General features: G+C 66.3%; 55 protein-coding genes (2 of these 55 cut by a window edge). 22 read left to right on the top strand and 33 right to left on the bottom strand.

Annotation, left to right across the window (positions count from 1 at the left end):
• The 5 genes from repC to MUU56_RS04710 all read right to left on the bottom strand — a co-directional run.
• On the bottom strand, window positions 1-352 hold the 5' portion of the coding sequence (gene repC, locus MUU56_RS04730) for a plasmid replication protein RepC (RefSeq protein WP_244766162.1). The gene continues 971 nt to the left of window position 1, outside the view; 352 of the gene's 1323 nt are visible here — the first part of the coding sequence; it begins with the start codon at window positions 350-352; the stop codon falls past the left edge of the window.
• 156 nt (window positions 353-508) lie between these two features.
• Window positions 509-1537 carry a plasmid partitioning protein RepB gene (gene repB / locus MUU56_RS04725; protein WP_244766161.1) on the bottom strand — a complete coding sequence of 343 codons (1029 nt, stop codon included), beginning with the start codon at window positions 1535-1537 and terminating at the stop codon, window positions 509-511.
• A 2-nt stretch (window positions 1538-1539) separates the two neighbouring features.
• Window positions 1540-2745, bottom strand: coding sequence for a plasmid partitioning protein RepA (gene repA / locus MUU56_RS04720; RefSeq protein ID WP_398430787.1), 1206 nt, complete (start codon window positions 2743-2745; stop codon window positions 1540-1542).
• 246 nt (window positions 2746-2991) lie between these two features.
• Window positions 2992-3246 (bottom strand): WGR domain-containing protein, encoded by a 255-nt coding sequence (locus tag MUU56_RS04715; RefSeq protein WP_244766159.1) that lies wholly within the window; start codon window positions 3244-3246, stop codon window positions 2992-2994.
• A gap of 87 nt (window positions 3247-3333) precedes the next feature.
• Window positions 3334-3792 (bottom strand): MarR family winged helix-turn-helix transcriptional regulator, encoded by a 459-nt coding sequence (locus MUU56_RS04710; protein ID WP_244766158.1) that lies wholly within the window; start codon window positions 3790-3792, stop codon window positions 3334-3336.
• An 81-nt stretch (window positions 3793-3873) separates the two neighbouring features.
• On the opposite strand from MUU56_RS04710, the gene hmgA reads away from it, so the two are divergent.
• A complete protein-coding gene (hmgA, locus tag MUU56_RS04705) occupies window positions 3874-5205 on the top strand; it encodes a homogentisate 1,2-dioxygenase (protein WP_244766157.1) in 1332 nt (443 codons plus the stop codon).
• Window positions 5206-5207: 2 nt separating this feature from the next.
• On the opposite strand, the gene MUU56_RS04700 is transcribed toward hmgA, so the two are convergent.
• Window positions 5208-5768: a DUF2585 domain-containing protein gene (locus tag MUU56_RS04700; RefSeq protein WP_398430784.1), complete on the bottom strand. Its 561-nt coding sequence runs from the start codon at window positions 5766-5768 to the stop codon at window positions 5208-5210.
• Window positions 5769-5883: 115 nt separating this feature from the next.
• On the opposite strand from MUU56_RS04700, the gene MUU56_RS04695 reads away from it, so the two are divergent.
• From MUU56_RS04695 to MUU56_RS04680, 4 genes are read left to right on the top strand one after another with little or no spacing between them, the layout of a single operon-like run.
• Complete coding sequence (locus MUU56_RS04695) at window positions 5884-6900, top strand: fumarylacetoacetate hydrolase family protein (RefSeq protein ID WP_244766156.1); 1017 nt, start codon at window positions 5884-5886, stop codon at window positions 6898-6900.
• Window positions 6901-6904: 4 nt separating this feature from the next.
• Window positions 6905-7549, top strand: a complete 645-nt coding sequence (gene maiA / locus MUU56_RS04690; protein ID WP_244766155.1) for a maleylacetoacetate isomerase — start codon at window positions 6905-6907, stop codon at window positions 7547-7549.
• 57 nt (window positions 7550-7606) lie between these two features.
• Complete coding sequence (locus MUU56_RS04685; protein WP_244766154.1) at window positions 7607-7849, top strand: type II toxin-antitoxin system VapB family antitoxin; 243 nt, start codon at window positions 7607-7609, stop codon at window positions 7847-7849.
• Window positions 7849-8244 carry a type II toxin-antitoxin system VapC family toxin gene (locus MUU56_RS04680; protein WP_244766153.1) on the top strand — a complete coding sequence of 132 codons (396 nt, stop codon included), beginning with the start codon at window positions 7849-7851 and terminating at the stop codon, window positions 8242-8244. The genes MUU56_RS04685 and MUU56_RS04680 overlap by 1 nt, the downstream gene beginning before the upstream one ends.
• Window positions 8245-8279: 35 nt before the next feature.
• Here the strand turns inward: MUU56_RS04680 and MUU56_RS04675 are convergent, their stop codons facing one another.
• Entirely contained in the window at window positions 8280-9761 is a 1482-nt protein-coding gene (locus tag MUU56_RS04675; protein ID WP_244766152.1) for an NAD-dependent succinate-semialdehyde dehydrogenase, read from the bottom strand.
• A gap of 95 nt (window positions 9762-9856) precedes the next feature.
• Window positions 9857-11134 carry a 4-aminobutyrate--2-oxoglutarate transaminase gene (locus tag MUU56_RS04670; RefSeq protein ID WP_244766151.1) on the bottom strand — a complete coding sequence of 426 codons (1278 nt, stop codon included), beginning with the start codon at window positions 11132-11134 and terminating at the stop codon, window positions 9857-9859.
• Window positions 11135-11372: 238 nt separating this feature from the next.
• Here MUU56_RS04670 and MUU56_RS04665 point away from each other — a divergent pair, with 238 nt between their 5' ends.
• Window positions 11373-12188, top strand: coding sequence for a MerR family transcriptional regulator (locus MUU56_RS04665; protein ID WP_244766150.1), 816 nt, complete (start codon window positions 11373-11375; stop codon window positions 12186-12188).
• A 32-nt stretch (window positions 12189-12220) separates the two neighbouring features.
• On the opposite strand, the gene MUU56_RS04660 is transcribed toward MUU56_RS04665, so the two are convergent.
• Entirely contained in the window at window positions 12221-12406 is a 186-nt protein-coding gene (locus MUU56_RS04660) for a hypothetical protein (RefSeq protein WP_244766149.1), read from the bottom strand.
• Between MUU56_RS04660 and MUU56_RS04655 the strand changes: the two genes are divergently transcribed.
• The 3 genes from MUU56_RS04655 to MUU56_RS04645 all read left to right on the top strand — a co-directional run bounded on the left by MUU56_RS04655 (window position 12390) and on the right by MUU56_RS04645 (window position 15030).
• On the top strand, window positions 12390-13238 hold the full coding sequence (locus MUU56_RS04655) for a MetQ/NlpA family lipoprotein (RefSeq protein WP_244766148.1): 849 nt from the start codon (window positions 12390-12392) through the stop codon (window positions 13236-13238). The two genes, MUU56_RS04660 and MUU56_RS04655, sit on opposite strands and share 17 nt — an antisense overlap.
• 84 nt (window positions 13239-13322) lie before the next feature.
• Window positions 13323-14393 (top strand): methionine ABC transporter ATP-binding protein, encoded by a 1071-nt coding sequence (locus tag MUU56_RS04650; protein WP_244766147.1) that lies wholly within the window; start codon window positions 13323-13325, stop codon window positions 14391-14393.
• Window positions 14374-15030, top strand: a complete 657-nt coding sequence (locus MUU56_RS04645) for a methionine ABC transporter permease (RefSeq protein WP_064332778.1) — start codon at window positions 14374-14376, stop codon at window positions 15028-15030. The genes MUU56_RS04650 and MUU56_RS04645 overlap by 20 nt, the downstream gene beginning before the upstream one ends.
• Window positions 15031-15099: 69 nt before the next feature.
• Here the strand turns inward: MUU56_RS04645 and MUU56_RS04640 are convergent, their stop codons facing one another.
• From MUU56_RS04640 to tauA, 3 genes are all read right to left on the bottom strand, one after another.
• Window positions 15100-15942, bottom strand: coding sequence for an ABC transporter permease subunit (locus MUU56_RS04640; protein ID WP_244766146.1), 843 nt, complete (start codon window positions 15940-15942; stop codon window positions 15100-15102).
• Window positions 15939-16745: a taurine ABC transporter ATP-binding protein gene (locus MUU56_RS04635; RefSeq protein ID WP_244766145.1), complete on the bottom strand. Its 807-nt coding sequence runs from the start codon at window positions 16743-16745 to the stop codon at window positions 15939-15941. Before MUU56_RS04635 ends, MUU56_RS04640 begins: the two co-directional genes overlap by 4 nt.
• Window positions 16746-16937: 192 nt before the next feature.
• The gene (gene tauA, locus MUU56_RS04630) at window positions 16938-17942 is read right to left on the bottom strand and encodes a taurine ABC transporter substrate-binding protein (protein ID WP_244766144.1); all 1005 of its coding nucleotides are present in this window, start codon (window positions 17940-17942) and stop codon (window positions 16938-16940) included.
• Between the two features lie 498 nt (window positions 17943-18440).
• Between tauA and MUU56_RS04625 the strand changes: the two genes are divergently transcribed.
• On the top strand, window positions 18441-18905 hold the full coding sequence (locus MUU56_RS04625) for an RrF2 family transcriptional regulator (RefSeq protein WP_244766143.1): 465 nt from the start codon (window positions 18441-18443) through the stop codon (window positions 18903-18905).
• A gap of 455 nt (window positions 18906-19360) precedes the next feature.
• Here the strand turns inward: MUU56_RS04625 and MUU56_RS04620 are convergent, their stop codons facing one another.
• From MUU56_RS04620 to MUU56_RS04605, 4 genes are all read right to left on the bottom strand, one after another.
• Window positions 19361-20443 (bottom strand): acyl-CoA dehydrogenase family protein, encoded by a 1083-nt coding sequence (locus tag MUU56_RS04620; RefSeq protein ID WP_244766142.1) that lies wholly within the window; start codon window positions 20441-20443, stop codon window positions 19361-19363.
• Between the two features lie 200 nt (window positions 20444-20643).
• Window positions 20644-22047: a dihydrolipoyl dehydrogenase gene (gene lpdA / locus MUU56_RS04615; protein ID WP_244766141.1), complete on the bottom strand. Its 1404-nt coding sequence runs from the start codon at window positions 22045-22047 to the stop codon at window positions 20644-20646.
• Window positions 22044-23231: a dihydrolipoamide acetyltransferase family protein gene (locus tag MUU56_RS04610; protein WP_244766140.1), complete on the bottom strand. Its 1188-nt coding sequence runs from the start codon at window positions 23229-23231 to the stop codon at window positions 22044-22046. The genes lpdA and MUU56_RS04610 overlap by 4 nt, the downstream gene beginning before the upstream one ends.
• A 15-nt stretch (window positions 23232-23246) precedes the next feature.
• Entirely contained in the window at window positions 23247-25337 is a 2091-nt protein-coding gene (locus MUU56_RS04605) for a transketolase C-terminal domain-containing protein (RefSeq protein WP_244766139.1), read from the bottom strand.
• A gap of 122 nt (window positions 25338-25459) precedes the next feature.
• On the opposite strand from MUU56_RS04605, the gene MUU56_RS04600 reads away from it, so the two are divergent.
• Window positions 25460-25927: an Lrp/AsnC family transcriptional regulator gene (locus MUU56_RS04600; RefSeq protein WP_244766138.1), complete on the top strand. Its 468-nt coding sequence runs from the start codon at window positions 25460-25462 to the stop codon at window positions 25925-25927.
• A gap of 12 nt (window positions 25928-25939) precedes the next feature.
• On the opposite strand, the gene MUU56_RS04595 is transcribed toward MUU56_RS04600, so the two are convergent.
• Window positions 25940-26845, bottom strand: coding sequence for a DMT family transporter (locus MUU56_RS04595; RefSeq protein WP_244766137.1), 906 nt, complete (start codon window positions 26843-26845; stop codon window positions 25940-25942).
• A gap of 168 nt (window positions 26846-27013) precedes the next feature.
• Between MUU56_RS04595 and MUU56_RS04590 the strand changes: the two genes are divergently transcribed.
• Window positions 27014-28798, top strand: coding sequence for an IlvD/Edd family dehydratase (locus MUU56_RS04590; protein ID WP_244766136.1), 1785 nt, complete (start codon window positions 27014-27016; stop codon window positions 28796-28798).
• A gap of 36 nt (window positions 28799-28834) precedes the next feature.
• Here the strand turns inward: MUU56_RS04590 and MUU56_RS04585 are convergent, their stop codons facing one another.
• The 7 genes from MUU56_RS04585 to MUU56_RS04550 all read right to left on the bottom strand — a co-directional run bounded on the left by MUU56_RS04585 (window position 28835) and on the right by MUU56_RS04550 (window position 36189).
• Window positions 28835-29728, bottom strand: a complete 894-nt coding sequence (locus tag MUU56_RS04585) for a DMT family transporter (RefSeq protein ID WP_398431012.1) — start codon at window positions 29726-29728, stop codon at window positions 28835-28837.
• A gap of 272 nt (window positions 29729-30000) precedes the next feature.
• Entirely contained in the window at window positions 30001-31434 is a 1434-nt protein-coding gene (locus tag MUU56_RS04580) for an aldehyde dehydrogenase family protein (RefSeq protein WP_244766134.1), read from the bottom strand.
• A gap of 12 nt (window positions 31435-31446) precedes the next feature.
• On the bottom strand, window positions 31447-32175 hold the full coding sequence (locus MUU56_RS04575; protein ID WP_244766133.1) for an MBL fold metallo-hydrolase: 729 nt from the start codon (window positions 32173-32175) through the stop codon (window positions 31447-31449).
• Window positions 32176-32182: 7 nt separating this feature from the next.
• The gene (locus tag MUU56_RS32890; RefSeq protein WP_348538636.1) at window positions 32183-33268 is read right to left on the bottom strand and encodes an ABC transporter ATP-binding protein; all 1086 of its coding nucleotides are present in this window, start codon (window positions 33266-33268) and stop codon (window positions 32183-32185) included.
• A complete protein-coding gene (locus tag MUU56_RS04560) occupies window positions 33265-34053 on the bottom strand; it encodes an ABC transporter permease (protein ID WP_244766132.1) in 789 nt (262 codons plus the stop codon). Before MUU56_RS04560 ends, MUU56_RS32890 begins: the two co-directional genes overlap by 4 nt.
• 2 nt (window positions 34054-34055) lie before the next feature.
• Window positions 34056-34919 carry an ABC transporter permease gene (locus MUU56_RS04555; RefSeq protein ID WP_244766131.1) on the bottom strand — a complete coding sequence of 288 codons (864 nt, stop codon included), beginning with the start codon at window positions 34917-34919 and terminating at the stop codon, window positions 34056-34058.
• Window positions 34920-35112: 193 nt separating this feature from the next.
• Window positions 35113-36189, bottom strand: a complete 1077-nt coding sequence (locus tag MUU56_RS04550; RefSeq protein WP_398430765.1) for an ABC transporter substrate-binding protein — start codon at window positions 36187-36189, stop codon at window positions 35113-35115.
• Window positions 36190-36318: 129 nt separating this feature from the next.
• On the opposite strand from MUU56_RS04550, the gene MUU56_RS04545 reads away from it, so the two are divergent.
• From MUU56_RS04545 to MUU56_RS04530, 4 genes are all read left to right on the top strand, one after another.
• The gene (locus tag MUU56_RS04545) at window positions 36319-36945 is read left to right on the top strand and encodes a TetR/AcrR family transcriptional regulator (protein ID WP_244766130.1); all 627 of its coding nucleotides are present in this window, start codon (window positions 36319-36321) and stop codon (window positions 36943-36945) included.
• Window positions 36946-36964: 19 nt separating this feature from the next.
• The gene (locus tag MUU56_RS04540) at window positions 36965-37357 is read left to right on the top strand and encodes a YybH family protein (RefSeq protein WP_244766129.1); all 393 of its coding nucleotides are present in this window, start codon (window positions 36965-36967) and stop codon (window positions 37355-37357) included.
• A 70-nt stretch (window positions 37358-37427) separates the two neighbouring features.
• The gene (vapB, locus tag MUU56_RS04535; protein WP_244766128.1) at window positions 37428-37664 is read left to right on the top strand and encodes a type II toxin-antitoxin system VapB family antitoxin; all 237 of its coding nucleotides are present in this window, start codon (window positions 37428-37430) and stop codon (window positions 37662-37664) included.
• An 11-nt stretch (window positions 37665-37675) separates the two neighbouring features.
• Window positions 37676-38065: a type II toxin-antitoxin system VapC family toxin gene (locus tag MUU56_RS04530; RefSeq protein WP_244766127.1), complete on the top strand. Its 390-nt coding sequence runs from the start codon at window positions 37676-37678 to the stop codon at window positions 38063-38065.
• 3 nt (window positions 38066-38068) lie between these two features.
• On the opposite strand, the gene cueR is transcribed toward MUU56_RS04530, so the two are convergent.
• The 5 genes from cueR to MUU56_RS04505 form a co-directional block, all read right to left on the bottom strand.
• Complete coding sequence (cueR, locus tag MUU56_RS04525) at window positions 38069-38479, bottom strand: Cu(I)-responsive transcriptional regulator (RefSeq protein WP_244766126.1); 411 nt, start codon at window positions 38477-38479, stop codon at window positions 38069-38071.
• Window positions 38476-40956, bottom strand: coding sequence for a heavy metal translocating P-type ATPase (locus MUU56_RS04520; RefSeq protein WP_244766125.1), 2481 nt, complete (start codon window positions 40954-40956; stop codon window positions 38476-38478). Before MUU56_RS04520 ends, cueR begins: the two co-directional genes overlap by 4 nt.
• A 74-nt stretch (window positions 40957-41030) precedes the next feature.
• Entirely contained in the window at window positions 41031-41246 is a 216-nt protein-coding gene (locus MUU56_RS04515) for a heavy-metal-associated domain-containing protein (protein ID WP_244766124.1), read from the bottom strand.
• A gap of 114 nt (window positions 41247-41360) precedes the next feature.
• Window positions 41361-42533, bottom strand: coding sequence for an aminotransferase (locus tag MUU56_RS04510; RefSeq protein ID WP_244766123.1), 1173 nt, complete (start codon window positions 42531-42533; stop codon window positions 41361-41363).
• A gap of 16 nt (window positions 42534-42549) precedes the next feature.
• Window positions 42550-43566, bottom strand: coding sequence for a LysR substrate-binding domain-containing protein (locus MUU56_RS04505; protein ID WP_244766122.1), 1017 nt, complete (start codon window positions 43564-43566; stop codon window positions 42550-42552).
• A 184-nt stretch (window positions 43567-43750) separates the two neighbouring features.
• Here MUU56_RS04505 and speB point away from each other — a divergent pair, with 184 nt between their 5' ends.
• The 6 genes from speB (at window position 43751) to MUU56_RS04475 (ending at window position 49565) form a co-directional block, all read left to right on the top strand.
• Window positions 43751-44803, top strand: a complete 1053-nt coding sequence (gene speB, locus MUU56_RS04500) for an agmatinase (RefSeq protein WP_244766121.1) — start codon at window positions 43751-43753, stop codon at window positions 44801-44803.
• A gap of 68 nt (window positions 44804-44871) precedes the next feature.
• Complete coding sequence (locus MUU56_RS04495) at window positions 44872-45960, top strand: ABC transporter substrate-binding protein (protein ID WP_280530940.1); 1089 nt, start codon at window positions 44872-44874, stop codon at window positions 45958-45960.
• A 78-nt stretch (window positions 45961-46038) separates the two neighbouring features.
• Window positions 46039-47073 carry an ABC transporter ATP-binding protein gene (locus MUU56_RS04490; RefSeq protein ID WP_244766120.1) on the top strand — a complete coding sequence of 345 codons (1035 nt, stop codon included), beginning with the start codon at window positions 46039-46041 and terminating at the stop codon, window positions 47071-47073.
• Window positions 47070-47924, top strand: coding sequence for an ABC transporter permease (locus MUU56_RS04485; protein WP_244766119.1), 855 nt, complete (start codon window positions 47070-47072; stop codon window positions 47922-47924). The genes MUU56_RS04490 and MUU56_RS04485 overlap by 4 nt, the downstream gene beginning before the upstream one ends.
• Entirely contained in the window at window positions 47921-48718 is a 798-nt protein-coding gene (locus tag MUU56_RS04480; protein ID WP_244766118.1) for an ABC transporter permease, read from the top strand. The genes MUU56_RS04485 and MUU56_RS04480 overlap by 4 nt, the downstream gene beginning before the upstream one ends.
• A 64-nt stretch (window positions 48719-48782) precedes the next feature.
• Window positions 48783-49565 (top strand): carbon-nitrogen hydrolase family protein, encoded by a 783-nt coding sequence (locus MUU56_RS04475; RefSeq protein WP_244766117.1) that lies wholly within the window; start codon window positions 48783-48785, stop codon window positions 49563-49565.
• Window positions 49566-49729: 164 nt separating this feature from the next.
• Here MUU56_RS04475 and MUU56_RS04470 read toward each other — a convergent pair whose 3' ends face one another.
• From MUU56_RS04470 to MUU56_RS04455, 4 genes are all read right to left on the bottom strand, one after another.
• Entirely contained in the window at window positions 49730-50014 is a 285-nt protein-coding gene (locus tag MUU56_RS04470) for a GIY-YIG nuclease family protein (protein WP_244766116.1), read from the bottom strand.
• Between the two features lie 778 nt (window positions 50015-50792).
• Entirely contained in the window at window positions 50793-52463 is a 1671-nt protein-coding gene (locus MUU56_RS04465) for an amidohydrolase (protein WP_244766115.1), read from the bottom strand.
• Between the two features lie 20 nt (window positions 52464-52483).
• Window positions 52484-53665 (bottom strand): serine hydrolase domain-containing protein, encoded by a 1182-nt coding sequence (locus MUU56_RS04460; protein ID WP_244766114.1) that lies wholly within the window; start codon window positions 53663-53665, stop codon window positions 52484-52486.
• A gap of 78 nt (window positions 53666-53743) precedes the next feature.
• Window positions 53744-54458, bottom strand: partial view of an ABC transporter substrate-binding protein gene (locus MUU56_RS04455; RefSeq protein ID WP_244766113.1) — the 3' portion only. Its footprint extends 326 nt past the window's final position; the window shows 715 of its 1041 coding nt (coding positions 327-1041); its start codon lies beyond the right edge, outside the window — the gene reads right to left on this strand; it ends in the stop codon at window positions 53744-53746.

The following is a 54458-nucleotide window of genomic DNA, read 5'->3' as shown; positions in this document are numbered from 1 at the left end:
TGTCGCGCCGCGTGAGAAGACCGCTTTCCACGAGCGCGGCGAGATGCCGGCGCAGCGTCGTCTCCGCCATGCCATGCGTGCGCAGCGAGAGCTGGGCGTTGGAGGGGAACACCACCAGCCCGTCGCTGCCGAGGAGATCGGCCTTCGGGTAGAAGCTCATCAGCGCATTCAGCACCGAAAGCGCCCGGTCGCTGATGCCCAGCTTCGGCCGCGCTTCGCAAAGCCAGCGGTACAGTTTCCACTTGTCCACGCTCGCATCCGGCGGGACTGTCTTTGCGATCGCCTGGCTTGCGAGCATGCCAAGCGTCATCGCCCGCCGCCCGAAGGGCGTCGTTATGCCGTCCGTCTCCATGTCTCTTCACCTTTCAACAGGCAAAAGAGACCCCATCACCGGAACCGGCGCCAAAAAGGCTTGACTGTGATTCGGGGAAGTGCGATTCTCAGGCTGCTAAACGATGAGAAGGGCTTCCGCGACGGTAACGTTGAGGGGGCCTTTTTCTTTTGCGGATCAATCTCCTGATTTCTGTGCATTTTCCGTCCGGAACGCCTCGTAGAGACGGTCCAGGTTCTGGGTTATGTAGGCGCCGAATGCCGCGGCATCCGCGGATTTCAGCGCAATCGTGTACTGGCGGCCAGTGGTCTTGATGCTGGCGCGCACGGGGCCATCCTTGCGCACCCACTCGGCCGGCGCGGGCCTGGCAACGGCCTCAGGAGCCTCCTTGCGGGCAAGATGGCTGCTGACGAGGTTGAAGCGGTCCTCCGGCGCCCGGGTCTTCACCCGCTCGCGTGCCAGGAATTCCACCGCCTTGTCCTCGTTTTCGGGCGCGTCGAAGCGGGTAGCCAGCTCATGCCAGCGGTCGCGGCCGATGGCGAGCGCCGGGCCGATGCCGGCCCGAACCGCCTTGGGAATGCGGTTCACCACCGAGAGCATCTTGGACACGGTCGTCTTGTCGGCGCTCAGCGCCGCCATGATCGTCTCGCGGTCGAAGCCGCGCGCCTCCAGCTCGCCGGCAAAGGTCGCCCGTTCGAGGAAGGAGAGATCGGCGCGCGCACTGTTTTCCTGGCCCTGCGCGATGACATGGTCGCGGTCGGTGAGTGCCTTGACGACAGCGCGGACGGGCCGCCCGAGCAGGCGGGCGGCCTTGGCGCGGCGGTGGCCGAAGGCGATCTGGTAGATCCCGCTCTTCGTCGGGTGCGGACGCACGAGGATCGGCGAATCCTGCCCGCGCACGCGCATCGCCTCGACCAGTTCGCGGAACTGCTCGTCCGAATGAACGAGACGATCGGAGATGAAGGATTCCTCGATCTGGTCCGGCTCGAGCTCGATGACGACCTCGCCGGCCGTCAGCTTCGCCTCGATTTCCTTCGCCGCATCCGCCTTGGCGGCCAGCGCATCGATGCTGCGCGTGACGGCGCCGAGCGCGCCGATGCCTTTGTAGGTCACGTGCTGGCGCGGCTCGTCATTGACGGGGTTTACCGGCGTCAACTTTTCCGAGGCCGGCGACATCAGGTTGGAAAGAACGTTCTTGCGCGCCATGGTCAACGCCCCCATGCCTTGTGGATCAGTTCGACGATCTCCGCATTGACCGCCTCCAGCGATTCGAGCGCTCGGTCATAGGTGGCACGCGTGAACTGGCTCCGGTCGACCTCGTAGAGCGTCTGGTTGGTCAGCGCCGCATCGGCGATGGCGACGCTTCGCACCATCGGATTGGTCAGGACATGCTGCTTGAACAGCGAGCGCATGAAGGCGACCATCTGGGTCTGCGGTCCGTCGGCCGGGTCATAGCGGGTGACGAGGTAGCGCAGCCAGTCGAGGTTCATGTTGCCGCCCGCGCTCTTCAGCGTGTTCAGCACCTCGCCCAGCATCTGCAGGAACTGGCACATGGACATGACGTCCAGCATCTGCGGGTGCACCGTGATCAGGACCGCCGTCGCGCCGCAGATCGCGCTCATCGTCAGGAAGCCGAGCTGCGGCGGGCAGTCGATCACCACCACGTCATAGTCGTCGGCAACGGACGACAACGCCTCGTCGAGCCGTGCGAAGAAGATGCGGCCGTAGTCGCTCCGGTCACCCTGCGCCAGGACGCGCGGCGTATCGTGCTCGAACTCCATGAGCTCGAGATTGCCCGGCACGATGTCGAGCCCCGGAAAGTTCGTCTTGCGGATGATCTCTTTCAGCGGCCGCCGCTGGTCGTCGTAGCGGATGGCGCCGTAGAGCGTCTCGTTCTCGTTGACGTCGAATTCCGGCTGGAAGCCGTGCACCGCAGAAAGGCTCGCCTGCGGGTCGAGATCGACCGCGAGGACCCGGTGCCCGGTGAGCGCGAGATGCTGGGCAAGGTGCGCCGTCGTCGTCGTCTTGCCGGAGCCGCCCTTGAAGTTGACGACCGCAATGACCTGAAGGTGCTCGCCGCCGCGCCGGCGCGGCACGTAACGCTGGCCGCCGCGCCCGTTCTGCTCCAGATATTCGCGCATCTCCTGCAACTGCTCGGCCGAATAGGACCGGCGGCCGGAGGGCGTGACCTGCGGCAGAGGCCCCTTGGATTCCAGCGAGAGATTGCGCAGGTAGCCGCTGGTGACGCCCAGGAACCGGGCGGCCTCGCTCAGCTGGAACTGGCGCAGGCTCTTCTGTGCGACGGGAGGAAACATCTCCAGCCGGTGCTGCTTCAGCTTGTCTGACAGTTCGTGCGCCTGTCCGATGATCAGTTGATCGACCTCGGAAATTGCCCGTCCGAACGTTGCGGCCATATTCATATCGAGAATCTCAAAATGCGATTTTAAACCCATTTGCAGGTTTAAAACGCATTTAGACGCGATTCTGATTCGAGGGCAAGGCAAAAAGGGTTAACGCGCCGGCCGCGGGACGGGGCTGGCACCACATAAACCGGACTTTACCCTATTGACCATTTGCCGGCTATCGGCGTCACTCGATTCGGCTGGGGAAAACCCAAGAAAGTTCATTCTTTTGCGTGCTGCCTCGCCGAACCGTGCCGGTTACGCCTCGACATAGCCCCGCTTGCGCCGAAGCGCGACCTGTCGGGCAAGCATCGTCTCCGCCTCCACTAGGGTGGGATAGAGGCTCAGCGCCTGCCGGCCGCGGCTGCCGATGCGCCCCCAATGACGCAGCACCGCAACCTCCCCGAAAAGCGTCGGCTCCAGCGACAGCATGTAGAAGCGTGCCATGTTGCGCGCTGCATCGATGCGGCGAAAACGGTAGGTGGGCAGCAGGGCAGGGGGTGGCTTCGGCATGGAAGGAGTCTGCCGAAGCCGCGAATCCTCGTCCAACGAAAGATATGAATCGATCCCGCCCGATCGTTTCACGGGATTGATGGATCGTCAGTCCTTTGGCGCGCGGCGGCGTGCCGGTACCGCCAGCTTCGCCTCGATGGCCGCAAGGCCCGCCTCCAGTTGCCGCAGGCCGCCGGCTCCCAGAAGCCCGGCAAGGTCCCGCTCGTAGTCGTGCGCCAGCACGACCATCTCGCCATAGATGCGCCGTCCCGCCGGCGTCAGCTCCAGATGCTCGATCCGGCGGTCGTCCAGGTCCTCGCTGCGCTTCAGCCAGCGTTTTTCCTCCAGCGCCCGTACCGCCCGCGACACCTTCGTCTTGTGCATGCTGGAATTGGCGCCGATCTCCGTCGCCGTCATGCGCCCGTAGGAGCCGAGCGCGGCGAGCGCCCGCCATTCCGGCCGCGTCATGCGATAGCGCGCGCGGTATTGCGCGGCAAAGCGCTGGCTGACCAGCTCGGCCGCGAGGTTGAGCCGATAGGGCAGGAATGTTTCGAGCTTGAAGTCCATGGCATGCCTTGATGGTTACAAAATGGACAGTTACATCTGCAACCACTTGAGGACAAGCGCCTTGCAGGAGGAGGATTAGCCATGCCGGATCACGCCGCCAACAGCCTGAAATACATGCCGGGCTTCGGCAACGACTTCGAGACGGAAGCGCTCCCCGGTGCCCTGCCGCAGGGCCAGAACAGCCCCCAGAAATGCGAATACGGCCTTTATGCCGAGCAGCTTTCCGGTTCGCCCTTCACTGCCCCGCGCGGTACCAACGAACGCTCCTGGCTCTACCGCATCCGCCCGAGCGTGCGCCACACCCGTCGCTTCTCCAATGCCAGCTACCCGCACTGGAAGACGGCGCCCTGCCTAGACGACCATTCCCTGCCGCTCGGCCAGCTGCGCTGGAACCCGCTGCCGGCACCGGCCGAGACGCAGAACTTCCTACAGGGCATCCGCACCATGACGACGGCCGGCGACGTGCTGACCCAGGTCGGCATGGCCGCACACGCCTATACGTTCAATGCCGACATGGTGGACGACTACTTCTTCAATGCCGACGGCGAGCTCCTGGTCGTGCCGCAGCTCGGCGCCGTCCGCGTCTTCACCGAGATGGGCATCATGGATGTCGAGCCGCTGGAGACCTGCCTCATCCCGCGCGGCATGATGTTCAAGGTCTCGCGCATCGGCGCGGGCGATATGTGGCGCGGCTATGTCTGCGAGAACTACGGTGCGAAATTCACCCTGCCGGACCGCGGGCCGATCGGCGCCAACTGCCTTGCCAATCCGCGCGACTTCAAGACGCCCGTCGCCGCCTACGAGGACAAGGAGACGCCCTGCCGGGTCCACGTCAAATGGTGCGGCAAGTTCTATGTCACCGAGATCGGCCATTCCCCGCTCGACGTCGTCGCCTGGCACGGCAACTACACGCCGTTCAAATACGACCTCAGGACCTATTCGCCGGTCGGCGCGATCCTCTTCGACCATCCCGACCCGTCGATCTTCACCGTGCTGACGGCCCCGACCGAGGAGGCCGGCACGGCGAACATCGATTTCGTCATCTTCCCGCCGCGCTGGATGGTGGCCGAGCACACCTTCCGCCCGCCGTGGTATCACCGCAATATCATGAGCGAGTTCATGGGGTTGATCCATGGCCAGTACGACGCCAAGGAAGAGGGATTCGTGCCGGGCGGCATGAGCCTGCACAACATGATGCTGCCGCACGGGCCGGATGCGACGGGCTTCGAAAAGGCCTCGAACAGCGAGCTGAAGCCCGTGAAGCTCGACCACACCATGGCCTTCATGTTCGAGACGCGCTTTCCCCAGCAGCTCACGAAATTCGCGGCCGAGCTGGAGACCCTGCAGGACAACTATCTCGAATGCTGGGATGGGCTGGAGCGCAGGTTCGACGGCACGCCTGGCATCAAATGACGTCACCCGCCCTGCCAGGCCTTCACCGCCTCCAGCGGCCAGACGAGCATCAGGATGTTGAGCGCCAGGCCATCGCGGATGAGCCAGGTGGTTGTCGCCTCGAAGACGATGATGATCGCGACGCTGGCCCAGACGGGCAGGCGCGCGGCGAGGAAGAAGCCGACCACCATGGCGAGGATGTCCGCGCTCGAATTGATCACGCTGTCGCCGAAATAGTCGAGCGAGATCGTCGATTCGCGATAGCGATTGATGATCATGTCGGTGTTTTCGAGAATCTCCCAGGCGCATTCCAGCACCAGCGAAAGGGCAAGCCGGAGGTTGAGGCTCGCCTTCCTCAGGATCAGCGTGAAGAAGCCGAAGAACAGGATGCCGTGGATGATGTGGCTCGGCGTGTACCAGTCGGACAGATGCTGCGAGTTTTCCGAAGAAATCACCACGCCATGCCAGAGTTTGACATATCCGCACTTGCAGATGAGCGGCTGACCCATCGTATAAAGGATGATGGCCGTCGCGCCGATGAAGCCGGCGGCCAGCAGCAGGGAATTCAGCACCGTACGGTTCAAGACGGGATTTCCTCGGAAATGCGATGCGCCGGCACGACCGGCGCACGAGGGTGGAGACAGGCGGCCGGTAGATGACACGATCGCACGGCCGGAAACAAGATCGGGAGTAGGACGCATGAAGCTTGCGACACTGAAAAATTCCACCCGCGACGGCCGCCTGGTCGTCGTCTCGCGCGACCTGACGCGCTGCTCGGAAGTGGGGCACATCGCCTGCACCCTGCAGGATGCGCTCGATGACTGGGAACACGTCGCGCCGCGGCTGGAAAGGGTCGCCGAGGGGCTTGAGACCGGCTCGCAGCCGACCGCCCGCTTCCACGAGCACGACGCCGCCGCGCCGCTGCCGCGCGCCTACCAGTGGGCGGACGGCTCGGCCTATGTCAACCATGTCGAACTGGTGCGCAAGGCGCGCAATGCCGAGATGCCGGAAAGCTTCTGGACCGATCCGCTGATGTACCAGGGCGGCTCCGACAGCTTCCTCGGACCGCGAGACCCGATCCTTGCGGCGGACGAAGCCTTCGGCATCGACATGGAGGGCGAGATCGCCGTCATCGTCGACGACGTGCCGATGGGAGCGAGCGTCGAGGAGGCGCGGCAGGCGATCAAGCTCGTCATGCTCGTCAACGACGTCTCGCTGCGCGGCCTCATCCCGGGCGAGCTCGCCAAGGGCTTCGGCTTCTTCCAGTCCAAACCCTCCTCGGCCTTCTCACCGGTCGCGGTCACGCCCGACGAGCTGGGCGAGGCCTGGGACGGCGGCCGGCTGCACCTGCCGCTCCTCGTCTCGCTGAACGGCAAGCCTTTCGGCAGGGCCGATGCCGGCGTCGACATGACCTTCGATTTCGCCGAGCTCGTTGCCCATGCCGCCAGGACCCGGCCGCTCGTCGCCGGCTCGATCATCGGTTCCGGCACCGTTTCCAACAAGCTCGACGGCGGCCCCGGCAAGCCGGTCGCCGAAGGCGGGGCGGGCTATTCCTGCATTGCCGAAATCCGCACCATCGAGACGATCACGTCCGGCGCGCCCAAGACCCCCTTCATGAAGTTCGGCGACACCGTGCGCATCGAGATGAAGGACAAGGCGGGCCATTCGATCTTCGGCGCGATCGAGCAGACCGTCGAGCGGTACGAGAAGGACTGAGCCGGTGCAGGACGAGATCATCCTCTACGACTACTGGCGGTCCTCCGCCAGCTATCGCGTGCGCATCGCGCTGGAAAGCCTCGGTCTTGCCTATCGGCGCGAGTCCATCGACCTTCTGTCCGGACAGCAACGGTCGCCGGAGCACCGCGCCCGCAACCCGCAGGGCCTCGTGCCGGCGCTGTCGATCGACGGGCACACGCTGACGCAGTCGCTGGCGATCATCGAATACCTTGCCGAAACGCGCCCCGAGGCGCGTTTCCTGCCCGCCGATCCGCTCGGCCGGCAGCGGGTGCGCACGCTCTCCTATGCCATCGCCATGGAAATCCACGCCGTCTGCAACACGGGTGTCATCGGCCATGTCATGACGCTCACGGGGGGAGGGGAGGAGACCCGCATCGACTGGATGAAGAAATTCATCGGCGAGGGTCTTCTCGCCGTCGAAAAACTCCTCGACGCCCCGGCGACCGGCACCTTCTGCCATGGCGACACGCTCACCATGGCGGATTTCTGCCTCGTCCCGCAGGTCTACAATGCCGAGCGCTGGGGCGTCGACCTGTCGGGTCTCGAACGGGTGCGGCGCATCACCGAAACCTGCCGCGCCCTCCCGGCCTTCCAGGCCGCGCATCCTGACGCGGTGAAGCTAGCCTGATCTTTCAGGCAAGGTGCCGGCGTGGTATATATACCTTCGAACGAGGAAGGATATACCATGCCGCTCTACGTGAAGGACCAGGAGGTCGACCGGCTTGCCGAACGGCTGTCCACGCTGCGCAAGGTCAGCAAGACCGAGGCGGTGCGGCAGGCGCTGGTGCATGAATTGCAGCGCGCGGAAAGCGAGCCGACGCTGGTCGAGAAGGCCAAGGCCTTCGTTCGCGACCTGGATGCGAAATACCCCAAGAAAGGACCGCCTGCGGACAAGGCCTTCATCGACAGTCTCTATGAGGACAATTGATGTTCGTCGATGCGTCGGCGCTCGTTGCGATCCTGGCTTCAGAAGAGGGTGCCGATGCACTTCTAGCGCGGCTTCAACAGGCAGACATCCGGTACACATCACCCATGGCGGTTTGGGAGACGTCCCTCGCGCTGGCCCGTGAACGTCAGATAGCGCCGACCGACGCGCTTCAGCTCGTCACAGATTTCCTCACGCTGCTTTCCATCGCGGTCGAACCGATCGATCGACGCGTGGGGGATCTGGCGGTCATCGTCCATCAACGTTTCGGCAAGGGCCGCCATCCCGCAAGCCTCAACTTCGGCGACTGCTTTGCCTATGCCTGCGCAAGACAGTTCGACGTCCCGCTGCTCTACAAGGGCGACGACTTTTCGCAGACGGATATCGAGACCGCATGAGGACCGCCCCGCCAGAGCGCGGCGATCCCGTGTCATCAGGCGACGTCGCCCATGCAGACATATTTCAGTTCGAGATAATCGTCGGCGCCATGGGCGGAGCCCTCGCGGCCGAGACCGGACTGCTTGATGCCGCCGAAGGGCGCGGCCTCGGAGGAGATGAGGCCGGTATTGACGCCGACCATGCCGTATTCCAGCGCTTCCGCCACCTTCCAGACCTTCTTGAGGTCACCGGCGAAGAAGTAGGCGGCAAGGCCGAATTCGGTGTCGTTCGCCTGCTCGATCACGTCCTCGACGGTATCGAAGCGGAAGAGCGGGGCGACTGGACCGAAGGTCTCCTCGCGGGCGACCGTCATGCCGCGGGCGACGTTCTTCAACACGGTCGGCTGGAAGAATGTGCCCTTGCCCTCGACGCGCTTGCCGCCGGCCACCACCGAGGCGCCCTTGGAGACGGCGTCGGTGATGTGCGCCTCGACCTTGTCGATCGCGGCTTCCTCGATCAGCGGGCCGATGGTCGTGCCCTTGTCGAAGCCGTCGCCGACCGAAAGCTCGGCGACCTTCTTCGCCAGCTTCTCGGCAAAGACGTCATAAACGTTCGACTGCACGTAGAGACGGTTGGCGCACACGCAGGTCTGGCCGGCATTGCGATATTTCGAGGCCATGGCCCCTTCCACGGCCGCGTCGATATTCGCGTCGTCGAAGACGATGAAGGGCGCATTGCCGCCGAGTTCCAGGCTCACCTTCTTGATCTGGTCGGAGCACTGGCGCATCAGGATGCGGCCGACCTCCGTCGAGCCCGTGAAGGAGATTTTCCGGACCTTCGGATTGTAGCAGAGCTCCTTGCCGATCGCCGGGCCGTCCGTGCCGAGGATGACGTTGAAGACGCCCGCCGGAAGGCCGGCCTTTTCGGCGAGCACGGCAAGGGCGATGGCCGAAAGCGGCGTCTGCTCGGCCGGCTTGGAGACCACCGTGCAGCCGACGGCGAGCGCCGGCGCCACCTTGCGGGCGATCATCGCGGCCGGGAAGTTCCACGGCGTGATCGTGCCGACGACGCCGACCGGCTGCTTGATGACCAGCATGCGCTTGTCGACCGACGGGGCGGGGATCGTCTCGCCGTTGATGCGCTTGGCCTCTTCCGCATACCATTCGACATAGGAGGCGGCGTAGAGGATTTCGCCCTTGGCTTCCCGCAGCGGCTTACCCATTTCGGCGGTGAGGATCGCGGCCAGCTCGTCCGCGTTCGCGACGATCAGGTCGTTCCACTTGCGCAGGAGGGTGCTGCGGTCCTTGGCCGGGCGGGCGGCCCAGGCCTGCTGCGCCGCATGGGCGGCGTCGATGGCCGCGGCCGTTTCGCCGGCGCCCATTTCCGGCAGCGTCGCCAGTTTCTCGCCGGTGGCCGGGTTGAAGACGTCGAAGGTCGCGGCGCCGTTGCCGCCGATCCAGTTGCCGTTGACATAGCCGGCATCACGCAGGAATTCGGTCGACTTCAGGTGCCGGGTGAGAGCATCGTAAAAAGCCATGGTGTCCTTCCTTTCGGACATGAAAGGCCGTTCACCCGGAGCTGAGCTCCGGGTGTCGCCTTGGGAGGATGTGTATCGGTGTTGCGCGACGCCGGTCAGGCGGCGCGGGCTTCGATCATCGCGCTTTCGAGAATGTCGAGCGCTTCGGCGAACACCTCGTCCTGGATGGTGATCGGCGCGAGGAAGCGGATGACATTGCCGTGCACGCCGCAGGTCAAGAGGATCAGCCCCTTTTCGAGGGCCTTCAGGCGTACCTTGTTGGCAAACTCGGCGCTCGGCTGCTTCGTCGAAACGTCGTTGAACTCGACGGCGTTCATGAAGCCCGGGCCGCGGATGTCGACGATCTCGGGAACCTTGTCCTGCAGCGAGGCGAGGCGCTGCTTGAGGCGGGCGCCGAGGTTTTCGGCACGGTTGCAGAGGTCCTCGTCCTTGATGACGTCGAGAACGGCATGGGCCGCCGCAACGCCGATCGGGCTGCCGGCATAGGTGCCGCCGAGGCCGCCCGGGCCGGGCGCGTCCATGATCTCCGCGCGGCCGGTGACGGCCGCGATCGGGAAGCCGCCGCCTAGACCCTTGGCCATGGTCATGATGTCGGCCGCGATGCCGTAGTGCTCCATGGCGAACAGCTTGCCGGTGCGGGCAAAGCCGGTCTGCACCTCATCGGCGATGAGCAGGATGCCGTGCTGGTCGCAGATCTCGCGCAGCGCCTTCATGAAATTGACGGGAACCGGATAGAAGCCGCCTTCGCCCTGCACCGGCTCGACGATGATCGCCGCGACGCGGTTCGGATCGACATCGGCGGCAAAGAGCTTCTTCAGCACGCCGAGCGACTGCTCGACGGTCGTGCCGTGCATCTCGACCGGGAAGGGCGCATGGAAGACGTCGCCCGGCATGGAGCCGAAGCCGACCTTGTAGGGCACGACCTTGCCGGTCAGGGCCATGCCCATGAAGGTGCGGCCGTGGAAGCCGCCGGAAAAGGCGATGACGGCCTGCCGGCCGGTGGCGGCGCGGGCGATCTTCACGGCGTTCTCGACGGCTTCCGCGCCGGTCGTGACGAAGATCGTCTTCTTGGCGAAGTTGCCGGGGGTGATGGCGTTCAGGCGCTCGGCGAGCTCGACATAGTTCTCGTAGGGCACGACCTGGTGGCAGGTGTGGGTGAAACGGTCGAGCTGGTTCTTGACGGCCTCGATGACGCGCGGATGGCGGTGGCCGGTGTTGACGACGGCGATGCCGGCGGCAAAGTCGATATAGCGATTGCCTTCCTTGTCCCAGATCTCCGCATTCTCCGCACGGTCGGCGTAGATCTGCGTGGTCATGCCGACGCCGCGCGAGATGGCGGCGTTCTTGCGGTCTGTGAGGGGCGTTGCGGTCATGGCGCTATCCTGAATCTGGAGGCTTCTGATAATGGAGCTTTCACGCAGTTCCGGACGCTCGCACTTTTGCCGGAACCGCATTAACTTGCATTTTTTCTGCAAGTCTCAAGTGGAATTCCTACATTTTTTCTGCAAGAATGCAACGGGCATTTTACGGCGGCGACGCGACGGTTTTTCGGGCCGGCCACCGCCGCCGGAATGCTATAGAGAACACTACACAGAATCAGGGATTGGCGCGATGGGTTCGCAAGAACCGGTGCACTACAAGGTGGCGGAGGCCGCGCGGCTCGCCGGCGTTTCGGCCTCAACGCTCAGGCTTTGGGAAACGCAGGGCCTCGTCGTTCCGGGGCGCTCCGAAACCGGCCATCGCCAGTACAGCGCCGACGACGTCGCGCGGCTGAAGCGCATCGCCTGGTACAGGACCGAGCGCGGCCTCAACCCGGCCGCCATCCGCGAGGCGCTCGAGGCGGAGGAACCCGCCAACGATACTCCGTCCTCCGAGGGCGAGGCGCACCAGGGCGTCGGGCGCAAGCTGCGGAGCCTGCGCCATGCCGCCGGCAAGACGCTCGACCAGGTGGCGGGCGATATCGGCGTCGCGACGTCGGTGCTCTCCACCTTCGAGCGCACCTCGCAGGGCGTGACCTTTCGCGTGCTGCACGACCTTGCCGATTATTACGGCACGACCGTCTCGAAGCTTTCCGGCGAGGAGGAACAGGAAAACCGTTCGGTCGTGCGGGCAGGGGAGTGGAAGTTCTGGCCCGAGACCTCTCCCGGCGTCACCATCCAGGTGCTGGCCGACGGGCGCAACATGATGGACTGCCACCGCTTCGTGCTCGCGCCCGGCGCCTCCTCCGACGGAGCCTACAAGCATGAGGGCGAGGAATTCGTCCACGTCCTCTCCGGCCGCATCGAAATGGTCCTCGACGGCCACGAATTCCACGATCTCGGCCCGGGCGACAGCCTCTATTTCGAAAGCTGCCGCCGCCACGCCTGGCGCAACCGCCACGACGGCGAAACCGTGCTGATCTGGATCAACACGCCGCCGACCTTCTAGGCTGCGTTGGGCATCCGGCATAGTTCACAATTTCAGTAGAAAATATTTTCCGCCTCGCCTCGATTTCCCGGAGCGAAAATTTCCGTTTCCGCCTGCCCAACAAACCGCCATTCGTTGTCCACAAAAGCGGCATTTGCGATTTTACGGGCAGAAACAGCGATGTTTCGCAGCCGATCCTCCCAATCGCGAAAGCAGGCCAGCATGTCGAAAACCAACAAGAAACTTCTCGCAAGCACTCTCTTCACCCGCCGCGCCGCCCTTGCGGCCCTTGCGGTGGCAGCCGCCGCCGTCTCCACCTTCTCGCTTCCCGCACCCGGCCTTGCCGAGGACAGGAAGGAGCTGAAGGTCGGCATCATCTCCGGCGAGGACGAGGATGTCTGGCGCGTCGTGATCGCGGAAGCCGCCAAGAAGGGCCTCACCATCGAGGCGGTCGTCTTCAACGACTATACCCAGCCGAACGAGGCGCTTGCCCGCGGCGAGATCGACGCCAACGCCTTCCAGCATCTTCCCTATCTGGAAAACCAGGTCCAGCAGCACGGCTACAAGATCGTCCCGGTCGGCTACACGGCCGTCTGGCCGATCGGCCTCTATTCCAAGAAGCACGCCAAGGTCGCCGACCTTCCGGACGGCGCCGCCATCGGCGTGCCGAACGACCCGTCCAACGAGGGCCGGGCGCTGCGCGTTCTTCAGAACGAAGGCCTGATCAAGCTGAAGGACGGCACCGGCATCCTCGCCACGATCGCCGACATCGCCGAGAACCCGAAGAACCTCGAGATCAAGGAACTCGATGCCGGCATCGTCGGCCGCTCGGTCGATGACCTTGACGCGGCGATCGTCAACACCGACTGGGCGCTGAAGAGCGGTCTCACCCCGGAAAACCGCATCGCGCAGGAGCCGGTCGACGACAACCCGTACCGCAACTTCATCGCCGTGCGCGAGGAATCGAAGGACGAGCCCTGGGTCAAGCCGCTGGTCGAAGCCTACCAGAACGATGTCGTGAAGGCGGAGTTCGACCGGGTCTACAAGGGCACGGGCATCAGCGCCTACTAAGGTCGCCATCCAACCAGCAAGACAGCTCGCGATGCGCCTCCGGCCGCCGCGGGCTGTCTCGCCGTTTCCGGAAGGGAACCGCAAATGAACACCCATGTGACAAGACAGCTGGCCGAGGCCGCCGCGCGGGAAGACGATGTCGTCCGCCTTGCCGACGTGCGCCGCCGCTTCGGCGCGACCGCGGCGCTGGACGGCGTTTCGCTCACGGTGCGCCGCGGCGAGATCCTCGGCATCATCGGCCGCAGCGGCGCGGGCAAGTCGACGCTCATCCGCTGCCTCAACGGCCTCGAACGGCCGGACAGCGGCAGCATCGCGATCGAAGGCCGCGAGATCACCGGCCTTGGCGAGGCCGAGCTGCAGCCGCTGCGCCGCCGCATCGGCATGATCTTCCAGCATTTCAACCTGCTCTCGGCCAAGACCGTCGAGGAGAATGTCGCCCTGCCGCTGAAGATCGAGGGCTGGACGAAGGCGAAGCGTCTGGCGCGCGCGGCCGAACTCATCGACCTCGTCGGCCTCAAGGGCAAGGCGAAGGCCTATCCGTCGGAGCTATCCGGCGGCCAGAAGCAGCGCGTCGGCATTGCCCGGGCGCTCGCCGCCAGCCCGGCGCTGCTGCTTTCCGACGAGGCGACCTCTGCCCTCGACCCGGAAACGACCCGCGCCATCCTCACGCTGCTGAAGGACATCAACCGCAAGCTCGGCCTCACCATCCTGCTCATCACCCACGAGATGGAGGTGGTGCGCTCCATCGCCGACCGCGTGACGGTGCTCGATGCCGGCCGCATCGTCGAGGAGGGGCCGGTCTGGCAGGTCTTCGCGACGCCGCAGGCGCAGACGACGAAGAGCCTGCTCAGCGGCATTCGCCCGCAGCTGCCCACCCATATCACCCGGAAGCTTGTCGCGGACGTAACAGGCGAGGCCATCCTTGGCGTCGACATTGCCGGCCCCGCGGCCACCGGCCCGCTCTTCCAGCAGCTTTCCGCCGAATTTGCGGATGGCTACCGGCTGGTCCACGGCGGTGTCGACCATATTCAGGAACAGGCGGTCGGCCGTTTCTTCATCGCCGTGCCGGCCGAGGCCACCGCGCGTTTCACAACCCTGGCAGAGCGCTTCGGCGCGCAGGTGGAGGTCCTCGGCCATGTCGCCGGTCATGCTTGAACTTCTCGTCCGCTCGCTGTGGGAAACCGTCGTCATGACGGCCGCCTCCGGCGTCATCTCGCTCGTCTTCGGCCTGCCGCTCGGCCTTGCGCTGGTCGCCACCGCGCGCGGCGGCATCGCGGAAAACCTCTGGATCAACCGCGTGCTCGGCGCCGTCATCAACGGTTTCCGTTCCGTGCCCTTCATCATCCTGCTGGTGGCGCTCATTCCGGTCACGCGTTTCATCGTCGGTACGTCGATCGGCACCTGGGCGGCCATCGTGCCGCTCGCCATCGCCGCGACGCCCTACTATGCACGCATCGCCGAGGTTTCCCTGCGTGAAGTCGATCGCGGCCTGATCGAGGCGGTGCGGGCAATGGGCGGCAACCGCTGGACCATCGTGCGCGAGGTGCTGATCCCCGAAGCGCTGCCCGGTATCGTCGCGGGCTTCACCGTCACGCTCGTCACGCTGATCGGCGCCTCCGCCATGGCCGGCGCCATCGGCGCGGGCGGCCTCGGCGACCTTGCCATCCGCTACGGCTACCAGCGCTTCGAGACCTCGGTGATGGTGGCGGTGGTCGCCGTGCTGATCGTGCTCGTCTGCGGCATCCAGTGGCTGGGCGACCGCCTGACAGCCCGTCTCGATCATCGCGGATGAGGACAAACTGGCGGCCGCCTCTTCCGGGTCAAGAGGCGGCCGTCTCGATTTCGTGCCTCGCCCGCCCCCTCAGCGATGCGCCGCCCAGGGCACCAGGCGCCGCTCGATCTGCCGGGCGACATATTCCAGCAGGATGGCGATCAGCGCGATGACGACGATGCCGGCGATCACGATGTCGGTGACGAGGAACTGCGCCGCCGACTGGATCATGAAGCCGATGCCGCTCGTCGCGGCCACCAGTTCGGCCGCCACCAGCGTCGTCCAGCCGGCGCCGAGCGCGATGCGCACGCCGGTGAGGATCGACGGCACGGCGCTCGGCAGCACCACCTCGCGCAGCACCTGCCGACGGCTCGCCCCGAGCGATCGGGCGGCATTGACATGGTCCTTCGATACTCCCCGCACGCCGGCGGAGGTCGACAGGATGATCGAGGGCAGCATGGAAAGCGCGATCACCGTGATCTTCGAGGCTTCGCCGATGCCGACCCAGATGATGATGAGCGGCAGGTAGGCGAGGGGCGGCAGCGGCCGCAGGAATTCCACGATCGGATCGAGAATGCCGCGGCCGAGACGGCTCGTGCCGATGGCGATGCCGGCGGGAATGCCGATGAGGATGGAGGCGATGAGGGCGCCGAAGATGCGATAGAGGCTTGCGCCGACATGCTCGGCCAGCGTCGCATCGACGAAGCCCGTGACGACGAGATTGTAGAGGGCGAGCACGACCTGTCGCGGCGAGGGCAGGAAAACCGGCGAGACGAGGGCATAGGCGGAGGCGAGCCCCCAGGCGGGGATGATCACGCCGATGGTGATGGCCGAGATGACGGCGACCGGCAGCGGCCGCGCTTTCGGCGGGCGTTCCGCCTCCCCCTTTTCCGCCACCTGCGGCAGGGTCTCGATGTCGGTCGAAAGTGTCATGCGGCGATCTCCTCTTCCGCGGAGGCGTGGATAAGGCCGGTCAGGCCGGCATGCATGCGCTTGAAGATCGGCGAGGCCTTCACGGCGGCGACCGAGGCGCCGTTCAGCACTTCGGCATTGAAGCCCGCCTCGATCTCGGCGGTCAGGCGGCCCGGATTGGGCGACAGCACGACGATGCGCGTGCCGAGCAGCAGCGCCTCCTCGATGCTGTGCGTGATGAGCAGCGCGCCCGCCCCGCTTTCCGCCTTGATGCGCAGCAGGAACTCCTGCATGCGCGTGCGGGTGAGGGCGTCGAGCGCGCCAAGCGGCTCGTCGAGCAACAGGAAACGCGGTTCGGCGGCCAGCGCCCGCGCAATGCCGACCCGCTGGCGCATGCCACCGGAAAGCTCCCAGATCCGGCGGTCGCCGGCATCCGCGAGGCCGACGCGGGCAAGAAGCTGCTCCGCACGCGCGCGGCGCTCGGCAAGCGGCACGCCCTTCAGCTTGAAGGGAAGGGCGATATTGTCCCTGGCGTCGAGCCAGGGATAGAGCGCATCGTCCTGGAAGACGACCGCGCGGTCGGCGCTCGGCCCGTCGACGGGCACGCCGTCCACGGTGATGGTGCCGGCGGTCGGTTCCAGGAAACCGGCGGCGAGATTGAGCAGGCTCGTCTTGCCGGAGCCGGAGCGCCCGATGACGGCGACCAGCTCGTGCGAGGCGACCTGCAGGTTGATGCCGTCGAGAACCAGTTTTTCATCGGCGCCGGCGCGGCCCGCCCTCGGCGGATAACGCAGCGAAACATTGCGGAATGTCAGCGTGCTCATGAAACCTCCAGGAGCGTGGAGCCACTTGGAACGTTCCGCTTCCCGAAGCGCGAAAACACTCCAACCTTTTATTTTCCGCAATTCCGGGCGCAAAACCGCTTCGCACTTCTGCTGGAATTGCTCTGTCGGGCAATGGCCCGACAGCGCGGATCACGCTGCCGGGCCCTTCCGCCGCAGGATTGTTTCGCCCGATCAGTAGGCGAGCTTCGTCGCGTCCGTCACCCAGCGGGTGGAGACGTAGGGCGTGTAGTCGGAGAGCGCGGCCGGGATCTTGCCCTGCTCCAGCAGGAAGGCCGACGTATCGGCCACGGCCTTCACCGTGCCGCCGCCGAGCAGCGCCTCGCCGGCTTGCTCTTCCAGCGTCGGGAAGATGTAGCCCTTGAGGAGCGCCGGCACCTCGTCCTGCTTGGCCCCGGTCAGGCGCGCAATCTTCTCTGCTTCCGGCGAGGTGGCGTTCCAGGCCTCGGGATTGGCGCGATAGGCCGCCGTCGCATCGCCCGTCACTTTCACGAAGGCCGTCACGACATCCGGATGCGCCTCGGCGAATGTCTTGCTGACGATCCAGGCGTCGAAGGTCGGGCCGCCCCATTCGGCGACGTCCGCCGAGGTGGCGAGCACCGTGCCGCTCTTCTTCAGCTGCGCCAGCACCGGATCCCAGACATAGGCGCCGTCGATGTCGCCGCGTTCCCAGGCGGCCGCGATTTCCGGCGGACGCAGGTTGAGGATTTCCACCGACTTGGGATCGACCTTCCAGTGCTTCAGCGCCGTCAGCAGGCTGTAATGCGCGGTGGAGACGAAAGGCGTCGCGATCTTCTTACCGGCAAGATCCTCCGGCTTCTCGATGGATTTCACGGCAAGCGCCTCGGCCTCGCTGATGAGGCCGACGACGAAGATCGTCTCGATCGGCAGCTCGCGGCTGGAGGCGGCGGCCAGCGGCGAGGAGCCGACATAGCCGATATCCAGCGAGCCCGACGCGATGGCGGCGATCACGTCGGCGCCGCCGTCGAATTTCTGCCAGTTGATCTTGGCGCCCGTCACCTTCTCGTAGGTGCCGTCGGCCTGCGGCACGCGGGAGGGCTCTACGATCGGCTGGTAGCCGATGTTCAGCGTCACCTCCTCGGCAAAAGCGGTGGTGAAGGATGCGGCAAGGGCAAGGGCGGCCGTCGCGGCAAGCAGGGTTCTGCGGGTCGTGCTCATGGGTCTCTCCTCAAAAATCCGTCGCCCGGGATCTGCCGCGGGCCGATGATTCAAGGCTATATATTCAATAAATTTAGTAGAGAAATATTCGCCTCAATTTGGCGGCGTCTTTGCGATTGGTTTTGCGTTTTCCGGCAGTGTGATTGAAACGAGTCGCATGCCCGCCGAAAGTCAGCGCAAGGCTCCGCAAAACGAAGGACGGGCGGAAAAGGCCCATCGAAGCAAAAAATGGTGCCAAATGGGCACGCCCGGGCGGAAAAACCGCATAAGCGCTTGGCAAAAATACCCAATTTCCTTGCCGTAACGCTGATAAATAAATTACATTGTTTTTATATGTTTTTCGCACTTCGGTGCCAAGAATGAGCCAGAATCACCCGTCATGGGTGAACCGATCGATCTTCCCGAGGACGACGGACGGAAACCGAGCGGGACGCGATGCGCGTTCGCGCAGCCGGGCATATCCGGTGATGCACATATGCTGATGGAAAGCAGGCCGACATGCTGACGAAAAAGGGAAAATATGGACTGAAGGCCCTGGTGGACCTGGCCCGGCTGGCGCCTGGCCAAACCGCTTTCGTCAGCGAGATCGCGCTTCGCAACAACATTCCGAAGAAGTTCCTCGACACGATCCTCCTGGAACTGCGCAATGCCGGCATGCTTCGCTCCAAGAAGGGGCCGGGCGGCGGCTATTCGCTCTCGCATCCCGCGTCGGAGATCCGCATCGGCCACGCCATCCGCGTGCTCGACGGTCCCCTGGCGCCGATCCGCTGCGCGAGCCGCACGGCCTATGAAGCCTGCGAGGACTGCGCCGATCCGGAAGCCTGTCAGGTCCGCCGCGCCATGACCGACGTGCGCGACGCCATCGCCGCCATCCTCGACACGATGACCCTCGAACAGTTCGTCGCCGTGCCCGGTGCCAGCGCGATGATCGAAGAGGAAGAGCTGGAAAAGCGCGTCGGATAAACCGCGCGCTTTCACCGTCCACGACCGGACCGGGCTGCAGTGGCAGGGCGGGGAACTCTGTCCTCGCGGCGCTCGCATCGACGGTGAACCTCCGCCAGATCGTGCCAAGCCATCGGGCGCCCATTCAGACGATACCGAAACGATAACCTTCGTATCGCGCCGGCTCCGCCCCTCGATCCATGAGGGCAATCGCATATGGCGTTCGACGTTGCCGTTCTCTCCTTCTCCCCCGCGGGGAGAAGGTGGCCCGAAGGGTCGGATGAGGGGGTGGCTCGGATAGAGCCTTTGCGCCTTCGCCATCCCCCTCATCCGCCTGCCGGCACCTTCTCCCTCAGGGAAGAAGCGGATGGGGCAACGCTTTCCCTCCACAGGCAATGGACGTCTCGCGATTCATGAGAGCCGCAAGCACACGGAGGGCTGCTGCAAAACCGCCGCACGCCGCTCCGCAACGCGCCTCAGCCTTCCTGCTCCGGCGGATGCGGGTGCCCCTGGCGCCGCAGCCGGCCGCTTTCCCGCAGGGCCGCGGCCAGAGACGGCGGCAAGTCCGCCGGCTGCGCGTTCCGGTCCGCGGCCATGCGCACATGGCCCGCGGCCTCGTGCGCCACGGCGAGGGCGGCGGTGGCGGCGAGGAAGGCGTTCGTCCGGTGCTGGTCCGCAAGGCCGATCTGGGCCGCGTCGATGGCGCGGCCGGCTTCGGCCATCATGGCCTGCGCGGCCGCGAGACGGGCGGACAGCAGCCCGATATCGCGGGCATCGTCGTGGTCTGAGGCCAGCCGGCGCTCGAATGCACGCCGGCCGCCGCCGAGCTGCCGGGCGGCTTCGAGAAGAAGCTCGAGCGACTGCGGCACCGCCGCCTCGACGGGCGGATGCAGCACCGCGTCCGCATCGACGGCAACGTCCTTGAAGAGAACGTGCTCGGCGGAGGGCGCGGCCCTGTCCACCGGCTCGCAACTGTTGGCGACATAGTGCAGGCCCTCGATGCGCGTCGCCAGCAGGACGCCCGCCATCCGGCCGCCGTCGCTGCGCGCCGGCACGAGCAGCCAGTCCGCATGGCGGGTGCAGGGCGTACAGAGCGCTTCGCCGCTCAGACGCCAGGCAAGGCCGCTTGCGGCAAGCGGCAGGGCGTCGGCATCCTGCCCGTTGCGCCGGGCTGTCGCCCGGCAGAGCCGGGCGCCGGCAAGGGCGGCGGAAAACACCACGGAGTGGTGGCCGTCCGTGCCGTAGCTGCGCAGCTGCTCCAGCGCCACGAAGTGGGCGGCCAGGATATCGGCCAGCGTTGCCGACTGCGCGGCGGCGGCCGCACAGACATCCGCCAGCACGGTGTTGGAAACGTCGATGCCGCCGTGCTCGGTTGGCACGGAGATGCCGAACAGGCCGGAACGGGAGAGGAGATCGAGACGGGCCTGCGCCGTCTGCGCCGCATCCCCGTTCGCGAAAATGCCGGCAATCGTGCCGGCAACGGTCAACGCCTCGTCTTCGCTGCCGATGACGGCGGCGGTTCGCGACGGACGGTCGAGCGCTGATGAAATCATACCCATGTCGTCTGCTCCTCGCGGATTGGCGTTTCAGGGCGCACAGGCTTAACCGGTCAAAAAGATCACATTCTATAGAGATTGTATAGATTGATTTTCACGCGACGATCCCGTCGGCGGACCGTACGGTATCACGAACCAAGGCGATCGCCTCCCGAAAATTTCGCCGTGCCGCCGCACGCTTTCGGCAAGGACCGCGCCGTCGCTCAGCGATGAATGGCCGCCCCGAAAAAGCCGAGGGCGGCCTCCTTGACCGCCTCGCTGTGCGTCGGGTGGGCGTGGCAGGTATAGGCGATATCCTCCGCCGTCGCGCCGAACTCCATCGCCTGGGCGACCTCGGCGATCATCGTGCCGGCCATCGCCCCGACCATATGGGCGCCGAGCACGACGCCGCTCGCCTCCTCCGCCAGCAGCTTGACGAACCCCTCCGTGCCGCCGTTCGCCTTTGCCCGGCTGTTGGCGCTCATCGGGAAGGTCGAAGCGCGATAGGCGATCCCCTCCGCCGTCAGCATCTGCTCGGTCCGTCCGACGGAAGCCACCTCCGGATCGGTGTAGACGACCACCGGGACGATGGCGGGATTGACCAAGCCGGGCCGGCCGGCGAGCCGCTCGGCGACGGCGATGCCCTCGTCCTCCGCCCGGTGGGCCAGCATGGGCCCGCGCGTCACGTCGCCGATCGCGTGGATCCCGTCCGCTCCCGTCCGCCCCTGCCCATCGACCGGTATGAAACCGCCCGCATCCGGGGTGATACCGACCGTTTCCAGCCCGAGACCGCCCGTGTTCGGCCGCCGCCCCGTGGCGACCAGCACGACGTCGGCCGCCAGCGCCGACGCCTTGCCGTCCGCCCCCTTCAGCTGCAACGTGGCGCCATCCTTGCGGATATCGGCACCGGCAACGGCGGTCGAGGCGAGGATCGTCATGCCCTGGCGCGCCAGGAGCTGCGTCATCGTCGCGCGGATATCGGCATCCATGCCGGGCAGGATGCCGTCGCCTACTTCCACGACCGTCACTTGAGCGCCAAGACGCCGCCAGACCGAGCCCAGTTCGAGACCGATCACCCCGCCGCCGATGACGGCGAGCCGTTCGGGTATGCGGGGGAGGGACAGCGCGCCGGACGAATCGACCACGACCCCGGCGTGGTTGTCTACCGGCACGCCGGCCAGCGCCGCCGGCAGCGAGCCCGTGGCAATGACGATCGCCTTCGCGGCGAACATCCTGCCGTCGATATCGACGCGCCCCGGCCCGGCAAGGCGCGCCCGCCCCGGCAGGCGGGCGACGCCGTTCTTGCGGAACAGGAAATCGATGCCGCCCGCCAGCGAGGCGACGGTCGCCTCCTTGCGCGCCATCAGCCGTGCGAGGTCGATGGAAACCGGCCCGGTGTCGATGCCGAAGCCGGCCATATGGCCATCGCGGGCGAGCTCCAGCAGATGCGTCGCATGCAGCAGCGTCTTGGAGGGAATGCAACCGACATTGAGGCAGGTGCCGCCGAGCGTCGGCCGCGCCTCGACGCAGGCCGCCTTCAGGCCGAGTTGCGCGGCACGGATCGCACAGGCATAGCCGCCGGGACCGCCGCCGATCACCAGCACGTCATAGTCGCCGGAAACATTCATTGCGGCCAGCCTTCCAGCGCCGCGACGAAGCGGGTGAGCCATGTATTGGTCTGGTGGCCGTCGAGCGCGCGGTGGTCGATGGTCAGCGAGACATAGGCCATGGGCCGGATCTGGATCGTATCGACGCCGTCGACCTCGCGCACCACCACGCGCTTTTCCAGCTTGCCGACGCCGAGGATCGCCGATTGCGGCTGGTTGATGATGATGGGCGTGGCGAGAAGCGAGCCGGAGACACCGTGGTTGGAGATAGTGAAGGTGCCGCCGCGCATGTCGGCCGGCGTCAGCGTCTTCGCCCGGGCGCGGGCCGTGAGGTCCTGCAAGCGCGCCGCGATGCCTGAAAGCGAAAGGTCCTGCGCCGCGCGGATGACGGGCACCACCAGCCCGTCATTGCCGAGCGCCGTGCCGATGCCGATATTGACGTCGTCGAACACCTCAAGGCGGTCATCGAACCAGCGGCTGTTGGCCTCCGGCACCGCCTTCATCGCCGCCACGCAGGCCGAGACGATATAGGCGGTGTAGGAGAGCGGCACGCCGGACGCGGCGAAGGCCTGCCGGTTCATCTCGCGGTGCCGCATGACGGCGGTGAAATCCGCCTCGAACACCGCCGTGACATGCGGCGCGGTCGAGACGGACATCTGCATGTGTTCGGCGATGGCAAGCCGCATCGGCGAATGCCGGATCGCCCGCGAGCCTCCTTCGACAGGCGTCGTCTCCGGCCTGGATGGCGTGACGGGCTCCGGCGAAGGCCGCGCCCCGCGCGCCGCCTCGTGCGCGGCATCCATGTCGGCCCGCGTCACCCGCCCGCCCTTGCCGGAGCCGTCTACCGTCGCGGGGTCGATGCCGTATTCCTCCGCCGCGCGCCGCACGGCCGGTGAATAATGGTCCGCGGCCGCCGGCATTCTTCCGGGTTCCGGCCGGGCGGCAGCGACAACGGGCTCGGAGGCCGCAGCCTCTTCCTGCCGGATCCGGCCGAGCACGGCGCCGGGTTCGGCCTTTTCGCCGCCCTGCATCAGGATCTCGCTGAGGATGCCGGCGACGGGGGCGGGGATCTCCTGCGTCACCTTGTCGGTTTCGAGCTCCACGAGCGGATCGTCGGGCGCCACCCTCTCGCCCACCGCCTTCAGCCAGTTGCGCACGACCGCCTTGGTGCCCTCCTGCTCGACAGGCGCGAGAACGTCGATCATCACCCCCGCCATCGTTCAGAACTCCAGCAGGGCATCGATCTTGGCCCGGATCCGCCCCGCCGAGGGCACCGCCCAGTCGAGCAGGACCGGATTGTGCGGGCTCGGAATGTCGGGCATCGTCAGCCGCGAGACGGGCGCATCGAGATCCATGAAGGCCTCGTCGGCAACGACGGCGGCGATCTCCGCGCCGAAGCCGGCGGTGCCGAGATCCTCGTGCACGATGAGGCAGCGGCGCGTGCGCCGGACGGAGGACAGCACCGCCTCCCTGTCCCAAGGCATCAGGGTGCGCAGGTCGATGACATCGGCGGAAACACCCTCCGCCGCGTCCTCGCAGCGATGCACCATGGCGCCCCAGGTGACAAGCGTGATCGCCTCGCCGCGGCGCGTGAAACTCGCCTTGCCGAAGGGCAACGCGAAATCGTCGCCCGGATAGGGCCGCCGCGCCCAGGCATGATCCAGCATGGCGCGGTGCTCGAAGAAGATCACCGGATCGTTGCCGCGAAGGCCGGTGCGCAGCAGCCCGACCGCATCGGCGGCATTGGAGGGGACGGCCACCTTCCAGCCGGGCTGGTGCACGAAGGCCACCTCGTTCGTCTGGCTGTGCCAGGGGTCGCCGCATTTGAAATAGCCGCCGGGCATGCGCAGCACCATCGGCGCGGCAAAGCGGTTGTTGGTGCGCCAGCGGATCGTGCCGCAATCGTTGATCTGCTCGGTGGCAGGCTCGGCATATTTGCGGAACTGGATTTCCGGCACCGGCATCAGCCCCGCCAGCGCCATGCCCACCGCCCGGCCGACGATGCCTTCCTCCGAGAGCGACGTATCGAACACCCGCGCGCGGCCGAACTTTTCCTGGAGGCCGAGCGTGACCGCATGCACGCCCCCCTTGGGGCCGATATCCTCGCCGAACAGCACGACGCGCTCGTTGATCGAAAGCTCGTGGTCGAGCGTGCGGCGGATGGCGGTGACCATGTTGATGCGCTGGCCTTCCGATGCCGCCACCGTGGTGGTTTGCGGCGGGGTGTAGCCATGGCGCACCTGCCCGCCCATCACCTGCACGTCGCCCTCGAAGAAGACATGCCGCGTCACCGTCTCGGGAACGGCCGCCGGGCGGGCCTCGGCGGCAATGCGCGCGGTTTCCGCCGCCTTTCTTGCATCCGCATCGGCCGCCTCCCATTCCGCCTCGCTGAGCACGGCCGGCACGATATAGTCCTTCAGGCGCGGCAGCGGGTCCCGCGCCCATTCGCTGCGCACGACCGCCTCGCTCTTGTAGGCCTGCGTATCCTGGAAACTGTGGCCCTGAAGGCGCGGCACGGTAAGGCGCAGCAGCGCCGGCGCACGCGCCTCGCGCACATGCTCGACCGCAGCGGCGGTCAGCCGGGCGGCAGTGGCCGGATCGGTGCCGTCGCCCTCGAAGATCGTCAGGTTCTGCCAGCCGGACAGGTTGGCCGCGATATTGCCGCCGGGCGTCTGGATCGTCGAGGGAACGGAGATGCCGTAGCCGTTGTCCTCGATGTAGAACAGCATCGGCAGGGTCTGCGTGGTGGCGATGGTCAGCGCCGACCAGAAGCCGTTCGAGGCGACCGAGCCGTCACCGCCGAGCACCACGGCGATGCTCCGTTCGTAGTCCGCCTTGCCCAGCGTCTCGGCATAATATTTCACCGCCTGCGCCCAGCCCGCCGTCGGCGTATACTGCGCCCCGACGCCGCCGCACATCGGCAGGGCGGAGGCGCCGTCGCGGTTCGGATGGTTGAAGACGACGCCGATGTCGCGCCCGTCGGAATAGCCGCCGGCACGGCCCATGGCGGAACCGAGCGCATCCGCGGGATCGACGCCGAGCGAAAGCAGCAGCGGACGGGAGCGGTAATAGCCGCAGGTCGCGTCATGCCGGTCGGTCAAGAGACAGCCGAGCATGATCTGCGCCATGTCGTGGCCGCGCGCGGAAAACTGGTAGAGCACCTTCTTTTCCGGCACGAGACGGGTTTCCTCCATCTCGTCCAGCGCGCGCGACAGATGCACCAGATAGGCGATGCGCTTCCAGTCGACGGTATCGTCCGGCGCATTCCTGGCAGCGGACCTGACGACGGTTTTGAGTGCGACCTGCGCCATGGTTTCCTCCCGCAGATATACAGTGGTGGAAAGTATAGGCCGCTTCAGCCGAAAAATCGTTTCAAACAGGCGGTTCTTTGCGATAGAAATGAAACATACCCATCACATTCATGGGATTTCCGATGAGTTCCATTCAGCTTGACGCCATCGACAAGAAGATCCTGAAGGTGCTGCAGCGACGAGGCGACATCAGCCATGCGGCGCTCGCCGAACAGGTGGGCGCCTCCAGCGCCTCCTGCTGGCGGCGCATCAAGGCGCTGGAGGAAGCCGGCGTGCTCGGCCCGACCGTGCGGCTGCTCGATCCAGACCGCATCGGCCGCGGCCTCAACGTCTTCTGCCAGGTGCGCATGAAATCGCACGATCCGGGGGCTCGGCGCGATTTCGAGCGCTTCGTGCAGACCCATGAGGAGGTGCTGGAATGCTATTCCATGTCCGGCGAGTGGGATTACCTGATCCGCGTCGTGGTCAAGGACGTGCGCGACTACGAACAATTGCTGATGCAGGCGATCCTGACGCATGAGGCGGTGGCGAACTCCTCCTCGCATTTCGCGCTGAAGAGCGTGAAATACACCACGGAACTGCCGCTGTGACGGGCCGGCCGCTCAGGCGCGGCCGCGGCGCTTCAGATGCTGCTCGCGGAAGAAGATGAAGAGTCCCGAGGCGACGATGAAGCCGGCGCCGACCAGCATGGCCGGGCGCGGCGCGTCGCCGAAGAACATCCAGCCGAAGATGACGGCCCAGAGCAGCAGCGAATATTGCAGCGGCACGACGGTCGCCGCATCCGCCAGCTTCAGCGAGCGGTTGACCAGCATGTGCGCGCTCATCGCCACGATGCCGAGCAGGCTGAGGAGGCCGAAATCGACGCCGCTGACCGGCGCCCAGCCGGCCGGATCGGCAAGGCACCAGACGCCGGCGAAGATCGCCGCGCCCGCCACCTGCCAGAAGACCAGCGTCGTGTCCGGCGCCGCGCGCAGCGTGCGGCCGAGCACCATGGCGAAGCTGAAGGCGAGGCTGCCGGCAAGCGCGATGAGGGCCGGCAGGGTGAACGTGTCCTTCGACGGCTCGAGCGCGATCACCACGCCGACGAAGCCGACGATGATCGCCGTCCAGCGCCGCCAGCCCACCTTCTCGCCGAGCAGAAGCGGCGACATGGCGGCGACGTAGATCGGCGCGGCGAGCCAGTAGGTCATGGCGTCGGCAAGCGGCATGTAGGCGACGGCGAAGTAGAAGCCGGAGGCCTCGAAGGCGAAGAGGCCGGACCGCAGGAGATGCAGCTTCGGCCGCTCCACGTCGACCAGCCGGCGCCAGCCGACCTTCCAGAAGAACGGCGCGAGCACCACCATCGCGGCGAGGCTGCGGATCAGCATGAGCTGGCCGACGGAATAGGTCGCGACGAGCCATTTGCCGAGCACGTCGTTCAGCGAGAACATCACCATGCCGAGCAGCATCAGCAGCACGCCGAGGCGGGCGGTGCCCGTGGCGGGGGAGGAGGCGGTGATGTCGGTCATGACGGTAACCCGGGAACTGAGATGGAAGGGCTGTGACACATTCCGCCCGGCCGATCCAGTCAGCAATGTTGATAGCTGCATAAAGCAACGCACTGCATCGCCGGCCGGTTGATTGCACGAGACGGCGGTGGAAGAGTGCGGCTCGATATTCTTGACGAGGTTCATTTCATGACGGACGAAAAGACGGGCAAACGGCGGCTACGCTCTCAGGACTGGTTCGACAACCGCGAGCATGTCGACATGGCGGCACTCTATCTCGAGCGCTTCATGAACTACGGCATCACGCCGGAGGAGCTGCGGTCCGGCAAGCCGGTGATCGGCATCGCCCAGAGCGGCAGCGACCTGACCCCCTGCAACCGTCACCATGTCGAGCTCGCCCGGCGCGTACGCGACGGCATCCGCGATGCGGGCGGCATCCCGATCGAGTTCCCGACCCATCCGATCTTCGAGAACTGCAAGCGGCCGACGGCGGCGCTCGACCGCAACCTCGCCTATCTCGGCCTCGTCGAGATCCTCTACGGCTACCCGCTCGACGGCGTCGTCCTGACGACGGGCTGCGACAAGACCACGCCCTCGGCGCTGATGGCCGCCTCCACGGTCGATATTCCCGCGATCGTGCTCTCGGGCGGGCCGATGCTCGACGGCTGGCACGAGGGCGACCTCGTCGGCTCCGGCACGGTGATCTGGCGCGCGCGCCGCAAGCTCGCCGCCGGCACGATCGACGAGGAGGAATTCCTGCAGTCGGCAATGGACTCGGCACCCTCCATCGGCCATTGCAACACGATGGGCACCGCCTCGACGATGAACGCGCTCGCCGAGGCGCTCGGCATGTCGCTGACCGGCTGCGCGGCCATCCCCGCCGCGTACCGCGAACGCGGCCAGATGGCCTATCGCACCGGCCGGCGCGCGGTGGAGCTGGTGCTGGAGGACATCCGCCCCTCGTCGATCCTGACGCGGAAGGCCTTCCTCAACGCGATCCGCGTCAACTCGGCCATCGGCGGCTCGACCAACGCCCAGCCGCATCTGATGGCGATGGCGAAACATGCCGGCGTGGAGCTGGAGCCCGAGGACTGGCAGGTGCACGGCTACGACATTCCGCTGCTTGCCGACGTGCAGCCGGCCGGCCGTTTCCTCGGCGAACGCTTCCACCGGGCCGGCGGCGTGCCGGCGATCATGCGCGAGCTGCTCGATGCGGGAAAGCTCGACGGCGACTGTCCGACCGTGACAGGGCGCAGCATGGCGGAAAACCTCGAGGGGCGCGCGGCCAGCGACCGCGAGGTCATCCGCCCCTATGGCGAACCGCTGAGGGAGCGGGCGGGCTTCCTGGTCCTGAAGGGCAATCTCTTCGACTTCGCCATCATGAAGACCTCGGTCATCTCGCAGGAATTCCGCGCGCGCTACCTGAGCGAGCCGGGCCGCGAGGGCATCTTCGAGGGGAGGGCGGTCGTCTTCGACGGCTCGGAGGACTACCACAGGCGCATCAACGATCCGGCGCTCGGCATCAACGAGCGCACCATCCTCGTCATCCGCGGCGCGGGGCCGCTCGGCTGGCCGGGCTCGGCCGAGGTGGTCAACATGCAGCCGCCGGACCATCTGCTCAAGCGCGGCATCACCAGCCTGCCGACGATCGGCGACGGGCGCCAGTCCGGTACGGCGGACAGCCCGTCGATCCTCAACGCCTCGCCGGAAAGCGCCGCCGGCGGCGGTCTCGCCTTCCTGCGCACCGGCGACGTCATCCGCATCGACCTCACGCAGGGGCGGTGCGACATGCTGGTGGAGGCGGCGGAGATCGAACGGCGCAAGGGGGACGGCATTCCGCCGGTGCCGGCCGACGCGACGCCCTGGCAGCGGATCTACCGCAGGACCGTCACCCAGCTCTCGGACGGCGCGGTCATCGACGGCGCGGCCGATTTCCGCGGGATCGCCCAGACGCCGCCGCGGCACAATCACTAACCATGTCCGGTCGCCGGACAGGCCGGCGGCCGAACGCTATCCGCGGCGGGCGACGAGGATGCCGGCAAGCACGATCGCCCCGCCGACCGCCTGCATCGCGCCGACGGGTTCGGCGAGCACGATCCAGGCGAGGATGGCGGCGACGACCGGCTGCAGCAGCAGCGTCAGCGAGGAGAAGGCCGTCGGCAGATAGGCGAGCGCATAGGTGACGAGGCCCTGCCCGCCGACATGGCTGATGAAGGCAAGGCCGAGCAGCATGGCCCAGCCGAAGAGCGTGGCAGGCACCATGTCGACCTCGAAGAACACGGCGACAGGCAGGATGCAGATGACCGCGGAAAGGGTCGTCCAGACCATGATGCGCAGCGTGGAGAACCGCGAGCGGACATGGCCGAGCGACAGCATGTAGCAGGCGTAGAAGAAGGCCGCGACGATGGACGTCGCATCGCCGGCGAGCTGCCCGCCGCCGAGCGCCGACGGCCCGCCCTTCAGGACGAGCACGCCGACCAGCGCCAGCCCGAGGCCCGCCAGGAAGACCGGCGTGATGCGCGTGCGAAAGAGCAGCCAGGAGCCGAGCGTCACGAAGACCGGCGCCAGATTGGCCAGGAGCGTCGCATTGGCGACGGAGGTCATGTGCAGCGACAGGTGCCAGGCGGCAAGGTCGGCGGCGAGGAACACGCCCGGCAGCAGCAGGAAGAGGTGGTCGCGCGGCCCCGCCGGCCGCTCCTCACCCTGCTTCGTCGCCCGCCAGAGCAGCACGAACGGCAGCAGGGCCAGCGCGACGCGCCAGAAGGCCGTCGCCATCGGCCCGATTTCGGAGAGGCGCACGAAGATCGGCGAACCGCCGATCGCGACCCCGCCGGCGAGGAGGGCGATCAGGGCAAGGCGGCTTTTCGGGGAGGCGGTAATCGGCGACAAGGCGGCGGTCCGGATATCAGTCGTGGCAGCGAGCTATCAGACCGCCTCCGCTTCAACCAGACGGGCAGCGCTAATTTAGAGGAAAAGTTTGGGGCATGTGAAAAGACGGCGCCCTTTCGGCACCCCGCAATGCCAAAGCCCACCCGCTTTCTCCGCCGGCAATACTCACCCAGCCTCTCCTCCGTCATGGTCGGGCTTGACCCGACCATCCACGCTCCGGTCACGCCGGTGGATCCTCGGGTCAAACCCGAGGATGACGTCTTTCTTTGTGGGCGCCGCCTCGCGCCTCAGGCCGCGTCCGGCCGGTGCACGGTCTTCACCTCGAGGAAATCCTCCAGGCCGAAGAGACCGCCCTCGCGGCCATTGCCGGACTGCTTGTAGCCGCCGAACGGGCTGCCGTAGCGGTGCGGTCCCCCGTTGATGTGCACCATGCCGGCGCGAAGGCGGGCGGCGACGCGCTCGGCCCGTTCCGGATCGCCGGTCTGGAGATAGGCGGCAAGGCCGTAGGCGGTGTCGTTGGCGATCGCGATTGCCTCTTCTTCCGTGTCGAAGGGGATGATCGAGAGCACCGGACCGAACACTTCCTCGCGCGCGATGCGCATGTCGTTGTTGACGTCGGCGAAGATCGTCGGCTTGACGAAGTAGCCGGTCTCGAAGCCCTCCGGCTTGCCCGGGCCGCCGACCAGCACGCGCGCGCCCTCGGCAACGCCCGCCTCGATCAGCGCCTGCACGCGGCCGAACTGGATGTGCGAGACGAGCGGGCCGATATGCTCGCCTTCCTCCTCCGGATTGCCGACCTTGGCTTCCTTCCCCGTACGCTCGGCGATCTCGACCACCTTGTCATAGACCGAGCGCTCGACCAGCATGCGGGTCGGCGCATCGCAGGACTGGCCGGAATTGTTGAAGCACTCGCGCACGCTGCCGGCAACGCGGTCTTCGAGGTCCGCATCGGCGAAGACGAGGTTCGGCGACTTGCCGCCGAGCTCCAGCGTCACGCGCTTGACCGTATCGGCCGCGTCCTTGCTGACGGCGATGCCGGCACGGGTGGAGCCGGTAAAGGACATCATGTCGACGTCCCTGTGCCTGGAAAGCGCCGCGCCGCATTCGGGACCGTCGCCGTTGACGAGGTTGAACGTGCCGGCCGGGAAGCCCGCCTCATGCACCATCTCCGCATAGAGAAGGGCGTTGAGCGGGGTGAATTCGGACGGCTTCAGCACGCAGGTCGAGCCCGTCGCCAGCGCCGGAACCACCTTCAGCGCGATCTGGTTGATCGGCCAGTTCCAGGGCGTGATGAGGCCGCAGACGCCGATCGGCTCGCGGCGCACCACGTCGCCGTTCGCCAGCACCTCGCGGCTCTTCAGCCGCTTCAGCCCGTCGATGAAGCCCTGCAGGTGGCCGACGCCGACATCGGCCTGCTGCTCGGTGCTCATGGTGATCGGCGCGCCGAGCTCCAGCGTGATGGTGCGCGCCATCTCCTCATAGCGGCGCTTGTAGATCTCGAGCAGCTTTTCGAGCAGCGCCAGGCGCTCCTCGACGCTGGTCTGGCTGTAGGTCGCGAACGCCTTCTTGGCAGCGGCAACGGCGCGGTCGATATCGGCGGCGGTGCCCATGGAGATGACCGCGATCGGCTGTTCCGTCGCCGGGTTGATCACCGGAACGTCGTTGGGCTTCAGCGGGTCCACCCACTGGCCGTCGATGTAGAACTTGCGCTTGTCGAGCATGCTTTTCTCCCGTCACTTCTGTTTTTCATCGAGCCAGCCCTGGATGAGCTGGCGGTAGCGATCGCCACCGAAACTTGGAAAATGGCCGCCATGCACCAGCCGCACCGGCAGGGTCAGGAGGCGCTCCATCGAGGCGAGATAGTCCGCCGCGTCGGAATGGTAGGTATCCTCGATCAGCGGGCCATCGTAGACGATATCGCCCGAGAAGAGAATTTCGGTCGCCTTCTCGTGGAGCGCAATACCCCCCGGGGAGTGGCCCGGCGTGTGGATGACCTCAAACCGCCGGTCGCCGAGATCGATGACGTCGCCGTCCTCCAGGATGCGCGTCGCCGGCGCCTTCTTCACCGCATAGCACTTCGAGCAATAGGGCTCGGGCGGCAGCGCATCGAAGATTTCGTCGGTGACATAGGGGTCTGCGAGCGTGTTCTGTCGTGTCGGATTGGCGAGGAGATCGGCCTCGGCGGCGTGCACGGCCCGGCACTCGAATTCGTGATGGCAGCCGATATGGTCGAAATGCGTGTGGCTCGCCACGGCGATCAGGTCGCGCTCGGTGACGAGCGGCACCCATTCGCGCAAGGAGACGACGCCCATGCCGCTGTCGACCAGCATGTCCCGGTCGCGGCCGCGCACATGCCAGATATTGCAGCGGTAGAATTCCTGGATATAGGGCTCGCCTATCGCGGTCACGCCGTCGTCGAGGCGACGCACGCTGTACCAATCCTCCGGGCGGATGCGCTGCATGTGATCCTCAAACTCCCGCTCCGTCCTGAAGCACGACGATGCTATCCGCCTTCAGCCGAAGGTCAAGCTCCGTGCCGACCTCCGGATTGTCGGTCTGCGGCAGGTGGGCGGTGAGCACCGTGCCGTCCGCCGCGACATGGCAGCGATGATGCGTGCCGAAGAAGGCGCTGCCGGTAATGCGGCCGCGCCCGAGCGAGACGGTCGGCACCGACGCACCGGCACCGCGGAAATGTTCCGGGCGGATGCAGAGCGTGACGTCGCGGCCCGCAGCCGGCACGCCGGACACGAAGGCCGACGCGGGCAGGGCGACCCGGCCGAGGGCGGTTTCCACTTCCGCCTCGTTGGCCGCCGTACCGCGCATCTTGGCGGGCAGGAAATTCACCTCGCCCATGAAGCCGGCGGAAAACAGCGAGCGCGGCCGCATGTAGATCGAGGCCGGCGTACCGACATCCTCGATGCGGCCCTTGTTCATCACGACGATGCGGTCGGCGATCGCCATCGCCTCCTCCTGGTCGTGGGTGACATGCACGAAGGTCGTGCCGACGCGCTTCTGGATGGCCTTCAGTTCGTCCTGCATCTGCCGGCGCAGCTTCAGGTCGAGCGCCCCGAGCGGCTCGTCGAGCAGCAGCACGTCGGGATCGACCGCCAGCGCCCGGGCGAGCGCCACACGCTGCCGCTGGCCGCCCGACAGTTCGTGCGGCTTCTTCGCCGAGGAGGCCCTGAGACCGACGAGATCGAGATAGGAGAAGGCCTTCTCGTGCCGCTCGGCCCGCGCCATGCCGCGCATCCGCAGCCCGAAGCCGACATTGTCGCGCAGGCACATATGCGGGAAGAGCGCATAATCCTGGAACATGGTGGTCGTCGGGCGTTTCGCGGGGGAGACATGCGTCATGTCCCGCCCGCCGATCGCGATCGTGCCCGAGGTCGGCTCGACGAAGCCGCCGAGGATGGAGAGCAGGGTCGTCTTGCCGCAGCCGGAGGGGCCGAGCAGCACGATGAACTCGCCCGCGGCGATATCGAGCGAGACGTCGTCGAGCGCGCGGAAAGCACCGAAGACCTTCGTGGCATTGCGGATGGAGACGTCGGCGGTCATGAGGATTTCCCGGTTTTGCGGAAGACGGCGAGTTCCATGACGATGAGGAACGCGACCGAGATGAGGAAGACGACGGAGCCGATGGCATTGGTCCTGGGATCGAGGCCGGAGCGCAGCATGCTCCAGATCTCGACCGGCAGCGTCACGTCGAAGCGCGACAGGAGGAAGGCGACGATGAACTCGTCCCAACTGAAGGTGACGGAGAGGAAGAAGGCCGCAAGGATCGAGGGCAGCAGCATGGGGGCCGTGACGAGCAGCATGACCTGCCAGTCCCGCGCGCCGAGATCGCGCGCCGCCCGCTCGATGTTCACCTGGTGCCCGCCCATGGAGGCATAGATGATGGCAAAGCAGAGCGGCAGGTTGATCACCACATGGCCGATGCCGACCGTGACGAGCGAGAGGCGCAGGCCCGTGAGGTTCAGCACCGAAAGAAGGCCAAGACCGATGATCAGCGTGCTCACCGTCATCGGCGCGACGATGAGGCCGCGCAGGAGGGCGGAGGCGGGAAGCGTGTAGCGCGCGAAGGCATAGGCGGCAAGGAAGCCGAGCAGGCAGGCGATCGCCGAGGAGACGACGGCGACGGCGAGCGAGTTGCCGAGGGCGGCCATCAGCTTGCCGTCGGAAAAGACCGCCTCGTACCAGCGCAGCGTCAGGCCGTTCAGCGGCGGCACGGGCAGCGTGCCGTCCTGGAAAGAAAAGAGCACGAGCACGACGACGGGCAGGAAGATGAAAAGATAGAGAAGGCCGGCATAGAGCGCGGCAAGCGCGGTGGCGAGATGCCGCATGGTCAGGTCCTCTCCATCTTCAGCCAACGCGCGCAGGCGATGTAGGCGAGCGTGACGACGACCATCAGCACCAGCGAGAGCGCCGCGGCCATCGGGAAATCCGCCCGCCGGCCGAGCTGCAGCATGATGACCTGCGGCAGGACCAGCTCGTTGTTGCCGCCGAGGATCTGCGGCGTGATGTAGTCGCCGATGCACAGAACGAAGGTCAGGAACGCGCCGACCATGATGCCGGGCAGCGTCAGCGGCAGCACGACATGCCAGAACGTCTGGAAGGCGTTCGCGCCAAGGTCTGCCGCCGCGCGGCGATAGTTCGGCGAAAGCTGGATGAGGTTGGCATAGATCGTCAGCGTCAGCAGCATGACGAAGAAATGCACGAAGCCGATGATCGTGCCGGTGCGGTTGGCCGACAGTTCCAGCGGCTCGGCGATAATGCCGAGGGCGAGAAGCGCCTGGTTGACGACGCCGCCCTTGGAGAGCACCAGCAGCCAGGAATAGGAGCGCACGACATAGGAGGTCCAGAAGGGCAGGATCGCCATGACGAGGGCAAAACGCTGCCATTTCTTCGGCACCCGCTCGGCGATGATCCAGGCGAGCGGATAGGCGAACAGCACGGAGATGACGGTGACGGCCGCCGTGATCTCCAGCGAGACGACCAGCCCCTTGAAGAGATGCGCCTTCTTGAAGAAGGCGATGTAGTTGTCCAGCGTCCAAGTCGCGACGATCTCCCGCCCCTGCCGCGTCCAGAAGCTGATCGCGGCCATGTAGGCGAAGGGCACGAGGAAGAAGAAGCCCGTCCAGAGAAGCGCCGGCAGGGCAAAGACCCAGGCCTTGCGGCGCTCCGCGCGTTCGAGGGCAGTGGCGGTCATGGGCGTGGTTCCTCGTTCGGGTCGCGCCGTGTGGTCTGGATCCTCGGGTCGAGCCCGAGGAAGACGAAAGGAGAGGGTTTTGGCGGCGAGAGAAACAGCACGGCATGCCGCGCCGTTCGATGGGTAGGCGACACCCACCTCCCCACCGTCATCCTCGGGCTCGACCCGAGGATCCACCCATCCCCTCAACCTTTTACTGCTGCAGCATCTCCGTCCAGACATCCTGCATCGCCGCATCCATGTCGGCGTCCGCCACCGGATAGAGCTGCGAGTTCTTCAGGTAGTCCGGCTGCCGGTCCCAGCGCAGCGCCGTCTTCTGCTGTTCGGTCAGGTGCTCGCCCGCCTTGGCGTTCGCCGGCATCGCCCAGTAGCAGGAGGAGGTGGCAAGCCGGGCCTGCCCCTCGGGGCTGACGATGTACTGCACGAATTTCAGCGCGAGATCCTGCTTCTCGGAATCCTTGAAGACGCCGATCGACTGCGCCCAGCGCAGCGCGCCCTGCTTCGGGATCGTCCAGTCGAGGTTCGGCTTTTCCGCCGAAAGGCCGGCCGTCAGCCATTCGCCGCCCCCGACGACGATGTCCACCTCGCCGGTCGCCAGCGCCGTCTGCGAGGCGACGACGTCGCTCACCTGGCGGGCGACCTTCTTCATCTCGAACAGCTTTTCCTTGATCGCCGGCAGGTCGTCCTGCGTCAGCTCCGCCGTCTTCTTGCCGATGCCGACGCCGGTGAGGCCAACCATCGGCAGGTAGTAGTCATAGAGCGCGATGCGGCCCTTGTACTTTTCCGACCAGATGACCGAGAGATCGTCCATGTCGGCGGGGTCGACCTTCGTCTTGTCGTAGGAGATCGTGTTGTAGCCGAACTTTTCCGTGACGGCGTAGACCTTGCCGTCCTTGGTCGTCGTCTCCTCCATGCGCACTTCCGGGAAGAGGTCGCCGAGCGGCAATTGATCGGCCGGCATCTCGCCGAGGATCTCCATGTCGATGGCGCGCGGCACGTCGACGGCGTCGATGACCAGCACGTCCCAGTCGCCCGGGCGGGACTGCTCGATGATCGAGATCGCCGCGCCCGTGCCCTCGTATTCCTTGAGGTTGACCTTGACGTTGTTGGCCTTCTCGAACGGCTCGACCAGCGCGGGGTCGGTGTGGTCGCACCAGACGAGCGCGTTCAGCTCGTCCTGCGCCAGGGCGCCGGCCGGCGACAGCGTGATGGCGGCTGCGGTGGCAAGGAGCATGCGGCGGACGAGCCCGCCCGAAACGGTTGTCTTCATCGTCTTTCCCTCTGGCTGCAGGCTTTCGGCCTGGCGGATGACACTCATTGGCGGCGCCTTGAGAAAAAGATTGAACGAGTTCATTTTTTAAGTCAATATCATTTTTGAGGAGATTCCAACGGAGGTTCCATGGCCGGACTGCGCGCGAAACAGAAGGCGGACAGGACACGCCGCATCCTCGAAGCCGCGACCACGCTGTTCCGCCGCGAGGGCTATGACAGCGCGCGCATCGAGGACATCGCCGAGATGGCGGAGGTCTCCGTCGGCACACTCTACAACTATTACCAGAACAAGGGCGACATCCTCGTCGCCACCGTCGCCATGGAGGTGACGGAGGTGCTGGAAGGCGGCGCGCGCATCGTCGCCAATCCGCCGCTGAACGTGGCCGAGGCGCTGCGCACGCTGATCGAGCAGTATTACGACCACTCGCTCTACTATCTCTCCAAGGAGATGTGGCGCACCGCCATGGCGATCTCCATCCAGCAGCCCGACACGCCGCTCTCAAGGCGCTATACCGAGCTCGACGGCCAGCTTTGCGCGCAGGTCATCCGCCTGGTCGAGACATTGCAGGCCCGCGGCGTCGTCCAGGCCGGCGTCGACGCCAAGGCGATGGGCGAGGTGTTCTTCAACAATCTCAACATGATGTTCATCGAGTTCTGCAAGGTGGACGCCATGCCGCTGGAAGAGCTGAAGGCGCGCGTCAACGCCCAGCACGAGCCCATCGCCGCCCTCATCAGCAGCATCAAGATCGTCTGAGCGACAGGAAGCCTCCCGCATGACCGAACCGCAATCCGCCGTCCTTGCCGCCGCCGACGCGCTGGTCGCCGCCTTCGCGCGGCATGACCGCGCAGCCTATTTCGCCGCCTTCGCCAAGGAGGCGAGCTTCCTCTTCTATAATCTCGACCGCCGCCTCGAAAGCCGCGCCGCCTACGAGGCTGAATGGACGCTGTGGGAGGAGCGCGACGGTTTCCGCGTGCTCGCCTGCCGCTCGACGGATCGCAACGTGCAGTTCGCCGGCGACGCCGCGATCTTCACCCACGCCGTCGAGACCGACCTTTCGATCGGCGGCGAAACGGTGACGAACAACGAGCGCGAGACCATCGTCTTCTCCCGCGACCCCTCCGGCCGCTGGCTCGCCGTCCACGAGCACCTGTCGCCCGCGGCCTGATCGAACGTACACACTAAAGTATGTACAAAATGCCGCTCGGATGCTATCCTTCCGTTGAAGGAGTTGGCCCATGCACAAGACACGCGTTTTCAAGAACGGCAATTCGCAGGCGATCCGCATTCCCGCGGATCTCGCCTACGAGAGCACGGATATCGAGATGGAGATCGAGCGCCTTGGCGACGAACTGCGGATCCGCCCGGCGCGGCGCTCGCTCGCCGGTGTTCTCGAGCGTTTCGCCCGCTTCTCCCCCGATTTCCTGGCCGAAGGCCGGGGCGAGCAGGGCCAGTCGGAGCGCGACGCCCTCTGATGCCACGCTACATGCTTGACACCAACATGTGCATCTACCTGATGAAGAACCAGCCGGCGCAGGTCGCCGAACGGTTCGCGGCCTGCGCAATCGGCGATGTCGTGATGTCCGCGATCACCTATGCGGAGCTGCGCTATGGCGTCGCTCTTGCGAAAAATCCGGCGCGGGAAGCGCGCAATCTGGACGCCATCGTCGAGTTGATCCCGGTCCTGCCCTTCGACACCGCCGCGGGCATGGCCTATGGGCCGGTCCGGATGGCGACCCGGGAGCGCAAGAGCGACCACCTCGACAAACTGATCGCCGCGCAGGCGATCGCCGCCGATGCCGTGCTGGTCACCAACAATGTGCGCGACTTTGCCGCCTATCCCGGCCTCAGGATCGAGAACTGGCTCGAACCCTGATCCTCAGCAACATTTCTCCTCGGCCATGCCGGTCGCAAGCTGTTCGAGGATCGGGCAGTCCGGCCGGTCGTCGCCGTGGCAATGGGCGGAGAGGTGTTCCAGCGTGTGCACCATCTCCTGCAGCAGGCGCATCTTCTCCTTCATCTCCGCGACATGCTCGCTGGCGATGCGCTTGACGTCGCCGGAGGCGCGTGCGCGGTCCTGCCAGAGCGCCAGGAGGTCGCGGATCTGGGCGATGGAAAAGCCGAGATCGCGCGCCCGGCGGATGAAGGAGAGCGTCGAGAGGTCCTTCGGGCCATAGACGCGGTAGCCGGAGCCCGTGCGGCCGGCCGCGCGGATGAGGCCGATCTGCTCGTAGTGCCGGATCATCTTGGCGGTGACGCCCGTCGCCTCCGCCGCTTCGCCGATGTTCATGCGCGATCTCCCTTGCCGAACGCGGGACGGAAGCGCTTCAGCCGCAGCGCATTCGAGACGACGAACACGCTGGAAAGCGCCATGGCGCCGGCAGCGAGCGCCGGCGAAAGCTGGATGCCGAAGGCCGGATAGAGCAGGCCCGCGGCAACCGGAATGAGCGCGACATTGTAGCCGAAGGCCCAGAACAGGTTTTCGCGGATGTTGCGCATCGTCGCGCGCGAGATCGCGATGCCCGCCGCGACCCCGCGCATGTCGCCGGCCATCAGCACCACGTCGGCGCTTTCGATGGCGACATCCGTGCCCGTGCCGATCGCGATGCCCGTGTCGGCCGCGGCAAGGGCCGGCGCGTCGTTGATGCCGTCGCCGACGAAGGCGACCTTCCTGCCGCCGTCGGCCGAAAGCGCGCGCACGGCCGCCACCTTGCCGTCCGGCAGCACCTCGGCCATCACCCGGTCGATGCCGAGCTTTTCCGCCACGGCCTCGGCCGTGCGGCGGCTGTCGCCGGTGATCATCGCCACCTCGATGCCGAGCTGCTTCAGCGCGGCGATCGCCGCCTTCGTCGTCGGCTTGACCGGGTCGGTGACGGCGAAGAGCGCGGCCAGCCTGCCGTCGATGGCAGCGTAGAGCGGCGAGGCGCCGTCGGCGGCCAGCCGCTCGGCATGGGCGGCGAAGGGGGTGACGTCGAGCCCGAGCGAGCGCATGAAGCCGACGGAGCCCGCCTCCACCGTGCGGCCGGAGACCGTGGCGGAGATGCCCTGGCCGGAAATCGCCACGAAGCCGCTGGCCGCCGCAAGGTCGATGCCCTCGACCATCGCCCCCTCATGGATGGCCGCGGCGATGGGATGCTCCGAATGCACCTCCGCGGCCGCGACCAGGGCCAGCACCTCCTCGCGGACGAACCCGTCCGCCGGCACGATCTCCGTCAGCGTCGGATGGCCGAGCGTCAGCGTGCCGGTCTTGTCGACGGCGACGATGTCGGTGCCTTCGAGCGTCTGCAAGGCCGTGCCCTGGCGGAAGAGCACGCCGAGTTCGGCGGCACGTCCCGTGCCGGTGATGATGGAGGTTGGCGTCGCGAGCCCCATGGCGCAGGGGCAGGCGATGATCAGAACAGCGACGGCATTGACCAGCGCATGGGCGAGAACGGGGCTCGGGCCGAGGGCGAGCCAGAGGCCGAAGGTCAGGAGCGCGATGGCCATGACGGCCGGCACGAACCATTGCGTCACGCGGTCGACGAGCGCCTGGATCGGCAGTTTCGCCGCCTGCGCATCCTCGACCATGCGGATGATCTGCGAGAGCACCGTATCGGCACCGACGCGGGTGGCGCGGAAGGTCAGCGAACCGGTCGTGTTGACCGTGCCGCCGGTCACCGTGTCGCCGGTCGTGCGGGCGACGGGCATCGGCTCGCCGGTGATCATGGATTCGTCGATATAGGACAGGCCCTCCGTCACCTCGCCGTCGACCGGCACCTTCTCGCCCGGCCGCACCAGCACGATATCGCCGGGAACGACGTCCCCCAGCGGCACGTCCTCGGCCTTGCCGTCGCGCAGCACGCGCGCCGACGTGGCGCGCAGCCCTGCAAGGTGCCGGATGGCCTCGCCCGTGCGCCCCTTGGCCCGCGCTTCCAGATAGCGGCCGGCGAGGATGAGGGTCACGATGACGGCGGCGGCCTCGAAATAGACATTGGCCGTGCCGCCCGGCAGGAGGCCGGGGGCGAAGGTCGCGGCGGTGGAAAAGCTCCAGGCGGCGGCGGTGCCGATGACGACGAGCGAGTTCATGTCCGGCGCCAGGCGCAGGAGGCTCGGAATGCCCTTGCCGAAGAAGCGCAGCCCCGGCCCGGCAAGCACCAGCGTCGCCAGCACGAACTGGATGACGCGGCTCGTCTGCATGCCGAGCGTTTCGTGGATAGTGTGGCCGAAGGCGGGAATGGCGTGCGCGCCCATCTCCATGACGAAGAGCGGCGCCGTCAGGAGCGCGGCGATCACGAGGTCGCGCCGCAGGATTTTCGCCTCGGCGGCCCGGCGGTCTTCCTCCGCGGGCGTTTCGGCCGTTTCGCGCACCGCCTTGTAGCCCGCCCGGTCGATGGCGGCGGCAAGGTCCTCGAAGGCGACGGCCCCCTTGAGGAACCGGACGCGGACGCGCTCCTGCGCAAGGTTCGCCGTCGCCTCGACGACGCCCGGGACAGCCTTCAGCGCCCGTTCCACCCGGCCGATGCAGGAGGCGCAGGTCATGCCCTCGACGGGGAATTCCAGCACCTCTTCCGAAACGCCGTATCCCGCCTTGCGCACCGCCTCGGCCACCGCGGCCGCATCCGGCGGGCCGGTGAAGGTTACGTCGGCCTTCTCCGTCGCAAGGTTGACGGCGGCGCCGGACACGCCCGGCACCTTCTCGATGGCCTTTTCGACCCGGCGCACGCAGGACGCGCACGTCATGTCCGAGATGGAAAGCTTGATCGTCTGCCGGTCTGCCGTGGTGAGCATGGTGCACCTTTCATCCTATGTCGGACAGATCGTGCACCTTCCCATCATGTCAAGGTCAAGCGGCTTTTTGTCGCTCAGGCGGCATCGACCGGCGAATAGCCTTCCGCCGCGATGAGGGCGGCGACGGCGGCCCGGTCGCCGGCATTTTCCACCGAAACGCGCCTTGCACCGAGGTCGATCTCGACCTTGGCGGCCGGATAGGCCGCAAGGACGGCGCCGGTGATCGTCCGGACGCAGTGACCGCAGGTCATGTCCGAAACGGTGAAGGCGAGGGGGGTATTGTCATTCATGAAGGGTCTCCCGATTTGCCTTCGCATGCTGGGACGTTCCCACATGGCAAGGTCAAGCCGCATTTTTTGCGGGCGGTGCTCAACCTTAAAGGGGCGAAAGAGCGGGCCGCTCCTTCAATCCAGGGCGAATCGCGCCAGGCGGTCCTTCAGCAAGGCGATCGTCGCCACATCCGCATTGGCGAAGGCGAAGCGGAGATATCCGTCCTGCCCTGCGCCGAAATAGCTTCCGGGCAGGCAGAGGATGCCGGCCTCCTTGGCAAGCTTCTCCGCCACGCGGGCGGAAGGCGTATCGCCGAAGGGATGGCCGATGAAGGCGAAATAGGCGCCGACCGCGCCGACGCGCCAGGCCGGGACCGCGGCCATCGTGGAAAGCAGCCCCTCGACCCGCCGGGCGATTTCCCGGCGGTTCTCCTCGCGCCAGCCTGCCAGAAGCGGCAGGGCCGTGGCGACGGCGGCCTGGGCGGAGCGCGGCGGGCAGATCTGCAGGTTGTCCATGATCTTCGCCACCTGCTCGACCACGCCGGCACCCGCCGTGATCGCACCGAGGCGATGGCCGGGAATGCAGAAGGATTTCGAGAAGCTGTAGAGGCCGATCAGCGTGTCTTCCCAGCCCGGCCGGTCGAACAGGGCGTGCGGCCGCCCGGCGCCCAACGGCAGGAAGTCGCGATAGGTCTCGTCGAGGATGAGCCAGATGCCGCGCGCGGCACAGAGGTCGTAGATCTTCGCCAGCAGGTCCGCCGGATAGACCGCGCCGGTCGGGTTGTTCGGCGAGACGAGCGCGACGGCGCGCACGTCCGGCGTGATGGCGGAAGCCAGCGCCTCGACATCGGGCAGGAACCCGTTGGCGGGATCGCAGGCGGCAAACCGGGTCTTGATGCCCAGCATGGCGAGCGTCGTTTCCTGGTTGAAATAGTAGGGATCGGTCATCAGCACGGCATCGCCCGCGCCGGCGACCGCCATGGCCGCACAGATGAAGGCCTGGTTGCAGCCGGCGGTGACATGGATGTTGCCGGCGGTGATCGCGGCGCCGTAGGTTTCCGCCACATGCTGCGCATAGGCCTTCCGCAGGCTGTCCTCGCCCTCGATCGGCCCATAGCCCGTATAGGCGCGCGAGGCGGCATATTCGCCGAGCAGGCGCAGCATGTCGGGATGCGGCGGATAGCCGGGCACGGCCTGCGACAGGTCGATCATCGGGCCGCTGCGGCCGTCATAGGCATTGCCCCAGGCGAAGACGGACGGGATCGGCGGGGCGGCGAGGGTTTCGACGAGCGGGTTGAAGCGGGGCATGGTCTTTCCGTAGAGGTCAGGCGCGGGTCTTGCGCTGGGGGTTGGAGGCGGGGCGGCGCTTGGCCGGAGCCGCGATCGGGTGATGGAGGTCCGCCGCGCGGCCGCCACGGCCGCGCAGGATCATGCGGGCGGAGGTCTGCGGCTCGGGCAGGCTCTCCTCGAGCGAGGCGAAGAGCCAGTCGATGAACACCTTGACGATCGGCGCCTGGCGCACCGACTGCCGGCAGGCGACATAGAAGGCGTCGTTCGCCGGTACCGTCAGGTCGAAGGGCACGACGAGTTCGCCGCGGGCGATCAGGTTGCTGGCGGTGATCGTGTCGCCGAGGGCGACGCCCTGGCCGTGCAGCGCCGCCTCGGTGGAAAGGCGGGCATCGCTCATGAAATGCTGGCGCCCGCGCACCACGTCGACCGCATCCGCCGCCGCCAGCCAGGTGCTCCATTCGCGCCCGTCGTCGCCGTGGAATAGCGTGTGGTCGGAAAGGTCGCGCACCGAGCGCAACGGCCGGCTGTTGAGCAGGGTGGGGCTGGCGATGGGAAAGAGCTTGAGGTGCGACCAGAGCCGTGTCCAGCAGTCCGGCCAGTTGCCGTCGCCGTAAAGCACGCTGACATCCGTATCGAGCGAACGCAGATTGTCCGGATCGTTGGAGGCGATCAGCGTGACGCGCACGCCGGGAAACTGGTCGGTGAAGGTGTTGAGGCGCGGGATGAGCCAGAGCGAAAGCAAGGCCGGCACGCAGGTGACGGTGAGGTCGCCGCAGGTCTCCGGCTGCTTCATCAGGGCTGTCGCCGCGGCGATCTCGCCGAAGGCGTTGGTGACGGCCGGCAGCAGCAGCGCCCCCTGCGGCGTCAGCTTCAGCCGCTTGCCGCCGCGCTCGAAAAGGGCGGTGCCGAGCGAATCCTCCAGCGCCCGGATCTGGTGGCTGACCGCGCCATGGGTGACGTTCAGTTCCCGCGCGGCAGCCGAAACCGCGCCCCGGCGGGCGGTCGCCTCGAAGGCGCGGAGCGGATTGAGCGGCGGCAGGCGCGAGGCCATGGGGAGCGGTTCCGGTATGTGAGTTTTTCTCACGCAAACTGCTATAACAATGTCAATTGCTTTTCCAGTCGTTTTGTTACGATACTATGAAGAACGAGGGCAAAGCCCCGGGGGAACATCATTTGGCTCGCATCTGCTCCGGCCCCCCGGTCTGCCCGCATTTCCGAAAGGTGAGGTAGAGACCATGGCCGACAGCAAACTCGACGAACTCAAGGCAAAATACGGCGCAAGCCACGGCGGCGAACTGTTCGACCCCGCCTTCCGCAAGGTTGCCGACAAGATCTTCACCAAGAGCGGTTCGCGCCTTGCGCCCTATGCCGGCGTGCCGACCTTCCTCTCCGCGCCCTACATGCCGGTCGATGCGGAGAACCCGGATTTCGGCAACCTCCAGGTCGCCATCACCGGCGTGCCGATGGATCTCGGCGTCACCAACCGCCCCGGCTCGCGCTTCGGGCCGCGCGCCATGCGCGCCATCGAGCGCATCGGCCCCTACAACCATGTCCTCGACTGCGCCCCGGTGCAGGAGCTGCGCGTGGCCGATATCGGTGACGTGCCCTTCCAGAGCCGCTACCGCCTCGAACTCAGCCATGACGACATCGAGAAGCGCTTCAACCAGATCGTCGATGCCGGCGTGATCCCGCTCGCCGTCGGCGGCGACCACTCGATCACCCATCCGATCATGAAGGCCGTCGGGAAGAAGCAGCCGGTCGGCATGATCCATATCGACGCCCATTGCGACACGGGCGGCGCCTTCGACCAGACGAAGTTCCACCATGGCGGCCCGTTCCGCAACGCCGTGCTCGACGGCGTGCTCGACCCGACGCGCACGATCCAGATCGGCATCCGCGGCTCGTCGGAATATCTCTGGGAGTTCTCCTACGAATCCGGCATGACCGTCATCCATGCCGAAGAGGTGAGCGGCCTCGGCATCCCGGCCATCATCGAGAAGGCGAAGGAAATCGTCGGCGACGGGCCGACCTATCTCTCCTTCGACATCGACAGCCTCGACCCGAGCTTTGCGCCCGGCACCGGCACGCCGGAGATCGGCGGCCTGACGAGCCGCGAGGTGCTGGAGCTGATCCGCGGCCTCAAGGGCATCAACCTCGTCGGCGGCGACGTCGTGGAGGTCGCCCCGCAATACGACGCGACGACCAACACCGCCCATGCCGGCGCGCAGGTGCTGTTCGAAATTCTGAGCCTGATGGTTTTCAGCCCTTCCGTGGCCCGGACCGCCTGACATACAATAGCAACAACGGGAACGCACCGGCCCGATCGATCGGCCGGCCTAACAGGAGAAAGATGACGATGCGTGACATCCTCAAGACCAATGTCAGCCGCCGCGCGGTGCTGGGCGCCGGCGTCGCCGGCGCCTCGCTGCTCGCCATGCCGGCCGTGCTGCGCGCCCAGGACAAGTCGCTGAAGGTCGGCGTCTACGGCGGCTACTTCAAGGATTCCTTCGACAAGAACATCTTCGCCGATTTCACCAAGGAAACGGGCATCGCCATCGAATCGGTCGCCGAGCCGACCGGCGAGGCCTGGCTCGTGCAGCTCGAACAGGCCGCCAAGGCGGGCCAGGCGCCGGCCGACGTCTCGATGATGTCGCAGGTCGCCATGCTGAAGGGCCAGTCGACCGAGCTCTGGGCCGCCCTCGACACGGCCAAGATCCCGAACGCGACGAACCTCATCGACCATTTCGTCAACAAGTATCCGGATGGCCGCGTCGCCGGCATCGGCGCCGTCGCGTGGTACATCACGCTCGTCACCAACACGGACGTCTACAAGGAAGCCCCGACCTCCTGGAACGCGCTGTGGGATCCGGCGAACGCCGACAAGCTCGGCCTGCTCGCGCTCGTCTCCAACTCCTTCTTGCTCGAAGTGACGGCCAAGACCCATTTCGGCGGCACCAACGCGCTCGACACCGAGGAAGGCCTCGTCAAGGCCTTCGAGAAGCTCGCCGAGGTCAAGCCGAACGTGCGCCTGTGGTATCGCGACGAAGCGCAGTTCGAGCAGTCGCTGAAGTCGGGCGAGATTCCTATGGGCCAGTATTACCACGACGTGACGGGCCTTGCCGCCGCCGATGGCCAGCCGGTCCGCTCCACCTTCCCGCAGGAAGGCGGCATCATGGATTCCGGCTGCTGGGCGCTGTCGCGCGCCTCGGAAAAGGTCGAGGAAGCCCATACCTTCATCAACTACATGTGCCAACCGCAGATCCAGTCGCTGCTCTCGCGCAAGGTCGGCACCGCCCCGACCGTCAAGCGCGACCTTCTCGACCTGACGGCCGAGGAATTCGCCGCGGTCTCCTCGGACATCGATCCGATCATCCCGCGCTACGACCTCTACACATCCAAGTCCGACTGGCTGAACCAGAAGTGGACGGAGATGATCGCCGGCTGAGCCGCGCCGTCCACAATTCGACCGGCCGGCTGAAGCATCAGCCGGCCGGCCCCAAACCGTAAGCCGAGCGGAGCCCCAATGTCCGGATTGACCCTCCAGAATATCGTCAAGCAGTTCGGCACCTTCACCGCCGTCAGGAATGTCGAGCTGACCGTGCCGCACGGCACCTTCGTCTGCCTCCTCGGCCCCTCCGGCTGCGGCAAGACGACCTTGATGCGCATGGTGGCCGGCCTCGACCTTCCGACCAGCGGCGCGATCAGGCTCGACGGCAAGGACATCACCAATGTTCCCACCCACAAGCGCGATCTCGGCATGGTCTTCCAGTCGCTGGCGCTCTTCCCGCACCTGACGGTCGGCGAGAACATCGCCTATTCGCTGCGCATCCGCGGCATCGGCAAGGAGGCGCAGAAGAAGCGCGTCGACGAGCTGCTCGCGATGATCCACCTTGCGGGCTACGCCGACCGGCCGGTCGCAAAGCTCTCCGGCGGCCAGCGCCAGCGCGTCGCCATCGCCCGCGCGCTCGCCATCTCGCCGAAACTCTTCCTGCTCGACGAACCGCTTTCCGCGCTCGATGCGAAGCTGCGCGAGGCCATGCAGGTGGAGCTGCGCCAGCTCCAGCAGCGCCTCGGCATCACCACCATCGTCGTCACCCACGACCAGCGCGAGGCGATGACCATGGCCGACACGGTCGTCGTGATGAACGGCGGCGAGATCCGCCAGGCCGCCCCGCCGGTGGAGATCTACCGCCGTCCGGCCGACACCTTCGTCGCCGATTTCATCGGCATGACGAACCTCATCGATTTTTCCGCGGATGGCACCGGCGCCAGCGTGCTCGGCGCCTCGATCCCCGGTCTTGCCATCCCGGCGGGCCTTGAATCCGGCATCATCTCGGTGCGCCCGGAGGACGTGCACCTCACCGCGCCCGGCAATGCGCCGATCTCCGGCACCGTCACCTTCGTGCGCGATCTCGGCGGCACGATCGAGACCTTCGTGGAAGCGGCCGGCAAGCAGGTCGTCGCCGTCTCCATGCCGAATGCGCGGCCGGATGTCGCCGTCGGCCAGACCGTCGGTCTGAAGCTCAACCCGGCCGATTGCGTGGTGCTGAAGTCATGAGACGCGAGGCCCCGCAGAAGTTCTCCGACTACGGCCCGCTGTTCTTCCCCGCGGGCATGCTGATCGTCTTCTTCGTCGTGCCCTTCGCGACGATGATCGCCGTCTCCTTCTTCCGCCGCGATCCGGCGGGCTTCTATTCGCCCGATTTCGTCTTCGACAACTATGCCCGCTTCCTGAGCCTGTTCTTCGGCAAGGTGCTCGGCTTCTCGCTGTTCCTGGCGGTGATGGTCGCCATCTGCTGCGTCGTGCTCGCCGTGCCCTTCACCTATCTCCTCTCGCGCGCCAAGCGGAAGACCCAGGTGCTCTGGCTGGTGGCGCTGCTGTCCATCCTGTCGCTGTCGGAAGTCATCATCGGCTTTGCCTGGTCGACGCTGTTCTCGCGCACCGCCGGCATTACCAATCTCCTCGTCATGCTCGGCATCATGAACGAGGCGGTGGCGCTCAATCCGAGCTTCGGCGCGGTGCTGACGGCCATGGTCTACCAGGCGCTGCCCTATACGGTGCTGGTGCTCTATCCCGCCCTCGTGCGGCTCGACCCCACCCTGACGGAGGCCGCGCGCACGCTCGGCGCCTCGCCGATGAAATCCTTCTTCACCGTCGTCGTGCCGGCACTGCGCAACACCATCGTCGCCACGCTGATCATGGTCTTCATCTTCGCGCTCGGCTCCTACCTGCTGCCGCAGATCCTCGGCCGGCCGCAGCACTGGACGCTCTCGGTGCTGATCACCGACCAGGCGATCTACCAGTCAAACATGCCGTTCGCCGCCGCCATGGCCGTGTTCCTGGTGCTCGTCACGCTCGGCCTCGTCGCACTCACCGTCTATGCCGGCCGCAAGGGAGAAGCCGCATGAACGCGCTGCTGCAGAAGGTCTATTTCGGCCTCGTCGGCCTCTTCCTCTCGCTGCCGATCATCGTGGTCGCCGGCGTCTCGGTCAACGAGAAGCAAACGCTGGCCTTCCCGCCGCAGGGCTTTTCGCTCGGCTGGTACGGCGAGATCTTCACCAACAGCGAATGGCGCAGCGCCCTCTTCGCCTCGATCACGCTGGCCGCCCTCTCGGCGGCGGTGGCGCTTCTCATCGCCCTGCCGCTCGCCTGGTTTCTCTGGCGGCGCCATGCCCCCTGGGCGAACATCTTCCAGCTGCTCGGCATCGCGCCCTTCACGCTGCCGCCGGTCATCACGGCACTTGGCCTGCTCACCTTCTGGGCGACGACCGGCTTCTACGGCCAGCCGGCGACCGCGGTGATCAGCCATGCGATCTTCTTCGTGACGCTGCCGCTGGTGACGCTGTCGCTCGGCTTCTCTTCCATCGACCGCTCGCTGGTGGAAGCGGCCGCGACGATGGGCGCCGACGACCGTACGATCTTCCGCACGGTGGTCCTGCCGCTGATCCTGCCCTATCTGATCTCCGGCTATGCCTTCGCCTTCGTCCTGTCGCTCAACGAATATATCGTGGCCTACATGACGATCGGCTTCACGATGGAGACGCTGCCGATCAAAATCTTCAACGCCTTGCGCTACGGCTATACGCCGACCATGGCCTCGGTCACGATCCTCTTCGTCGCCATCGCCGCCACCATCTTCGGCCTCGTCGCGCGCTTCGGCGACCTGCCGAAGCTGCTCGGCGCCATGTCGTCGCGGGATTAGCAGCCGGTCCGGCGAAGGTGTACTATAGCCGAGCGGAACGGCACAGAAGCAGACAGGAGCCCGCATGCGGATCGCCGCCCTTCAGATGCACGCCATTGCCGGCGACGGCGAGGCCAATATCGAGCGCATCGCGGCGGCGGCCGCGGATGCGGCGGCGGGTGGCGCCAAGCTGCTCGTCGTGCCGGAGCTCGCCGTCACCGGCTACGGGGCAGGGGAGGCGGCCTTCGCCCGGCTGGCCTCGCCTGCGACGGGCGACGTGGCAAGGCGGCTCGGCGCCATCGCGCGGGACAACGGGCTGGCCATCGTCACGGGCTTTGCCGAACAGGAAGGAGCGCATGTCTACAACAGCGCGCTCTTCACCGATGGCATCGGCACCAATGCCGTCTATCGCAAGTCCCATCTCTATGGCGAGTATGAGCGCGGCGTCTTCCGCCCGGCCGCGCCGGCCTCCGTCATGGTGGAGCTCGGCGGCATCCGGCTCGGCATGCTGATCTGCTACGACGTCGAGTTTCCCGAGAACGTGCGGCGGCTCGCGCTGGCCGGCGCCGATCTCGTCATCGTGCCCACGGCGCTGCCGAAGGGCTCGTCCGGCACCTTCATCGCTAGCCACATGATCCAGGTGCGCGCCTTCGAGAACCAGGTCTTCGTCGCCTACATCAACCATTGCGGCGCCGACGACCGTTTCACCTATGCCGGCCTGTCGCGCATCGCGGCGCCCGACGGCAAGCTGCTCGCCGAAGCTTCGGCAGAGGGCGAAACCCTGCTCTTCGCGGAAATCCGCCCCGAGGATTACGCGAAGTCGCGGTCGGAAAACACCTATCTCGTGGATCTCGCCCGGCAGGGTTGACGGTGCCCGAGTGGATCCTCGGGTCAAGCCCGAGGATGACAACGGAAGAGAGGTTTAAGGCTGAAACGAGGGTGCCGAATGCCGCGCCATCAATGGCTGGGGCAACCTCTCCTCCCCACCGTCATCCTCGGGCTCGACCCGAGGATCCACCTTCACGGCACGCCTCACCAAAGTTCCAGGTACAAATCCCGCCAATCCGGATTCATCGCCTCGATCAATTCGACTTTCCATTGCCGATACCAGCGTTTCAGCGATTTCTCCCGCTGAATGGCCGTGCCGATGCTGTCATGCTCTTCATACCAGACCAGGCGAACGCAATCATATTTCGAGGAGAATCCAGGCGTGACCTTCTCCCGGTGTTCATGAATGCGCCGTTCAAGGTCGGCCGTCACGCCGATATAGAGCGTGCCGTTCCTTTGGTTTGTGACGATATAGACATATCCCGTCATACGGGAAATGTCGGCGATTATGGATCCTCGGGTCAAGCCCGAGGATGACGAAAGAAGAGAGGATTAGGGCTGAAGCAAGGGAGCCGGATGCCGCACCGGCCAAGGGGCTGGCAACCTCTCCTCCTCTCCGTCATCCTCGGGCTTGACCCGAGGACCCACGCCCCACCGCACGTCCTCGCCGCCAAAAAACACGTCCCGCATTTTCCCCACCCCTCAACCCCGTGCCTACAATCTCCCATCCCGCCGCGGATACACCGCAAGGCGTTGCGGCGAGGCGGGGTCGGCGCGGGGCGTGAGGGGGCGACGCACACCTTGACGCACCGGGCGCGCGGAAAATGGTCTCCCTCCGGCGAAACGGGGGAAATGGCGGGGCGTCGGGCCGGACCGCCGTTTTGCCCCGATCACGTCGCCGGGCGTGCCTGTGCGGCACACAACATGGCGGCTGCACCATGCGGCGTCCGGGGGCTTCCCCCGCTCGCATGGCGCAGTGGAAGACGGTGCCGACCGGCAGTCGTGGCTGCGGCACCGTGATCCTGAGGGCGTGCATGACCCTTTCTTCGGAAGGGCGCGCCACCGTTCCCACGCACCCCGCCATCGCAGAGAGGCCGAAGTCGCGGGCAAAAACCGCCGAACGGGGCGCTGGACGGTGCCGCATACAAACATTCAGTCGAGGCAGCCTCCAGCGCCACGTCCGAATGCTCTTTGACAAAGCCACGGGCGGAAATTCCGCCGCGTGGGCCGGACCGTTGCCCTTACGGCTGCCTTGGCCCGCCCGCCGTCACGCCTGATAGGTGATGCGGCCGTCGCACATAGTCGTGACGGGCCGGATCGCGGCGAGGTTCGCACGGTCCGCGGCCTCGACATTGCCGGACAGCACGACGATATCCGCGAGATACCCCGGCTTCAGCATGCCCTTGCGGTCTTCCATGAACTCGACCCAGGCACCGTTCCTCGTATAGGCGGCCAACGTCTCGGCAAGCGAAAGCCGCTGGTCCTTCAGGCCCTCCTTCCACAGGCCGCGCGTCATGGCGCATTCGATGCAGTGCATCGGATCGAGCGGGGAGACCGGCCAGTCCGTGGCGAAGACGATCTCAGCCCCGGCATCGACCAGCGTGCGCCAGGCAAAGGCATAGGGCCAGCGGTCCTCGCCGATATAGGAGAGGTAGGGCTCGACCGGCAGGCCGGCGCTGCCCGGCGGATGGGTCGGCTGCATCGAGGCGACGGTGCCCAGTTCCTTGAATCGGGGAATATCGTCGGGATGCACGACCTCGATATGCTCGATGCGGTTGCGGCTGTCGCGCTTGCCGTTCGCCTTGATGGCGGCCTCGTAGCCGTTCAGCACCATGCGCACCGCGCCGTCGCCGATGGCGTGCACCGCGACCGGCAGGCCGAGCCTGTCGGCGGCGATGGCGATGCTGTCGAAATGGTCCTGCGAGAACAGCGGCTCGCCCTTCCAGCCCGGCTGGTGCGCGTAGTCGTCGATGAAGACGGCAGTGCCCGATTCCGTCACGCCGTCCATGAAGAGCTTGACGAAATCGCAGCGCAGGCGGTCCGTGTTGAAACGCTCGCGCCAGGCGGCGGCCTTCGTCTCGAGGTCCGAGAGCGGCATGAAGTTCTTCATGTGGAAGGGCATGCGCACGCGCACCGGCAGGCCCACCGTGCGCTCGATCTCGTCGAGCATTTCGAGCTGGTAGAGGCTGCCGTCCATGTTCTGCAGCGAGGTGATGCCGAGCGAGGCGACATAGGCAAGGCCCCGCTTGATGACCTCGATGTCGCCCGCGCGCTCTTCCGCCGTCACGTGCTCCGGGTCGCCGCCGGTGCCGACGCCGAGCATTTCCCGCCCGCCGGTCTCGCCGAAGGCGGAAATGGGGCGGATGGCGTTGCTCTCGCGCAGCTCCCCGCTCGCAAGGCCGTCCTCGCCCATGACGATCTCGTTGCCGACGCCGACATCCCGGCCCTCCAGGATGCCGCCCATCGTGAGGGCCGTCGTGTTGGCCCAGGCCGTGTGGTGGTCGGGCGCGACGATCAGCAGCGCCCGATCCGGCAGGATGCGGTCGAGATGATGGCGCGTCATGCGCTCGTCGTCGGAGAGGATCGTGTAATCGGCCTGCTGCGCGATGAGGAGCCGGCGCTCGGGATATTCGGCCGCATAGGCCTTCACCGCCTTCTCCAGCGCGTCAAACCCCTTGACGCCGGCCAGCGACAGTTCGCTGAGTTCGGCCGAACCGCCGAAGATGTGCATATGCGCTTCGTTGAAGCCGGGCAGCACCGTGCCGCCCCCGGCGTCGATCACATGGGTGTCGGGTCCGGAAAAGGCGTCGATCTCGGCTTCCGGGCCGACGGCCAGGATGCGGTTTCCGGCAATGGCAACCGCGTTCGCCCGCGGGTTCGCCGCGTCCATCGTCAGCACCCGCGCGTTGCGGATGATGAAGCTCGCTTCCGTCTGCATGGCGTGTCCTCGAATCGCGTTCAGATTGCCCGGCGGCAGAGCGCCCGGAAGAAGGTGAAGATGTCCTGGTTCTCCTCGTCGCCCAGCGGTTCCGGCTGGGAGGAGAGCTTGACGATGACGGTCTCGGTGCTCGGATCGACATAGAGCCACTGGCCATGGATGCCGATCGCGCAGAAGGCGCCGTCGGCCTCGCCCGACTGGTACCATTGGCTGCGGTAGCGCCCGTTCGGCAGGTCGACATTGCGGCCCTCTCGCCAGGCTTCCCGGTCGCCGTTCTCCTGCATGTCGCGGATCCAGCCTTCCGGCACGATCTGCCGGCCGTTGCGCACGCCGTGGTTCCGCAGCAGTTCGCCGAGGCGGGCAAGGTCGCGCGCCGTCATGGAGACGCCGCCCGCGGTGCGCGGCGTGCCGATCGCGTCCACCGTGATATCGGCATTGCCCTTCGCACCCATCGGCTTCCAGAGGAGATCGGAGGCGAGGTCGGAAAAACGCGCGCGCGTGACGCGTTCGATGACGACGCCGAGCAGGTCGGCATTCGGCGAGGCATAGTAGAACGGCCCGCCATGCGGCCGCTCGGCCTTCTGCAGGGTGATGAGGAAAGAGGCGAGCGTCTCCGGCGCGATGTTCGGTTCCGGCGGGTTCCACAGCATGGCGCGGCGATAGCGCGCGAAGGCGCCGTGCGGGTCGAGATAGGCTTCCTCGAAATCGAGGCTGACGCGCATGTCGAGCACGTCGCGATAGGTGCAGTCGCCATAGACGCTGCCCTTGGCCTCCGGCAGATAGTCCGTCACCGGGCGGTCGGGATCGATCAGCCCCTCGGCCTCCAAAATGCCGGAGACGACGGCCGTCAACGACTTCGAGATGGAGAAGACGAGATGCGGCGCATCCGGGTCGGCATGGGGAGCATAATATTCCGCGACGATCTCGCCCCGGCGCATCATCACGAAGGCGTCCGTATGGGCGAAGTCGAGGAAGGCGCGGGCGCTCGGGGCGCCTGCAAGGCCGGTCTCCATCGCCGCATCGAGAAAGGCGTCGCTGGCGAGCGGCACTTCGGCGGCCGGCACCCCGGCCGCGATCACCGCCGTCGGCACGAGATCGCGGACATTCTGGAAGGTCCAGCGGCTATAGGGCGCGGTGCGCCAGTTGGCGAGCGTGATATCCGCACGGGCAAAGCCGTGCCTGTCCTTGAACGTCTTGATCATGGCATATCCGACCGAAGCGCGGGAAGGCGCCAGGTCCTCCCGCGTACGGCCGTCCTCGTTTCCTTGCGGCCTTGCCGCTTACTTCTGCAGTTCGGTCCAGATCCTGGTATAGAGCTGCTGCACGTCCGGCTCGCAGCTTGCGAGGAACTCGCCCGCGGGCTGGAATTCAGCCGGCACGACCAGTTCCGGCGCATCCTGCATTTCCGCCTGCAGGAACTTTTCCGAACCCTTGATGCCGTTGGAATACTTGGCGAAGGCGGAGATCAGGGCCGCATTCTCCGGATCCATGATGAAGTTCATGAACAGCTTGGCGTTCTCGGCGTTCTTCGCGTCCTTGAGGAGCGCGACGCTGTCCATGAAGTAGGGGAAACCCTCCTTCGGGTAGCCGAACTTGATGTCCGCGTTCTTGATGCGCGAGCGCATGATGGCGCCGTTCCAGTAGTAGACGGCGGCATAGTCGCCGGCCGGCAGCTTCTCCGTCACGCTGTAGTCCATGGCGAGCCATTTGGTCTTCGCCTCGACGAGCTTGTCGCGGACCTTGCGCAGGACGTCCTTGTCCGTCGTGCACCAGTCACCGCCGAAATACTTGATCGTGGCGAAGAGGACGTCGTTCATCTCCGGCGCCACGTTGATCTTGCCGGCCAGTTCCTCCGGCGGATCGAGGAAGATCGCCGAGGTGTTGATGTCGCCCTTGTAGACCGAGGTGTTGACGCCGATGCCGGTCAGGCCCCACTGCCACGGAACGGTGTAGTGACGGCCCGGATCCCACGGCACGTCGACCCAGCGCTCGTCG

The sequence above is a fragment of the Shinella yambaruensis genome (assembly GCF_022899355.1).
Taxonomy (GTDB): Bacteria; Pseudomonadota; Alphaproteobacteria; order Rhizobiales; family Rhizobiaceae; genus Shinella; species Shinella yambaruensis.
This window is presented reverse-complemented; position numbering and strand designations above follow the sequence as displayed.

Excerpts from the sequence above, each read along its gene's own strand:
- repB (WP_244766161.1), bottom strand. The coding sequence starts at position 1,537 with ATGGCGCGCAAGAACGTTCTTTCCAACCTGATGTCGCCGGCCTCGGAA.
- repA (WP_398430787.1), bottom strand. The coding sequence starts at position 2,745 with ATGGCCGCAACGTTCGGACGGGCAATTTCCGAGGTCGATCAACTGATC.
- MUU56_RS04715 (WP_244766159.1), bottom strand. The coding sequence starts at position 3,246 with ATGCCGAAGCCACCCCCTGCCCTGCTGCCCACCTACCGTTTTCGCCGC.
- MUU56_RS04710 (WP_244766158.1), bottom strand. The coding sequence starts at position 3,792 with ATGGACTTCAAGCTCGAAACATTCCTGCCCTATCGGCTCAACCTCGCG.
- hmgA (WP_244766157.1), top strand. The coding sequence starts at position 3,874 with ATGCCGGATCACGCCGCCAACAGCCTGAAATACATGCCGGGCTTCGGC.
- MUU56_RS04695 (WP_244766156.1), top strand. The coding sequence starts at position 5,884 with ATGAAGCTTGCGACACTGAAAAATTCCACCCGCGACGGCCGCCTGGTC.
- MUU56_RS04685 (WP_244766154.1), top strand. The coding sequence starts at position 7,607 with ATGCCGCTCTACGTGAAGGACCAGGAGGTCGACCGGCTTGCCGAACGG.
- MUU56_RS04680 (WP_244766153.1), top strand. The coding sequence starts at position 7,849 with ATGTTCGTCGATGCGTCGGCGCTCGTTGCGATCCTGGCTTCAGAAGAG.
- MUU56_RS04675 (WP_244766152.1), bottom strand. The coding sequence starts at position 9,761 with ATGGCTTTTTACGATGCTCTCACCCGGCACCTGAAGTCGACCGAATTC.
- MUU56_RS04670 (WP_244766151.1), bottom strand. The coding sequence starts at position 11,134 with ATGACCGCAACGCCCCTCACAGACCGCAAGAACGCCGCCATCTCGCGC.
- MUU56_RS04665 (WP_244766150.1), top strand. The coding sequence starts at position 11,373 with ATGGGTTCGCAAGAACCGGTGCACTACAAGGTGGCGGAGGCCGCGCGG.
- MUU56_RS04655 (WP_244766148.1), top strand. The coding sequence starts at position 12,390 with ATGTCGAAAACCAACAAGAAACTTCTCGCAAGCACTCTCTTCACCCGC.
- MUU56_RS04650 (WP_244766147.1), top strand. The coding sequence starts at position 13,323 with ATGAACACCCATGTGACAAGACAGCTGGCCGAGGCCGCCGCGCGGGAA.
- MUU56_RS04645 (WP_064332778.1), top strand. The coding sequence starts at position 14,374 with ATGTCGCCGGTCATGCTTGAACTTCTCGTCCGCTCGCTGTGGGAAACC.
- MUU56_RS04640 (WP_244766146.1), bottom strand. The coding sequence starts at position 15,942 with ATGACACTTTCGACCGACATCGAGACCCTGCCGCAGGTGGCGGAAAAG.
- MUU56_RS04635 (WP_244766145.1), bottom strand. The coding sequence starts at position 16,745 with ATGAGCACGCTGACATTCCGCAATGTTTCGCTGCGTTATCCGCCGAGG.
- tauA (WP_244766144.1), bottom strand. The coding sequence starts at position 17,942 with ATGAGCACGACCCGCAGAACCCTGCTTGCCGCGACGGCCGCCCTTGCC.
- MUU56_RS04625 (WP_244766143.1), top strand. The coding sequence starts at position 18,441 with ATGCTGACGAAAAAGGGAAAATATGGACTGAAGGCCCTGGTGGACCTG.
- MUU56_RS04620 (WP_244766142.1), bottom strand. The coding sequence starts at position 20,443 with ATGGGTATGATTTCATCAGCGCTCGACCGTCCGTCGCGAACCGCCGCC.
- lpdA (WP_244766141.1), bottom strand. The coding sequence starts at position 22,047 with ATGAATGTTTCCGGCGACTATGACGTGCTGGTGATCGGCGGCGGTCCC.
- MUU56_RS04610 (WP_244766140.1), bottom strand. The coding sequence starts at position 23,231 with ATGATCGACGTTCTCGCGCCTGTCGAGCAGGAGGGCACCAAGGCGGTC.
- MUU56_RS04605 (WP_244766139.1), bottom strand. The coding sequence starts at position 25,337 with ATGGCGCAGGTCGCACTCAAAACCGTCGTCAGGTCCGCTGCCAGGAAT.
- MUU56_RS04600 (WP_244766138.1), top strand. The coding sequence starts at position 25,460 with ATGAGTTCCATTCAGCTTGACGCCATCGACAAGAAGATCCTGAAGGTG.
- MUU56_RS04595 (WP_244766137.1), bottom strand. The coding sequence starts at position 26,845 with ATGACCGACATCACCGCCTCCTCCCCCGCCACGGGCACCGCCCGCCTC.
- MUU56_RS04590 (WP_244766136.1), top strand. The coding sequence starts at position 27,014 with ATGACGGACGAAAAGACGGGCAAACGGCGGCTACGCTCTCAGGACTGG.
- MUU56_RS04580 (WP_244766134.1), bottom strand. The coding sequence starts at position 31,434 with ATGCTCGACAAGCGCAAGTTCTACATCGACGGCCAGTGGGTGGACCCG.
- MUU56_RS04575 (WP_244766133.1), bottom strand. The coding sequence starts at position 32,175 with ATGCAGCGCATCCGCCCGGAGGATTGGTACAGCGTGCGTCGCCTCGAC.
- MUU56_RS32890 (WP_348538636.1), bottom strand. The coding sequence starts at position 33,268 with ATGACCGCCGACGTCTCCATCCGCAATGCCACGAAGGTCTTCGGTGCT.
- MUU56_RS04560 (WP_244766132.1), bottom strand. The coding sequence starts at position 34,053 with ATGCGGCATCTCGCCACCGCGCTTGCCGCGCTCTATGCCGGCCTTCTC.
- MUU56_RS04555 (WP_244766131.1), bottom strand. The coding sequence starts at position 34,919 with ATGACCGCCACTGCCCTCGAACGCGCGGAGCGCCGCAAGGCCTGGGTC.
- MUU56_RS04550 (WP_398430765.1), bottom strand. The coding sequence starts at position 36,189 with ATGAAGACAACCGTTTCGGGCGGGCTCGTCCGCCGCATGCTCCTTGCC.
- MUU56_RS04545 (WP_244766130.1), top strand. The coding sequence starts at position 36,319 with ATGGCCGGACTGCGCGCGAAACAGAAGGCGGACAGGACACGCCGCATC.
- MUU56_RS04540 (WP_244766129.1), top strand. The coding sequence starts at position 36,965 with ATGACCGAACCGCAATCCGCCGTCCTTGCCGCCGCCGACGCGCTGGTC.
- vapB (WP_244766128.1), top strand. The coding sequence starts at position 37,428 with ATGCACAAGACACGCGTTTTCAAGAACGGCAATTCGCAGGCGATCCGC.
- MUU56_RS04530 (WP_244766127.1), top strand. The coding sequence starts at position 37,676 with ATGCTTGACACCAACATGTGCATCTACCTGATGAAGAACCAGCCGGCG.
- cueR (WP_244766126.1), bottom strand. The coding sequence starts at position 38,479 with ATGAACATCGGCGAAGCGGCGGAGGCGACGGGCGTCACCGCCAAGATG.
- MUU56_RS04520 (WP_244766125.1), bottom strand. The coding sequence starts at position 40,956 with ATGCTCACCACGGCAGACCGGCAGACGATCAAGCTTTCCATCTCGGAC.
- MUU56_RS04515 (WP_244766124.1), bottom strand. The coding sequence starts at position 41,246 with ATGAATGACAATACCCCCCTCGCCTTCACCGTTTCGGACATGACCTGC.
- MUU56_RS04510 (WP_244766123.1), bottom strand. The coding sequence starts at position 42,533 with ATGCCCCGCTTCAACCCGCTCGTCGAAACCCTCGCCGCCCCGCCGATC.
- MUU56_RS04505 (WP_244766122.1), bottom strand. The coding sequence starts at position 43,566 with ATGGCCTCGCGCCTGCCGCCGCTCAATCCGCTCCGCGCCTTCGAGGCG.
- speB (WP_244766121.1), top strand. The coding sequence starts at position 43,751 with ATGGCCGACAGCAAACTCGACGAACTCAAGGCAAAATACGGCGCAAGC.
- MUU56_RS04495 (WP_280530940.1), top strand. The coding sequence starts at position 44,872 with ATGCGTGACATCCTCAAGACCAATGTCAGCCGCCGCGCGGTGCTGGGC.
- MUU56_RS04490 (WP_244766120.1), top strand. The coding sequence starts at position 46,039 with ATGTCCGGATTGACCCTCCAGAATATCGTCAAGCAGTTCGGCACCTTC.
- MUU56_RS04485 (WP_244766119.1), top strand. The coding sequence starts at position 47,070 with ATGAGACGCGAGGCCCCGCAGAAGTTCTCCGACTACGGCCCGCTGTTC.
- MUU56_RS04480 (WP_244766118.1), top strand. The coding sequence starts at position 47,921 with ATGAACGCGCTGCTGCAGAAGGTCTATTTCGGCCTCGTCGGCCTCTTC.
- MUU56_RS04475 (WP_244766117.1), top strand. The coding sequence starts at position 48,783 with ATGCGGATCGCCGCCCTTCAGATGCACGCCATTGCCGGCGACGGCGAG.
- MUU56_RS04470 (WP_244766116.1), bottom strand. The coding sequence starts at position 50,014 with ATGACGGGATATGTCTATATCGTCACAAACCAAAGGAACGGCACGCTC.
- MUU56_RS04465 (WP_244766115.1), bottom strand. The coding sequence starts at position 52,463 with ATGCAGACGGAAGCGAGCTTCATCATCCGCAACGCGCGGGTGCTGACG.
- MUU56_RS04460 (WP_244766114.1), bottom strand. The coding sequence starts at position 53,665 with ATGATCAAGACGTTCAAGGACAGGCACGGCTTTGCCCGTGCGGATATC.